Origin of the sequence: Rahnella sp. PD4 (assembly GCF_049199325.1) — a bacterium.
Taxonomy (GTDB): domain Bacteria; phylum Pseudomonadota; class Gammaproteobacteria; order Enterobacterales; family Enterobacteriaceae; genus Rahnella; species Rahnella perminowiae.
Window position 1 is genome coordinate 230,155 of the sequence record NZ_JBLZQF010000004.1, and the last position, 57,671, is coordinate 287,825.

45 protein-coding genes and 1 pseudogene (2 of these 46 only partly in view) are annotated in these 57,671 nt (G+C 50.8%); 20 read left to right on the forward strand and 26 right to left on the reverse strand.

From position 1 onward, the window contains the following. The 10 genes from ACOZIO_RS12865 to tssB form a co-directional block, all read right to left on the reverse strand. A protein-coding gene (locus ACOZIO_RS12865) for a DUF2345 domain-containing protein (RefSeq protein ID WP_421595358.1) crosses the window boundary here: on the reverse strand, positions 1 to 2,374 show its 5' portion. The gene continues 152 nt to the left of window position 1, outside the view; the window shows 2,374 of its 2,526 coding nt (coding positions 1-2,374); it begins with the start codon at positions 2,372 to 2,374; its stop codon lies off the left edge, out of view. Positions 2,375 to 2,455: 81 nt separating this feature from the next. Further along, complete coding sequence (locus tag ACOZIO_RS12870) at positions 2,456 to 2,797, reverse strand: putative T6SS immunity periplasmic lipoprotein (protein ID WP_129953521.1); 342 nt, start codon at positions 2,795 to 2,797, stop codon at positions 2,456 to 2,458. Next, on the reverse strand, positions 2,794 to 3,339 hold the full coding sequence (locus tag ACOZIO_RS12875; protein ID WP_421595359.1) for a type IV secretion protein Rhs: 546 nt from the start codon (positions 3,337 to 3,339) through the stop codon (positions 2,794 to 2,796). Before ACOZIO_RS12875 ends, ACOZIO_RS12870 begins: the two co-directional genes overlap by 4 nt. Positions 3,340 to 3,362: 23 nt before the next feature. Next, the gene (gene tssH, locus ACOZIO_RS12880) at positions 3,363 to 6,038 is read right to left on the reverse strand and encodes a type VI secretion system ATPase TssH (protein ID WP_421595360.1); all 2,676 of its coding nucleotides are present in this window, start codon (positions 6,036 to 6,038) and stop codon (positions 3,363 to 3,365) included. 161 nt (positions 6,039 to 6,199) lie between these two features. Then, complete coding sequence (hcp, locus tag ACOZIO_RS12885) at positions 6,200 to 6,691, reverse strand: type VI secretion system effector Hcp (protein ID WP_129953524.1); 492 nt, start codon at positions 6,689 to 6,691, stop codon at positions 6,200 to 6,202. Between the two features lie 31 nt (positions 6,692 to 6,722). Further along, the gene (locus ACOZIO_RS12890; protein ID WP_421595361.1) at positions 6,723 to 8,417 is read right to left on the reverse strand and encodes an OmpA family protein; all 1,695 of its coding nucleotides are present in this window, start codon (positions 8,415 to 8,417) and stop codon (positions 6,723 to 6,725) included. A gap of 3 nt (positions 8,418 to 8,420) precedes the next feature. After that, positions 8,421 to 9,074: a type VI secretion system protein TssL, short form gene (tssL, locus tag ACOZIO_RS12895; RefSeq protein WP_217138919.1), complete on the reverse strand. Its 654-nt coding sequence runs from the start codon at positions 9,072 to 9,074 to the stop codon at positions 8,421 to 8,423. Further along, positions 9,071 to 10,408 carry a type VI secretion system baseplate subunit TssK gene (tssK, locus tag ACOZIO_RS12900; protein WP_421595362.1) on the reverse strand — a complete coding sequence of 446 codons (1,338 nt, stop codon included), beginning with the start codon at positions 10,406 to 10,408 and terminating at the stop codon, positions 9,071 to 9,073. The genes tssL and tssK overlap by 4 nt, the downstream gene beginning before the upstream one ends. Before the next feature lie 11 nt (positions 10,409 to 10,419). Further along, positions 10,420 to 11,967, reverse strand: coding sequence for a type VI secretion system contractile sheath large subunit (gene tssC, locus ACOZIO_RS12905; RefSeq protein WP_129953528.1), 1,548 nt, complete (start codon positions 11,965 to 11,967; stop codon positions 10,420 to 10,422). A 31-nt stretch (positions 11,968 to 11,998) separates the two neighbouring features. After that, on the reverse strand, positions 11,999 to 12,493 hold the full coding sequence (gene tssB / locus ACOZIO_RS12910) for a type VI secretion system contractile sheath small subunit (protein ID WP_129953529.1): 495 nt from the start codon (positions 12,491 to 12,493) through the stop codon (positions 11,999 to 12,001). Between the two features lie 845 nt (positions 12,494 to 13,338). Between tssB and ACOZIO_RS12915 the strand changes: the two genes are divergently transcribed. From ACOZIO_RS12915 to ovoA, 3 genes are all read left to right on the forward strand, one after another. Then, positions 13,339 to 14,886: a methyl-accepting chemotaxis protein gene (locus ACOZIO_RS12915; RefSeq protein WP_421595363.1), complete on the forward strand. Its 1,548-nt coding sequence runs from the start codon at positions 13,339 to 13,341 to the stop codon at positions 14,884 to 14,886. Positions 14,887 to 15,169: 283 nt separating this feature from the next. After that, the gene (locus tag ACOZIO_RS12920) at positions 15,170 to 16,294 is read left to right on the forward strand and encodes a tyrosine-type recombinase/integrase (protein WP_129991026.1); all 1,125 of its coding nucleotides are present in this window, start codon (positions 15,170 to 15,172) and stop codon (positions 16,292 to 16,294) included. 143 nt (positions 16,295 to 16,437) lie between these two features. Continuing rightward, on the forward strand, positions 16,438 to 18,579 hold the full coding sequence (gene ovoA / locus ACOZIO_RS12925; RefSeq protein WP_129953532.1) for a 5-histidylcysteine sulfoxide synthase: 2,142 nt from the start codon (positions 16,438 to 16,440) through the stop codon (positions 18,577 to 18,579). 272 nt (positions 18,580 to 18,851) lie between these two features. On the opposite strand, the gene ACOZIO_RS12930 is transcribed toward ovoA, so the two are convergent. After that, positions 18,852 to 19,019 (reverse strand): YhfL family protein, encoded by a 168-nt coding sequence (locus tag ACOZIO_RS12930; RefSeq protein ID WP_129953533.1) that lies wholly within the window; start codon positions 19,017 to 19,019, stop codon positions 18,852 to 18,854. 335 nt (positions 19,020 to 19,354) lie between these two features. Here ACOZIO_RS12930 and ACOZIO_RS12935 point away from each other — a divergent pair, with 335 nt between their 5' ends. The 3 genes from ACOZIO_RS12935 (at position 19,355) to ACOZIO_RS12945 (ending at position 22,710) form a co-directional block, all read left to right on the forward strand. After that, a complete protein-coding gene (locus tag ACOZIO_RS12935) occupies positions 19,355 to 20,953 on the forward strand; it encodes a tannase/feruloyl esterase family alpha/beta hydrolase (RefSeq protein WP_129991024.1) in 1,599 nt (532 codons plus the stop codon). Positions 20,954 to 21,120: 167 nt separating this feature from the next. Then, positions 21,121 to 21,738: a TetR family transcriptional regulator gene (locus tag ACOZIO_RS12940; RefSeq protein ID WP_129991023.1), complete on the forward strand. Its 618-nt coding sequence runs from the start codon at positions 21,121 to 21,123 to the stop codon at positions 21,736 to 21,738. Between the two features lie 105 nt (positions 21,739 to 21,843). After that, entirely contained in the window at positions 21,844 to 22,710 is an 867-nt protein-coding gene (locus tag ACOZIO_RS12945) for a helix-turn-helix domain-containing protein (protein WP_129953536.1), read from the forward strand. Between the two features lie 64 nt (positions 22,711 to 22,774). Here ACOZIO_RS12945 and ACOZIO_RS12950 read toward each other — a convergent pair whose 3' ends face one another. Next, a complete protein-coding gene (locus tag ACOZIO_RS12950; protein WP_129953537.1) occupies positions 22,775 to 23,554 on the reverse strand; it encodes a (S)-acetoin forming diacetyl reductase in 780 nt (259 codons plus the stop codon). Positions 23,555 to 23,860: 306 nt separating this feature from the next. On the opposite strand from ACOZIO_RS12950, the gene ACOZIO_RS12955 reads away from it, so the two are divergent. Further along, on the forward strand, positions 23,861 to 24,220 hold the full coding sequence (locus tag ACOZIO_RS12955) for a GtrA family protein (protein ID WP_129953538.1): 360 nt from the start codon (positions 23,861 to 23,863) through the stop codon (positions 24,218 to 24,220). Next, entirely contained in the window at positions 24,217 to 25,125 is a 909-nt protein-coding gene (locus ACOZIO_RS12960) for a glycosyltransferase family 2 protein (RefSeq protein WP_129953539.1), read from the forward strand. Before ACOZIO_RS12955 ends, ACOZIO_RS12960 begins: the two co-directional genes overlap by 4 nt. An 82-nt stretch (positions 25,126 to 25,207) precedes the next feature. Here ACOZIO_RS12960 and ACOZIO_RS12965 read toward each other — a convergent pair whose 3' ends face one another. Next, positions 25,208 to 26,683: a glucosyltransferase domain-containing protein gene (locus tag ACOZIO_RS12965; RefSeq protein ID WP_421595364.1), complete on the reverse strand. Its 1,476-nt coding sequence runs from the start codon at positions 26,681 to 26,683 to the stop codon at positions 25,208 to 25,210. A gap of 162 nt (positions 26,684 to 26,845) precedes the next feature. On the opposite strand from ACOZIO_RS12965, the gene ACOZIO_RS12970 reads away from it, so the two are divergent. The 4 genes from ACOZIO_RS12970 to ACOZIO_RS12985 all read left to right on the forward strand — a co-directional run bounded on the left by ACOZIO_RS12970 (position 26,846) and on the right by ACOZIO_RS12985 (position 30,050). Further along, positions 26,846 to 27,259 (forward strand): hypothetical protein, encoded by a 414-nt coding sequence (locus ACOZIO_RS12970; RefSeq protein ID WP_129953541.1) that lies wholly within the window; start codon positions 26,846 to 26,848, stop codon positions 27,257 to 27,259. Between the two features lie 158 nt (positions 27,260 to 27,417). After that, positions 27,418 to 27,606, forward strand: a complete 189-nt coding sequence (locus tag ACOZIO_RS12975; protein WP_129953542.1) for a hypothetical protein — start codon at positions 27,418 to 27,420, stop codon at positions 27,604 to 27,606. A gap of 614 nt (positions 27,607 to 28,220) precedes the next feature. Then, positions 28,221 to 29,354, forward strand: coding sequence for a porin OmpC (gene ompC, locus ACOZIO_RS12980; RefSeq protein WP_129953543.1), 1,134 nt, complete (start codon positions 28,221 to 28,223; stop codon positions 29,352 to 29,354). A 210-nt stretch (positions 29,355 to 29,564) separates the two neighbouring features. Continuing rightward, positions 29,565 to 30,050, forward strand: a complete 486-nt coding sequence (locus ACOZIO_RS12985) for an RrF2 family transcriptional regulator (RefSeq protein WP_129953544.1) — start codon at positions 29,565 to 29,567, stop codon at positions 30,048 to 30,050. A 99-nt stretch (positions 30,051 to 30,149) separates the two neighbouring features. On the opposite strand, the gene ACOZIO_RS12990 is transcribed toward ACOZIO_RS12985, so the two are convergent. Both ACOZIO_RS12990 and ACOZIO_RS12995 read right to left on the reverse strand, forming a co-directional pair. Continuing rightward, positions 30,150 to 33,302: an efflux RND transporter permease subunit gene (locus tag ACOZIO_RS12990; protein ID WP_129953545.1), complete on the reverse strand. Its 3,153-nt coding sequence runs from the start codon at positions 33,300 to 33,302 to the stop codon at positions 30,150 to 30,152. A gap of 16 nt (positions 33,303 to 33,318) precedes the next feature. Beyond that, entirely contained in the window at positions 33,319 to 34,482 is a 1,164-nt protein-coding gene (locus ACOZIO_RS12995; protein WP_129953741.1) for an efflux RND transporter periplasmic adaptor subunit, read from the reverse strand. A 418-nt stretch (positions 34,483 to 34,900) separates the two neighbouring features. Here ACOZIO_RS12995 and ACOZIO_RS13000 point away from each other — a divergent pair, with 418 nt between their 5' ends. After that, complete coding sequence (locus tag ACOZIO_RS13000) at positions 34,901 to 35,257, forward strand: helix-turn-helix domain-containing protein (protein ID WP_013577757.1); 357 nt, start codon at positions 34,901 to 34,903, stop codon at positions 35,255 to 35,257. An 86-nt stretch (positions 35,258 to 35,343) separates the two neighbouring features. Here the strand turns inward: ACOZIO_RS13000 and ACOZIO_RS13005 are convergent. Then, positions 35,344 to 35,704: pseudogene (locus tag ACOZIO_RS13005) on the reverse strand (Tn3 family transposase); the annotation flags it as partial. 141 nt (positions 35,705 to 35,845) lie between these two features. Between ACOZIO_RS13005 and ACOZIO_RS13010 the strand changes: the two are divergent. The 4 genes from ACOZIO_RS13010 to ACOZIO_RS13025 all read left to right on the forward strand — a co-directional run bounded on the left by ACOZIO_RS13010 (position 35,846) and on the right by ACOZIO_RS13025 (position 38,806). After that, on the forward strand, positions 35,846 to 36,163 hold the full coding sequence (locus ACOZIO_RS13010) for a hypothetical protein (protein ID WP_238483185.1): 318 nt from the start codon (positions 35,846 to 35,848) through the stop codon (positions 36,161 to 36,163). Continuing rightward, entirely contained in the window at positions 36,160 to 36,855 is a 696-nt protein-coding gene (locus tag ACOZIO_RS13015; RefSeq protein ID WP_421595365.1) for a DUF2931 family protein, read from the forward strand. Before ACOZIO_RS13010 ends, ACOZIO_RS13015 begins: the two co-directional genes overlap by 4 nt. A gap of 482 nt (positions 36,856 to 37,337) precedes the next feature. After that, positions 37,338 to 38,099 (forward strand): 2-dehydro-3-deoxy-D-gluconate 5-dehydrogenase KduD, encoded by a 762-nt coding sequence (kduD, locus tag ACOZIO_RS13020; protein ID WP_129953548.1) that lies wholly within the window; start codon positions 37,338 to 37,340, stop codon positions 38,097 to 38,099. A gap of 68 nt (positions 38,100 to 38,167) precedes the next feature. Next, the gene (locus tag ACOZIO_RS13025; RefSeq protein WP_129953549.1) at positions 38,168 to 38,806 is read left to right on the forward strand and encodes an RpiB/LacA/LacB family sugar-phosphate isomerase; all 639 of its coding nucleotides are present in this window, start codon (positions 38,168 to 38,170) and stop codon (positions 38,804 to 38,806) included. A 67-nt stretch (positions 38,807 to 38,873) separates the two neighbouring features. Here the strand turns inward: ACOZIO_RS13025 and ACOZIO_RS13030 are convergent, their stop codons facing one another. After that, on the reverse strand, positions 38,874 to 39,194 hold the full coding sequence (locus ACOZIO_RS13030) for a cupin domain-containing protein (protein WP_129953550.1): 321 nt from the start codon (positions 39,192 to 39,194) through the stop codon (positions 38,874 to 38,876). Positions 39,195 to 39,197: 3 nt separating this feature from the next. Then, positions 39,198 to 40,379, reverse strand: a complete 1,182-nt coding sequence (locus ACOZIO_RS13035; RefSeq protein ID WP_421595366.1) for an oligogalacturonate lyase family protein — start codon at positions 40,377 to 40,379, stop codon at positions 39,198 to 39,200. Between the two features lie 292 nt (positions 40,380 to 40,671). On the opposite strand from ACOZIO_RS13035, the gene proP reads away from it, so the two are divergent. Both proP and amyA read left to right on the forward strand, forming a co-directional pair. Continuing rightward, positions 40,672 to 42,174 carry a glycine betaine/L-proline transporter ProP gene (proP, locus tag ACOZIO_RS13040; RefSeq protein WP_129953552.1) on the forward strand — a complete coding sequence of 501 codons (1,503 nt, stop codon included), beginning with the start codon at positions 40,672 to 40,674 and terminating at the stop codon, positions 42,172 to 42,174. Positions 42,175 to 42,296: 122 nt separating this feature from the next. Then, the gene (gene amyA / locus ACOZIO_RS13045) at positions 42,297 to 43,778 is read left to right on the forward strand and encodes an alpha-amylase (protein WP_421595367.1); all 1,482 of its coding nucleotides are present in this window, start codon (positions 42,297 to 42,299) and stop codon (positions 43,776 to 43,778) included. 33 nt (positions 43,779 to 43,811) lie between these two features. On the opposite strand, the gene ACOZIO_RS13050 is transcribed toward amyA, so the two are convergent. The 3 genes from ACOZIO_RS13050 to ACOZIO_RS13060 are packed head-to-tail and all read right to left on the reverse strand — an operon-like array spanning position 43,812 to position 48,089. Further along, positions 43,812 to 45,143 carry a J domain-containing protein gene (locus ACOZIO_RS13050; RefSeq protein ID WP_235174565.1) on the reverse strand — a complete coding sequence of 444 codons (1,332 nt, stop codon included), beginning with the start codon at positions 45,141 to 45,143 and terminating at the stop codon, positions 43,812 to 43,814. After that, positions 45,140 to 46,399, reverse strand: a complete 1,260-nt coding sequence (locus ACOZIO_RS13055; protein ID WP_238483183.1) for a hypothetical protein — start codon at positions 46,397 to 46,399, stop codon at positions 45,140 to 45,142. The genes ACOZIO_RS13050 and ACOZIO_RS13055 overlap by 4 nt, the downstream gene beginning before the upstream one ends. Positions 46,400 to 46,403: 4 nt before the next feature. Further along, entirely contained in the window at positions 46,404 to 48,089 is a 1,686-nt protein-coding gene (locus ACOZIO_RS13060; protein ID WP_217158513.1) for an Hsp70 family protein, read from the reverse strand. Between the two features lie 371 nt (positions 48,090 to 48,460). Here ACOZIO_RS13060 and ACOZIO_RS13065 point away from each other — a divergent pair, with 371 nt between their 5' ends. Continuing rightward, complete coding sequence (locus tag ACOZIO_RS13065; protein ID WP_129953556.1) at positions 48,461 to 49,141, forward strand: type 1 glutamine amidotransferase domain-containing protein; 681 nt, start codon at positions 48,461 to 48,463, stop codon at positions 49,139 to 49,141. A gap of 58 nt (positions 49,142 to 49,199) precedes the next feature. Here the strand turns inward: ACOZIO_RS13065 and fbaB are convergent, their stop codons facing one another. The 5 genes from fbaB to ACOZIO_RS13090 form a co-directional block, all read right to left on the reverse strand. Beyond that, positions 49,200 to 50,249, reverse strand: a complete 1,050-nt coding sequence (gene fbaB / locus ACOZIO_RS13070; RefSeq protein ID WP_129991015.1) for a class I fructose-bisphosphate aldolase — start codon at positions 50,247 to 50,249, stop codon at positions 49,200 to 49,202. A 183-nt stretch (positions 50,250 to 50,432) separates the two neighbouring features. Then, positions 50,433 to 52,808, reverse strand: coding sequence for a virulence factor SrfC family protein (locus ACOZIO_RS13075; protein WP_129953558.1), 2,376 nt, complete (start codon positions 52,806 to 52,808; stop codon positions 50,433 to 50,435). After that, positions 52,805 to 55,777, reverse strand: coding sequence for a virulence factor SrfB (locus tag ACOZIO_RS13080; RefSeq protein ID WP_129991014.1), 2,973 nt, complete (start codon positions 55,775 to 55,777; stop codon positions 52,805 to 52,807). The genes ACOZIO_RS13075 and ACOZIO_RS13080 overlap by 4 nt, the downstream gene beginning before the upstream one ends. A 4-nt stretch (positions 55,778 to 55,781) precedes the next feature. Further along, the gene (locus ACOZIO_RS13085; protein WP_421595368.1) at positions 55,782 to 57,134 is read right to left on the reverse strand and encodes an SrfA family protein; all 1,353 of its coding nucleotides are present in this window, start codon (positions 57,132 to 57,134) and stop codon (positions 55,782 to 55,784) included. Positions 57,135 to 57,316: 182 nt separating this feature from the next. Next, positions 57,317 to 57,671, reverse strand: partial view of a dihydrodipicolinate synthase family protein gene (locus ACOZIO_RS13090; RefSeq protein WP_129953561.1) — the 3' portion only. The gene runs 539 nt beyond the window's last position; the window shows 355 of its 894 coding nt (coding positions 540-894); its start codon lies beyond the right edge, outside the window; the stop codon is at positions 57,317 to 57,319.

Genomic DNA, 57,671 nt, shown 5'->3' on the forward strand with positions numbered 1-57,671 from the left:
GATCTCTAATAACAAAAAACTCATTGAAACCTTTGGGAAACTCAACTAGTTGTGAGTGTAAACTTGCGGCCCCTAATTTTTGTACATTTGCAGCTTTGAGCAGGATATTCCCTGGAGCACCCAGTTCAATATTACCGCCGCTGATTTTGATATACGCACCGGCGCAGGTCAGTACGAGTTCAGAAGAGGCTGTAACAGTAACTTTCCCTTCCGCACTGGTCAGCTGAACATCTTTTTTCGCCAGTGCTTCAAGGTTGTCGTCCTGCGCCTGTATTTCCACTTTCCCTTTAGCCGCAAACATTTTCATGCCCTGTTTAGCGGCAAACAGGCTGAGATTTTCACCCGCAGAGACAGTGAAGTTCTTCATCGCGCTGATATCGGTATTTTGCTGCGAAATGATGCCCACGCTGGCATCTCCCGATGCCAGTCGCACCGCTTTCGGGCTGCTTACGCTGATGCCTTGCGGAGCATTGAGTAAAATACCGGGCTGAACCAGGTTGCTGAGCGAGCTGGTCAGCATCTCTTGTGAATCGGTGTCTGAGGGGGTAGCAGTAGCAATCTCAGCTGCAGCTGACATACTTTTCGCCAGCGAAAGGGCATTTTCAAGTTGAGCAATGGCAGCGTCCATGTCCAGCATCTGAGTACTGACACCGGCCTGATCCGCCGTGATAAAAATCCCTTTCCCGCCGCGTATCGCTCCCCATTTATCCGTTCTCAGCTCAAACCCTTCACCGCGCTGTCCGCGTTTAGCATCCACATTATGCCCAAGGTTCAGCTGGGTTTTACCCCCATATTCGGTGCTGAGTTTGATGTGTTCTTCGCCGCGCTTATCTTCCATGCGCAGTTTGTTATTTGCAGGCGTGCGGATGACGTTGCGGGTGTTGTTTTTCTCGGTGACGTGATCGGTATGACGTGAATCATGAAGCGCGTGCGCGATATACGGGCGATCAGGGTCACCGTCGTGGAACGCGATCGCCACTTCAGTGCCCTGGATCAGCGGGAAGTGAATACCATACATATCACCGCCATAAGGTTTAGCGAGGCGGACGGGCATGCTTTCCTGACCCTGCGCCTTTTCATCCTGATCAGCATCGAATTTGACGCGATATAACCCCGCAGCATCCTGCCAGGCATAGATGTCGTTGGCTTTTGCGCTGGTGACGCGTGCCATCATCGTACCGCTGACTTTAGGACGCGGTTTAAGAGCAGGGCGCCAGCACAGGGTTTCGCTGTAGGGGGCAGCGGTAAAGTTCACCGATAATGAAGTCGCCCTGCTTCCGGCAAAACGTAAACCAGTGATGACGACGGGCGATTGCCAGACTGCCGGAAGGGTAGGTGGCAGAGTGCTTTCCTGGACAGTGAGCACTTGTAGCAGGACCAACGTCGCATCCGTGCTACTTCCACTCAGTTGGGTTTGTGCTGCTAAAAAACGCTCATGCTCAAGACGTGCCCAAAAGTTGCCGCTTTCCGGTGCGGGTGTCATTGCGTCACCGCGAACTAAATGGCGGGGCTGGTACTGGTAGACATCCCCATAAGTGATGCCATCACCGTCACCCCGGCTCATATCTGCCCGTGCGGAAACCAGTGAAAGCTGGGCTTCCCGATGGTTATAATCTTTAGCCAGTACCGACGCCTCGACAACCTGATGGCGCAGTGCCAGACCCCATACCGCTTCGACGCCGTTATCATTCATCCCGGCCGGATTACCCAATGGCAATGTCTTACCAAACTGGTAGCAACTTTGTTTATCGCCAAATACCACTATCTCGGTTTGTGTGTCTTCCTGAAGCGTGAAGGTATAGAAAATCCCTACTTCGGCCAATAAACGCTCGATAAACGCCCGATCACTTTCATCAAATTGGTTAATTTGTTCACGCTTCGGATAGCTCAGCTTTAAATTGAACTGAAACTCCCATCCTTTGAAGTTGTGTTCGCGCAGAATCTGTTCAACAACCTCAGGGATGGATTTTTGGAGAAAGAATCGATGTGAGCGCTTCTGATTACCTAAAAGTGCGAAGAAGGGTTCAACGGTAATCTGGTAATGGGCTTCATCCGCTGAGCCTGTCAGACGGGTGAAATGAGTCACCACGCCATGTACGACTTTTTGCACGTGCGGCATCGTCATACCTGGAACCAAAGCCCCTGCGGTTTGCATCGTCAGCGTTGTGCTACGCCTTAACATCGTTTTCGCATCAATATCTTTATTGGCGCAGGTGAAATCGATTTTGTAACGATACCCGTAACTTATTTCTTCCTGTCCCGTAAAAGACTCCACGTCGAGATACACATCACAGCTCTGAACATCGAGTCGGTAACGATTCAGGCTTCCGGAGAGCGAATTAGCTGTATCGGTTAATGTATCGATAATATTCATTTTGCATCCTTCTGCATTACCCTGAGTCAGCAAATCATGCTCCGGTAATATGTGTCCTTTGAATGAGTAAATTGGCAGGAACTATTTAGCTATAAACGTAGCCGCAAACACTTCTCTACTTCCGTTTTGGGTGTCAATGACTGAAAAGCTCACGTTATATTCATTATTAGCGATAAATGCATAGCCCATTAAAGGTAAGCAGCTATTTCTGGCATATATTTTTTCAGTGAAATTGACAATAAACTCATTCGATTCCCCTGTTTTTTGTATTTTCATCCGTTCGAAGACCGCGTTTTCACCTGTCTCCGAGGAATATACGCACACTTGTCCGTCAGACTGTTCTACTTCAGCGATATCCCAAGGGATCCTGTCACCCAGGCATCCGGTGAGCAGAAAAACAAGCATTAATATTGTTATCTTCATAGTGCCTCCGGTGACGGAAATGAACCCAGAATGCTCTCATACATGCGTATAAGATCGACATCAGCATAATAACTGTCTTTATTAATAAAGTTATTGCCCCACAGTCCTTGCCAGGTGCTATATCCCATATCCCGCAACACATAATAATCTGAGACAATAGAGGCTTGTTGTTCCATGGAATAGTCAGACAGACGGTTTTTAGTTAAATCATAATGATAATTTGCAGCCCAACTGAATAGTCCGCGAAGTTTAACCAGCATGCCATGCTGATACTGCCAGACGTGGCAGAGTTCATGTAAAAAAACATGCCTGCTGTCTATGCTTATTCTGTCTGATGAAAAGTCAGCGTAATAATAGCCTTCCCGCAAATAAACCTCTCCGTTTGGCGTCATGGCGAAATTCTTCGCCTGTAAACCGAACGGAAGGTAGCTGCCGCAATGGATCCAGACTGTTGAGTCGTTGATCTGTTCGCCGTAAAGCGTTTGCGCTAATCTGACTTCCCCCGGAGTCATTCTCCTGAGCTGTCCTTCTCCGCCTGACATATACGTTTCCTTTAAAGTGAAAATCATAATACGTATTGGAGTGAAAGCGTTTCCTGGTCGTCAAATTCCAGCGTAATCCCGTCTTCCTCATCCCAGCCCAGTGCCAGCGCGGTGATGCACTGTTGCCCGGCTATGCGTTGCAGTAATTGCTGGCTGAGCACCGGCAGGACCTGCTGATTAAGCAGGCTGTCGATGTTGCGCGCACCGGTATCAGGCAGCAGGCAGGCACCGACCAGCGTGTCGTACAGGCTTTCTTCGATGGTACAGCGCAGGCCGTAATATTTGCTCAGACGTCTGGCGACTTGCGCCAGTTTCATCTCGACGATAGTGCGCATGGCCGCAGCGTTCAGCGGTTTATAAATCAGCGTCTGGAAGCGGGCGAGCAGCGCGGGCTGGAAATGATCGCGCAGGATCGGGCGCAGCAATTCCTGCAAATCGCTGTCGGTCGCTTCCGGCTGTTCATCCAGGAGTTGCATCAGGTGGTCGCTGCCGAGGTTGGCGGTCATCAGGATCACGGTGTTACGGAAGTCGATTTCGCGTCCTTCACCGTCGCGCATAAAACCACGGTCGAACACCTGATAGAACAGATTGATGACGTCACGGTGCGCTTTTTCCACTTCATCGAGCAGGACGACGCTGTAAGGACGTTTGCGTACGGCTTCCGTCAAAATGCCACCCTGCCCGTAACCGACGTAGCCCGGAGGTGAGCCTTTTAGCTGGGAAACGGTATGTGCTTCCTGATATTCACTGAGGTTGATGGTGATCAGCGATTTTTCGCCGCCGAACAGGCAGTCGGCAAGCGAGAGAGCTGTTTCTGTTTTACCTACGCCGCTCGGGCCGACCAGCAGGAATACGCCCAGCGGGCCGTCCTCAGACGTCAGGCCGGTTTTGGCGGCACGCAGACGTTGTGCCATGCCGGCCAGCGCATGATCCTGGCCTACGACGCGCTTATTGAGATTTTTTTCCAGCTGCAGCAAATCGGTTTGTTCGTCTTTCAGCAGGCTGGTCAGCGGTACGCCGGTCCAGTCTGCAATCACTGTCGCAACGGTACGCACATCAACATCCGGCGATAGCAGCGGGATGTTGCACTGTAAATCAGTGAGTTGCTTTTGCAGGCTGGCAATTTCTTCCTGACGGCTGATGTCCTGACGGGTCTCCAGCAGTTGCTGTGTGAGGTCCTTTTCCGCGTGGTACTGAGCGGTCAGTATATTAAGTTGTTCGTCTAAGCTGTCGGTCTGTTGTTCAATTTGTTCCAGACGTTCACCGTGGGTTTTACTGCCCAGTACGATGTCTTCCAGCAATGCCTGTTCTTCCATTTCCAGCGCGGTGATCTGTGCCTTCAGGCGGGTCAGGTCTTCCGGCAGGGTATCCAGGCTCATGCGCACCCGGGCGGAGGCGGTGTCGAGCAGATCGACGGCTTTGTCGGGTAACTGGCGGCCGGTGATGTAGCGGCGGGATAGACTGACGGCGGCTTTCACCGCGTCGTCAGTAATATGGACACCATGATGTTGGGCGTAACGGGATTTCAGACCGCGCAGCATCAGGCATGCCATCTCGTCATCCGGTTCATCGACTTTGACTATCTGGAAGCGGCGCTCAAGAGCCGCATCACGCTCAAAATACTGCTTATATTCAGACCATGTGGTAGCGGCAATGGTACGCAGTTCGCCGCGGGCGAGGGCAGGTTTAAGCAGATTAGCGGCATCCGCACCACCGGCCTGATTACCTGCTCCGATAATGGTGTGCGCTTCATCGATAAACAACAGTACCGGCGACGGCGACTGTTGCACGGCATTGATGACGTTTTTCAGGCGCTGCTCAAACTCGCCTTTCACACCGGCTCCCGCCTGCAACAGACCCAAATCCAGCGTACGCAGACAGACGGTTTTGAGGCTCTCCGGCACATTGCCTTCCGCAATGCGTAGGGCCAGGCCTTCGACCAGTGCGGTTTTCCCTACGCCCGGTTCGCCGACCAGAATCGGATTGTTTTTACGGCGGCGGGACAGAATATCCACCATCTGACGAATTTCATTGTCGCGACCAAATACCGGGTCAATCTGACCGGCTTTGGCTTTTGCGGTGACATCCAGCGTAAATTTATCCAGTGCGGCCTGCAGCGCTTCGCTTAATGACTGACCACGCATACCCGCATCATGTTGCGAAATAGCAGCATGATCGGAGAGCGATGACGGCGTACGGTTCAGGCTTTCCTGCTGCTGTAGCGCCGGGCGCTCTTCGGACAAAGTATCCAGCACCGGTTTCAGGCGACGGATATGTTCTTCGCTCAGGCTGAACAGCGGCCATAATCCTTCACAACGCAGCAGGCGCGGCTGCGCCATCAGTGCCTCCAGCAGATGTACACTGCGGATGTTCTCATTGTCATCTTGTAGTGATGCAGCCAGCCAGCCCGCTTTCATCAGCATTTGCAGATCCGGAGAAAGTTGCGGGCGGGAATGTACAGAGCGTGGCAGCGCATCGAGATGTGCCAGCAGGCTTTGCCACAAGGCGTCCATATCCCACTCGTAGCGGCGGGCCAGTACGGTAATGTCACCTTCGCCCAGTTCCAGCAATTTGAGCAGCCAGTGCTCGACAGTGATTTCGCTGTGGGCTCGGGTCTGGCAGAGCGTTGCGGCACCCTCCAGCGCTTTGGCACAATATGGGTTTAAGCGGCGAAGTAATACGGCTGACTGATGTTCCATGCTGAGTTCCTTTTTTGGGTACGCTACCGCCCTTAGCCATTTCCGTTGCAGGAAACCCAGGCCCATAAGGTCGATGTCCGTTTCTGTTTTTGTTTGCTTCATCCTCAGGCAGCGGTTCAGCAAACAAAAACAGCAGACGGTGAGCCGTCTGCTGTAGGGTCTTACGCGGTAGTACGTTCGTTCCACGAATCGGAATGAATGATGTTGCCGTCTTTGTAGGTCCAGGTGATTTTTTCGTAACGCAGCTCAATAGCTTCGAGGTGGTTGTGTTTCTCTTTAGCCGGATCTTTTATGTCGTGCATTTTTGGCGCGACTTTCACCAGCTTGACGTTTTCCAGTTTGGTGTTGAAATACTCAACTTCCTGCCCTGCGTCGTTGATGCGATACCATTTGAACTCAGCAGATTTCAGGGTCTGACCGGTGGTCACGGCTTTGTACAGGTAGGGGCTGGAGGAATCGATTTCTTTGGTAAACAGGAACGGGGTGTGAATACGGGTACCTGTCAGTTTGCCGGTGTTGTTATCGGTCGGGATATACAGGTTGTGATCCTGTGCAACGACTTCGATGCTGCCTTCGCGATCTCTTACGTCTACGGAACCTTTAATGTCCGCACCGCCATCATCTTTCAGCCACAGATAAACAGGAATTGCCATGGGTAGTTCTCCTTTCAAGGTTAAGCATTCATCAATCATTTGATGAATGTGGGGTTGCTGTTGCCTGACAGGCATCTGCCTGTGGCACCAGACTGATTTCGACACGGCGATTAGCCGCACGGCCTTCCGGGGTGTCGTTTGTTGCAATCGGGCGGGTTGCACCGTAGCCCTGTACGGCAAAACAACTTTCCAGAATGTCGCCGGTCTCTCGCATCCAGTTGCGTACTGACTCTGCACGCCGGTACGAGAGGAGTTGGTTGGATTTTTCATCCCCCGTAATATCGGTATGACCCGCTACCACGATCAGCCAACCCGGCTTAGCTTTGATTCCAACCAGCGCGTTGATCAACACTTTGGTGGAACCCGTTTTGAGCTCAGATTTACCCACGTCAAATAGCGACAGGGAATCTAACAGGATAGTTTTCGGTCCCTGCACAATTTGCGTAAGTACTTGCGGTAGTGGCGGAGGTGGTGACCAGCTATTAATCGCGGCTTCAAGCGGCGCAATCAGCCGCATACCCTGATATAAACCCACTGACATGCGCATCGGCGCTCCGCTGCGTATCCATTCATCCAGCAAACTGGCGTCAGCACGGAGTTGCTGCTGTGCAACTGTTTTAGGTGATGGAGGAGTGCCACTGAGGCGGTTATACAGGGCAAGGTGATCGCCCACGCTTTGTACCAGACGCTGGTTATTAACAAACGATGCGAGAAGCGCAAACAGGAGGAAAACACCACACAGCAAACCTGCTAACTGCCAGACCTGCATAAGACGAGAGACGCCATGACGGCGTGGCAGATAAGGCAATAACACTTCCGGCAATGGCAGACATTCCTTCACCTCGTGAACGTGAGGTGTGAGTGTGGTAATGCCACCTATATTACCCTGCCACAGATTGTCCGGGCTACCGGTGACGAGGGTAAAACAAGCTCCCCAGACGCAGGGGATCAGGGCAGGGACATCGCCTTGTCGCTGAGTGAGGATGTTGCCTACGTGAGTTTCAAGCCACGGCAACAGGCTCTCCATCCAGAAGACAGCGCTTAACTTTTCCTGGCTGTTTCGTGCATCTGATCGCTGGCTCCATTCCACAAGTGATATAACACCGGCGCCGGCTTCCTGGACCTGAACATCTTTAAAGTCAGGCGTGATGGTGAACCAGCGTTCAGTTTCAGTGGCGGATGCCGAGGGAGGCGAGAGCCATGTGCTGACCCAAACGGGAGGAACTCCTGCCAGCCAGCTTTTACATTGCACAATAGCCCGGTGCCAGACATGTAGCCTCTGTGTTAAATCATCCTTTTCCTGATGTTGTTCAGGCAAAATGGCAAGCAACACAGAAACCTGAGCAATAAGCGCCGGACGCTCCGCTGCCAGATGTTTCGCCAGTAACGGCAGATCTTCCGGCAATGCGACCGGCAGATACCACCCCTGACGCGTTTCACGGAAAGGGATGGATACGGAGAACAGCGGCATACTGTCGCCACAAACCAGCACTACAGCGCCTTGAAAACCTTCAGGCGGGAGAATGGCATCTGCGATTTTTACTTGAGCAATTTCATCGCGGTTGTACCCGCGCCACTGAAAATAACCCATGGTGAGGCTGATGATCGACACAAGCATGCTTAGTGCAATACGGCTGACGATGCCAAGCGGCCAAAAACCCAGAATGAGCCACAGGGACAAACAGGCAGCTAAAGGCAGCAATATTAACTGTGTTAATCCGCGCATCCGTCAGTGGTTCCCTGTCAGTTTAGAAACCATGTGCGTCAGCTGTGTGTTTAATACAAACCAGAGTGCAATCAGTATCACGATGCCCGCGACCCATGAGAACCAGTAGGTTTTGCGCCCTGAACGAAGGCGTAGTGAACGCGAAACGATCGGCGTTTCTTGTGCCGAGGCAAAAGGCGGTACTAACTGACTCAGTTTGCGCACAACGTCTTCCCTGCGCTCATCTCCTTGGTCCCGATAACGGCCAGCGAAGCCGAGCATCAGCGCCCGGTAAAAACAGGTTAGCACCGCGATATCCGGTGCTGGTTCCTGGAGTACCTTACGGATGCGTTCCCAAAACTCTTCCCCCGCATTGAACGTATTGAAATAACGTGCCTGCAACGGGTCTTTAATCCACTTCGTGTGGCCGCTGTCCTTTTTCTGACGATTGAGAATACTTTCATCAAGTAAAGCACACTGGGTATACAGCATATGGTCACAGCTGGTTTCGCTAAAACCGGCAGCTGACAGCGTCTCGTGCGCAGTGTCAATCCATTCACAGGCACGACGATAGAGGGCCTCTCCGTCATTAATTTCCTGCCCGTTACGCAACTGGCTGACCATTAGCCAGCAGGGATAAAATACTTCATCAATGAAAGACGTATTTTTTTTGCTCATGAGCGCAGCACCGCAAACAGTTCGAGTTTGATTTCGCCCAGCGAGCCGGGGGTATAAAAGGCACAGTTGCCCGAGTCCAGCATGGTCCGTGCAGCCGGGCTGTTCAGATCCAGGGCAAAATACTGGTTCTCTAGACGCAGCGGGATAGCCGCCGGGACGTGAGACAGCGCCTTCATTACCACTCCGTTCAGCGCCACATTGACTACGTCAGAAACATCCTCAAAGCTGCCTGCTTTACAAAGCAGGGGGAACTGGGTTTGCAACAGGTGGTTAGGAATGGAGGAGCGTACGGAAAGGTAGAAATCTGCACCGTCTCGCAGACGGGCATCGTGCAAGGAACCAGTCCAGAACTGAGCTTCATGTGTCAGCTCAATCGCGACCATACGGGATGGCAAGCTGGCTTCGAGCAAGGCATCCAGCAGGCTGAATAGCGGAGGGAAAACTTTCTCCGGCACATCATGCTGATACATAGGAATATCTTCAGCTTTATGCTCGAGAGAAAACGTTAGCAGACTGCCCGCCAGTCGCACCAGTTCACGATAGAACAGTTCGGGATGGCGGTCCGGAGACTGATAAAGCTCCATCAGAACCGGTTCCGCGCTGTTAAACGCATTCAGCAACCAGAATAAGGACACATCAGCCACTGCAAAGTCAGCCATCCGTTCATTGCTTTCACGGCGCATTTCCATCAGACGGCGACGGCGGGTCTGCAGGCGATGGATCAAATCACCCAGTTCGGTCAACACTGTCGGACTGGAAGATAACGAAAGCATCGGCGGGATGAAATTCGCATCCTGCATCCACTGACCCTGCGCATTACGTACAAGACGTACGACAGGGCAGGTCAGATATGCACTGTTTTCCTGATACGCAAAACGCAGCGTGATCGCATGACGCTGGATCGCCAGTTCTGTCCGTTCATGCCCTGATAATTCTTGCACCGTCACCCATTCCTGCTGCCAGCGACGCGGCCGCTCACTGTCCTGACCATCATCAAGATTGCCGCCGTTGGCAGAAAGCAGCGGTAACGCCAGCACCACCTCTACCTGATCACGGTCAGCAATTGCTGACAAATCACACGCAGGGGGGAGATTATCAGCCAGTTCAGTATCCACCAGCGTGCCGTCGGGAAAGCGAACCGCCAGACGAAGGGCATTCAGGCGAGACAGCGCCAACGAGCCAGTGTCGAAAGTCGCTTCAATAACACCCCAGGGATGGGCCAGTGTCATATGCGCAACAGTATCGGCGACAAAAGCTTCCCAGCGGGCTTGTTGCTGGAACTGTTGCGGGGCCAGAAAGGCCCCGTCACTCCATAACGGACGATAAATTTTCATCGTTTCTCCGTTTATGCCTTAGCCTTTGGCATCTGAGAAACCAATGACAGGTTCACGTCCATACCTTCCACCTGGAAGTGCGGTACGGCGTAGAGTTTCACGCGGAAGAAGCCCGGGTTGTCCTCGATATCTTCTACGGTCACTTTGGCATCACGCAGCGGGTGAGAAGCCTGCAGATCGTCGCCCGGATCGGTCATTTCAGTCACCAGTGTGCGGACCCAGGTATTCAGCTCCAGTTCCAGCAGACGGCGGTCTTTGGTGGTACCGATATTTTCGCGTTGAATCAGTTTCAGATAGTGCGCAATGCGGGACAGCAGGAAGATATACGGCAGACGGGCATTGATGCGGCTGTTTGCCGTGGCATCCGCAGTGTCATAGAGCGCCGGTTTTTGTGCCGAATTGGCAGAGAAGAAGCAGGAATAATCGCGGTTTTTATAGTAGGACAGCGGGATAAAGCCCAGATTAGCAAATTCAAACTCGCGTGTTTCCGGGATCATTACTTCAGACGGAATTTTCACCTGATTGCCGGTGCCCAGATCGTACAGGTGGATCGGCAGATCAGTCACTGCACCGCCTGCCTGTGGACCACGGATTTGTACACACCAGCCGTTTTTAATGAAGCTTTTCACCATATTGGCGGCAAACGCGAATGCCGCGTTGGTCCAGAGATATTTCTCATGGTCCGGGCCTTTCACTTCTTCAACATAGTTGAAACTGCGTACCGGTACGGTATCCGGACCATAAGGCAGGCGACCCAGCACGCGCGGCATGGTCAGACCGATATAGCGGGAATCATCGGAATCACGGAAGGATTTCCACTTGATGTATTCCGCCCGGTCAAAATAGTTGCCGATATCTTTAATTGCGGCGACTTCTTCCATGGAATCTTTCAGGAAGAATTTAGGGCCGACTGCGCCCACGAACGGCATATGCGCCGCCGCAGAGACTTTAGAAATATTACGCAGCAATGCGACATCTTGAGCTGACGCGTCAAACTCGTAATTGGAAATCACAGAACCGATAGGCTCGCCGCCCGGAGTGTCATATTCCTGAATGTAGGCATGGCGATACAGGCCGCTCTGAATGATTTCAGGGCAATCTTCGAAATCCTGACGCAGGTCGTCTTTGGAAACGTCCAGCAGTTCAATTTTGACGTTTTGGCGGAAATCGGTACGGTCCACCAGGAATTTCAGCCCACGCCAGCCGGATTCAATCTGCTGGAATTCCGGATGATGCATGACCACGTCTAACTGACGACTGATCTGGCTGTCGAGTTCGGCGATGTGATGGTCGAGCAGGGTTTTGTCCAGGCGTTCAACATTCTGGCCGGACAGCTTGAGGCGTTCCAAAAATACCTGTACAGCGGCTGTGACACGCTGATCGGCGGTAACATCGGCCAGTGCAGACGTGTCCTGAAAATCGTTCAGGTCACCCAGTGACGACACAGGTGTCAGGTTAATTTTGTCAAACAGGGAAGCGTATACAGTGCCCGCTTCAGGGCGATCCAGAACGGTTGTCTGGCTGGAAGAAGAATTTTCAGTATTGACTGACATAAGCATTATCTCGCATTAATCCATTAAGTGGAGGCAATTACGCCTTTGGTGCCAGGGCATTCAGCTCACTGCGCAGCTCGTTGCTCAGCGCAGGATCTTTGAGAATGGTTTCGAGCTCTTTTCGGAAGGTGGCGTTGTCAAGCAGATTGGATTTGAGGTCACGTAATAAATTACGCATTGCCAGCATCGCGCGCAGTTGGGGGATCTGGCGGGCCACTTGTTCCGGTTCGAAATCTTTCATTTCGTTGAAATTGAGAGAGATATTTTCTTCGCCGTGGTCATCTGCCAGCGTATTTTCTACGGTCAGGTTCAGTGAGGGGCTGAATTCAGCCAATACGCTGTTAAAGTTATTCTTATTAATGTTAACTTTTTCGCGCTCAGATAACGGACGGTTCTCTTTTCCGTTACTGTAATCACCCATTACCATTAATTTTAACGGTAATTCGACTTTCTTCTGCGCGCCACCCGTGTGTAAATCCAGCTTTATGTTAACGCGTGCTTTCGGAATTTCATTCTGGAAACTATTAGACATGCTTATCCCTTACTTATAGAGTGATAAACGCTGCCAATGATTCTTAAAATATAATGTTGGCAACCCTGCCAAAACTGCATCCTTTTCCGAAAACAGATCGGAATAAATCAGGGCCACAAGCGATCAAAATATCCATGAGAAACATTTCGCAGTGTGTTTTGAATTTTTATGAAAAAGTTAAATCGCAGATAAATACCTGTGGCGATATTTTAGATAAATAATGCACAGCATTGACATGCAAATGGTGTAACTGAATGTTTCTGCTATCAAGGCGTGACATTGATGCTAATACCTTTTTATATATACAAAATTCCCCCGCATTACCGTGCAGCCCTTGCAGGGTGAGGGTTGCACTAAGTCAAATTTTATATAATTTTTGGGTTGCTGAGAAAAGTGACAAAAAAATAAATAAGCTAATTTTTTAAAATATTTATCTAAAATGCCAAAGCTTAAATGAGCATCATATTTAATCTATAGGAATAACGTTATAAAAACTCTAAAAATATTCGCTCAAATAATGTTTGAGGTGCTATTTATAAAAATTCTTGTGGAAAATACTTCATTTTCCATTTGAAAATCTCTTGTACGAATGGTAACAGGGATTGAGTGCGTCACCTCTAATCAGTGCTATATATTATTTAAAATAACTGAAATAAATGATTTTTAAGAAAGCCGCTGATTATTTTGAGATGTTTTGGCGGCAGGAAAAGCCTTTTAAGCACGTCCGGAAATTTCTACTATGATCGATCATCTTGCCAATAATTGCAGATAGGGCGCGGGAAATATTAAACATTTGGGCAGAAATGCCGATAAACAGACTCCTGCTTCGTTTTGAGAATCTCCCGATGTCGCTTAAAAAGTCGTCCTTGCTCGTTCTTGTGGTTCTTTTCGCCCTCTTTTTCACCAGTATATTGTCGAATGTTTGGCTGCTCACCCAGAGTAACCATTCACTGGATGATGTGAACAAGGAGATCCGTGTAGTGCTTTCTATTATTGACCCCATTAACCACAGCCGGACCTCACGCGTTCGCGTAATGGAATATATGAAAGAAATTGAAAATGGCGACGGCCAGCAGTCAAACTCTGCTCTGGACGGGGTCACTGAAGTTATCGGTAAAGCCGATGCGGCCTTTCAGGCGTATCTTGACGCACCAAAATTGTCTGGTGAAAGCAGGCTTGCCGATGAATACCGCAGCACTTACCAAAATTATCGCCAGAATGGTATCCAGCCATTAATTGATGCGGCTAAGGCCGGTGATCAGGTAGCGTTTAAAGCCCACATCCCGGCTGTAGTGAAACTCGATCGTCAGTATGAAATCGTACTGGATAAAGTATTGGCCCTGCATGAACAGTACGCCAAAAATCTTAACAGCGATGCACAAAGTCATTTCAAATTTGGTATCGGGCTGACGATCGGTTTTGGTTTACTATTTCTGATCATCATTATCAGTGTACTGGTGTTACTGAAGCGTTTTGTTTTGATGCCACTGCTAAGTTCCCGCGATCACTGCCGTCAGATTGCCGAAGGTCATCTCGATACGCCGGTACCTGTCAAAGCACAATCCCGCAGTGAAATTGAAGAACTGATGCAGTCGATAGAGTATATGCGTCAGTCACTGACCCGGATTATCGGACAGGTCCGTGACACCAGCCATACCGTGGCGCATGCATCCCAGGAAATCTCTGCAGGTAATATTGATCTGGCTTCCCGTACGGAACAACAGGCCGCCGCACTGACACAAACAGCCGCAAGCATGGAAGAACTTGGCGCGACGGTAAAACAAAATACCGAAAATGTCTCCCGTGCAAGCAGTCTGACACGTGAAGCGGTTCAAAATGCACGTGCGGGCGAGAAAGTTGCCCAGGACGTAATTGGTACGATGGGGCGTATTAACAGCAGCTCGAAAAAAATCGAAGATATCACCGGGGTGATCAACAGTATTGCTTTCCAGACGAATATTCTGGCGCTTAATGCCGCAGTTGAAGCAGCGCGTGCGGGTGAGCAGGGCCGCGGATTTGCCGTGGTGGCCAGCGAAGTGCGCAGCCTGGCACAGCGCAGTGCCGTGGCAGCAAAAGAAATCGAAAGCCTGATTTCTGAATCAGTGGTAAATATCCGTGAAGGCTCGGATCAGGTCTCACGTACCGGTGACTCCATCTCTGCGATCATTTCCTCTGTCACTCAGATTAATGTATTGATGGAACATATTTCGACAGCTTCAGATGAACAAAGCCGTGGCATCAGCCAGATTGAACAGGCGGTGACAGAAATCGATGGCGTGACACAACAAAATGCGGCCCTGGTTCAGGAATCAGCGGCAGCAGCGGCCTCGCTGGAAGAACAGGTTCTTCATCTGACCCGCTCAGTCGCCACATTCAGACTGGCAACGGTGTAGCCCTACCGTTGTAATGACATAAGTGATTAAGATAAAGGCGGTGATTAGCCGCCTGTATTTGATCACACGGGGAGTGCGGACTTTATGCGCCCTTTTTGTAGGTTTTATGAACAACGCAGATCTTTATATGTTCACCATAAATCCCTTCACAGACTCATTATTTTTCTTTATTCATCATCTTAATGACTCCAGACTTAATAGGTCTGGAGTCACAAACCTTTTGCCTGCGATCCTCAGACTTGATATAACTCCGGCCTGTGATTTTTAAGGTGCTTTAGTGCAGATGAGTAAGATTAAATCCGTGGCTTCAGTTGAAAGAGATTTTGCTGCTGAAAATGTCGGCCAGCATGTTTTGGCTTATCTGCAAAATGTAAAAATGACACCGCTTGCAAAACTGGATGATTTTGATGAAGAGGGCAATGCGACGGTCAGACAGGTGATTAATGTTTGGATCCGGCTTTCGCTGATCCTGACGCGACGTCGGCCAGAAATTGCGGTTTCATCCCTCATGAAACACGTACTGCCGGTGATCGGTGAAGTACCTTTGAATAAAATCACCCGTTTACGACTGAATCGTTTGTTTAATGTCTTGTTGGCGGACGGGAAAATTTCGGAAGCAAAGCGTGTATTCGCCCTCTGTAAGCAATTTTTTGGCTGGGCTGAAACGCAGGGATATCTGGTTCATTCACCGCTAAGTTCCATGAAACGGCGTGATGTTGGCGGCCGCAATACCCCGCCACGTGAGCGGACGTTAACCGATGCCGAAATCTGGATTTTCTGGCATAGTCTGGATTTATGTGACATTTCTGAACAATGTCGCTGGGCATTGAGGTTTTGCCTGCTGACAGCACGGCGGCCAGATGAAGTGGTGCGTGCCAGGAAAGACGAGTTCCATTTGCAAATTGGTATCTGGCGGCAGGGTACGCGCAATAAATCGGCTCGTGACCATAGTCTGCCGCTGACGACATTAATGATCACCTGCATCAATGCTCTTTTGTCGTCCAGTCCGGAAGGCAGTCCCTGGCTGGTGCCATCGCCGCTTGATGCGCAAAAGCCCTTATCACGCGGCGCAGTGACACAGGTGATACGCCGTCTGTTGCGCGCGGAACGTGGCCTGGGAATAGAAGCTTTTACCACCCGTGATTTGCGCCGGACGGCGCGTTCCAAATTATCGTCCCTGAATGTCCCGAACGATGTTGCGCGTAAAATCATGAATCATTCACTGGAGGGTATCGACCGTGTTTATGACACGCACGATTATCTGCCACAGATGAAGCAGGCGCTGGAAGCATTTTCTGACAATATTCAGGGCATCATTGACGCACCCGATTACTATAATTTACGGCATAATTTTGAGGGCGAATCACTGCATGTTTGTGAAAGTTCGCTGCTGTTTATGGAGAGATAGCAAGCGTCGGCCCGATTTAAAGGTTATGTTGATAGCTGACGATGAAGAATATAAACCGGTAAGAACCAGGCCGGGATAAGCCAGAGATGTGACCTGCTACAATTGGTATTGACTTGGCAACCCAAGAAGACAGAGGACTAAGAATGCTTTCCAAACAAAACAAGGCTATCGGGCTGCCAGAACCGACGCAGACTATTTTATTGAGCACCGGTACAGCGGAAGAAAAACGGCAGGAAATACGTGAATATTTTCTTCGCACCTGGGAGTTGTACGAGAGCCTGTTTGATTGCCTCGCTGATGAGCGAGCATATTTCAGTAAGGCTATTTCGCTTCGTCATCCGCTGATCTTTTATTTTGGTCATACCGCGACTTTCTATATCAATAAATTGATGGCTGCCGGGCTGATCCCTCAACGTATTGACTCCCATATCGAAGCTATGCTCGCGATTGGCGTAGATGAAATGAGTTGGGATGATCTTGATGATCAAAACTACAACTGGCCATCGGTCGCCAATTTGCGCCAATATCGCGACAAAGTACGGGAAGAAGTGCTCGGTATAATTGACACTATGGCGCTGAGTTTACCCATCGGCTGGGACAGTCCTGCCTGGGTGATCCTGATGGGTATCGAACATGAACGTATTCATCTTGAAACGTCCAGCGTACTGATCCGTCAGTTACCGGTGCAATGGGTTAAGCCTCAACCTCACTGGCCCGTGTGCGAAATCGCCCGCCATGACCGCAACACTGTACCCGTGAATACAATGCTGGCCGTTAAAGGTGACATTGTCACTTTGGGTAAGCGTGATGATACCTACGGATGGGATAACGAATACGGCACATCTGAACAGAAGATTCAGGCATTTAGGGCCAGTCGGATGCTGGTCAGTAACGCGGAATTTTATACCTTTGTACAGGCCGGTGGCTATGGCGATGCACAGTGGTGGGACGAAGAAGGGGCAGGCTGGCGAAATTTCACACGGGCGGAAATGCCCACTTTTTGGGTGGGTTCGCCTCTTGAACCGGAGCAACTGAAATTACGTCTGATGACGGAAGAAGTGCCGATGCCGTGGGACTGGCCGGCGGAAGTAAATCAACTCGAAGCCGCGGCATTTTGTCGCTGGAAAGCTGTCCAAACCGGCGAATCAGTTCAGTTACCGAGCGAAGCTGAATGGATGATTCTGCGCAATCAGGTGGAAGGCGATCAGCCCGGGTGGAAAACAGCGCCAGGAAATATTAATCTCGCAGGGTGGGCATCATCCTGTCCGGTGGATCATTTTGCTCAGGGTGATTTTTATGATGTGGTAGGCAATGTCTGGCAATGGTCGTCCACGCCGATCAGTGGTTTTGATGGTTTCCGTGTACACCCTTTATATGATGATTTTTCGACGCCAACATTCGATGGTAAACATTCCATGATCAAAGGCGGAAGCTGGATTTCAACCGGCAATGAGGCGCTGAAATCTTCACGTTATGCTTTCCGTCGTCACTTTTTCCAGCATGCTGGTTTCCGCTATGTCATTTCCAGCCATCAGGAAGTGGTGAAAGTAAATCCGTACGAAACTGACGGACTGGTGGCACAGTACCTTGATTTTCAATATGGTCCGCGTCATTTTGATGTAATGAATTATGCTGAGCAACTGGCTGATATTGCGGTTAAAAATACTGTTAACCATGGCAGGGCGTTAGATATAGGGTGTGCTACGGGTCGTGCGAGTTTCGAACTGGCGCGTTATTTCGACTCTGTGGTCGGGATGGATTATTCAGCACGTTTTATTGATGTTGCTCTGTCACTGGCACGTGGTGAAACCCGTCGGTATGTCATGCCGGAGGAGGGCGAACTGGTGGAATATTGTCAGGCTTCGCTCGCCGATGTGAATCTGTCAGCAGAGCTTACGCAGCGGGTGACTTTTGTACAGGGTGATGCCTGTAACCTGAAGCCACAGACGGAGTTATACGATCTCGTTTTGGCTGCTAATTTGCTTGATCGTTTGCGTGAGCCAGCACGTTTTCTGACCGGTATTACACCGATGATCCGTTCTGGTGGTCTGCTCATGCTTTCTTCACCTTATACCTGGCTTGAAGAGTTCACCCCGAAAGAGCACTGGCTGGGCGGGTTCCGCGAAAATGGTGAAGCCGTTACGACCCATCAGGCACTGAAACGTTTACTGGCGCGCGAGTTTGAAGAGGTTCGGACACCAACAGATGTTCCGTTTGTGATCCGTGAAACGGCAAGGAAATTCCAGCATACTGTGGCGGAACTGACGCTGTGGCGTAAGCGGTAAATAGGAATTTCTGCAAACGATTAACGGTCGCTCCGGCGGCCGTTTTTTTTATCTTCTGATTGCGTGTGAAGACGCTTTTTTCTGCCTGAATGCGATAAACACTGAGGTTTAAGTTATCGTTGTTTAAGTTATTTCAAGCAAATGTATGTTGTAACTAAAATGAATGCCATTGTATTTTAAAATGACAGTAACAAAAGGGGAGTGCCGTTAAAGACCACGAATACCCATGACAGATGCCGGACACGAAGGTCCGGCATGGCAAAGCTGAAAACTTATTTCTCTGCAGGGCCACAACCACCGATCATTTTAGAAATTGAAATGGCAGGGTGCAGTAAATAAGTATAATCACAGTTTTTTTCTTTGTTAAAAACACTACCCGTACAGCCGGAAAGCGTTGCAACCACCGCAGCAAGAAGTGTCAGTTTAAATAAATTTTTCATATAAATTCCTTTTTAAAATAGATAATTATGTGTATAAGCCGTCATTTGAAATTCAGGCAAGCGCGAATATACGCTTAACCACCGCAACAGGCAAATAAATACCAGTGATTTTACGTGAGGTAATATTTAATTTTCGATCCTCTCCGAGGCATTCATTATTAATATGTTTATGAATTTAATGATATTAATAATTTTATAAGGATTTAATATTCATCACATATATAATTAATATCCCTTATGAACTTTTTCAAAATGCCCTGAACTCAAAAGACTTTTTTCACGGGTCATTTAATGACAAACTGTCCTTACTTAGCCGCCGGAATGAACGTTCTTTGATGAAAGCTTCTCTTTGTCTCTGCCCGCTTGTACTGTTCACCGCCACTGTTTTATCTGCTCCTGACAAAAGCCTCATTCAGGCACAGTGCGTCGCCTTAAAAAATGTGCATATCAGTGCAGCTGCAATCGGACTTCCGACAAGAGGAGCGCGGGTTACCACCGTGGCGATGGCAGGCCATCCGGGTAATCAGCATTGCAAAGTTGAAGGGCAGATAGAGCCTGTCGATACTGATGCTCCCGATATTAATTTTGAGCTTTATCTGCCGCTTGACTGGAACGGTAAAGCCCTGCAATTGGGGGGGAGTGGTTTTGACGGCGCGATTAAAGACGCTGACACAGCACGCCTTGCCCCGGCAGCCACACCCGGAGCAATAAAACAAGGTTATGCCACGTTTGCCAGTGATTCCGGCCATCAGGGCGGGGTGTCCGATGCTTCCTTTACCCTTAATCAGGAAGCCTGGGATAACTTTGCCGGTGCGCAAATCAAGAAAACACACGACGTGGCCGTGGCCTTAATCCGACAAGCTTATGGTCGTAAGCCGGATCGCATGTACTTCCAGGGTAATTCACAAGGTGGCCACGAAGCGCTTGCCGCGATCCAACGCTTCCCGCTCGACTACGACGGTGCGATTGCCATTCATCCCGTTTATAACGTCGTTGAACTGCATCTGGCCGGGATCAGCATCGGAAAGGCAATCTACAACACGCCGGGCGCATGGATTTCGCCAGCAAAAGCCGCGCTGATTGCCAATGCCGTTACCGGCGCTTGCGACAAACTCGATGGTCTGGCTGATGGTGTGGTCGCGGATCCGGATGCCTGCAGTACCACCTTTAAACTGGCACATCTGCGCTGCCCGGAAGGAAAAGATGTGGGTGCCAGCTGTCTTTCAGACCCGCAAATCGCGCTGGTCCGGATGCTTGATAAACCGGTTCCTTTAGGTGTCAGTCTGCTGACGGGTGATCATTTCGCCCCATGGCCCATTTTGCGCGGTGCAGATGCATCCGCATTGGTCAGTGTTTTTGGCTCCGGTGCCAACAGGCCAAAACCAGAAGCCAGCAATATCATTATTTCCTTTCCTTATATGATGGGTGATCAGGCCGTACGCTACGAAGTGATGCGTGATGCCAGTTACGATTCTCTCCGCTTTGATCCCGCAGCTCACGAGACACGGCTGAAAGAACTGGCAGTACAAATCGATAATGATAGTGCCGACATTCACGCTTTTGTGCAGCACGGAGGAAAACTGTTACTGATGCATGGCACGGCGGATATGGCCGTTCCGCCGGGAAACACCGTGGCATATTACGAAAAACTGAAAGCTGAATTTGGTGAGCAAGAACTTCACCGGTTTGCCCGCTTTTACCTGGCCCCCGGTTTCACCCACAGCAGCGGCACTTATCGGGTAAGCTGGGATTCTCTGGGGACACTGGATAAATGGGTCGTACATGGGATCGATCCGGGCCAGCAAGTGATGACTGATACAAACAAAGCGACTGCAGGACGCGAAATGCCTTTATGTGATTATCCGTTGTTTCCGCGATACAACGGGAAGGGTGATCCGAAAGTGGCCTCCAGTTTTACCTGTGCCAGCCGATAATACTCCCCGTCCTAAGTTTTTCCCGATTCGGCGGGTACACATTTACATGAGATTGCAAGGCATTTACCTATATGAATTCACAGGTGAATGAACGTTCTCAAAAAATCTTGAACATCCGTTCAAGTCTTGGCATTATCCTCCTCTGTTTATCCTGCTCCGGATTTTTAGTGGCATATCTTTGTAAAGAAGCACGCAGAACCACCCTTCTGGAAGCCGCCGCCCGAATTGCCCGTCGTGAAGGTCTGGCTGCGACAACCGTCCGTCGGGTCGCACAGGAAGCCGGCGTTGCAACAGGTCAGGTACATCATCATTTTTCCAGTGCGGCTGAACTACGTGCGCAGGCTTATACGCAGGTGATGAAAGTCCTTAAAGACCAGTTACTGGAAAAATCAATCACGCTCACTGCCCGTGAGCAGCTCAATCTTCTATTGGTTGGCCCGCATGGCGACGCGTTGCTCAACGCGATCCCGCTCTGGCACGAAGCGATGCTCCTGACTGAACAGGAGCCGCGGATGAAAGCGGCATTTGCCGTGTCAGTTGCTGACTGGCATGAACTGGTTTCCAACGCTATCACCCTGGGCAGGCAAAAAGGGCAGTTTGTTGAAGGAGAATCTCCTGAGCACATCTCCTGGCGACTGATTGGCCTGAGCAGCAGCATGGATGCCATGTCACGTCTCGAAACCCTCGGGCTAACCGCAGACTGTGCCGAATACAATTTGAACCGTGCCATCGAAAATGAGCTGTATGCCCGGGAACCCGACCGTAAGGAAACGTCTGATGTTTAAAACACGTTAGCCACAGCGCGGATGTTCTCGTCGTAATAAAGGTGATTTCAAAATCTGTCGCGCATTGATAATGATGCGACTTTATAGCAGCACAGGGAGTTCATTTTGCAGAGCGAACAAAAACCTGATTTTCATGATGATTTGATCAAAGAGCTACTCTACTGGATCGAAGTCAACTTAAGTGATCGTCTGACCATGGAAAAAGCCTCGAAAAAAACCGGCTATTCACCGTGGTATCTTCAGCGTTTGTTTAAAAGTAAAACGGGTTACGCACTGGGTAAATACATCCGTGACCGTCGTCTGACGATGGCCGCTATCGCGTTGCGTCTGACTAATATGCCCATCCTCGATATTTCGTTGTATTACTCTTACGATTCGCAGCAAACCTTCACGCGTTCATTCAAAAAGAACTTCGCCGAAACTCCCGGTACGTATCGCCGCAACGCATCATGGACCATGAACGGGATCACCGCGCCGCTGACTGTCGATGAGTTTCCGCAACCGGAATATGAAATCGTTGAACTGCCGGAGATGGCGTTTGAAGGGGAAACAGTCTCACATTCTTACCCCATTGAGGCCTTATTCAACAGTAAGAATCACGTTCACCGCGCGCAGTTGTTGCGTTATCTGGAAACACCGGAATCACTGCTGGCGCCGGTCTGGGGGTTGTCGGACTGCCGGCCAGATACAAATGATGAAGTGGCGAATGCGTTGCAGATGGATTATACCGTGGCGCATCAGGTGCAACCCCGTGACAGCCATAACATCCTGGTTCCGGCCAGTCGTTATCTGAAGATCAACTATCCGTACGATCTTAACCGGCTGAATGATTTTATTCTGTATCTGTATTCCGTTTTTCTGCCAACTCTGGGTCTGGAATTTATTATGCAGCCGGACCTGGAAAAATACTCGCGTGAGTCTGCTCTCAAAGGCGTAACCTGCGAATACTATATTCCGCTGGCCAGGCATTGAACGGCCAGCAAACAGAAACAAAAAGGCCTCTCATCAGGAGAGGCCTGACAGACAGAAAAGCAGATCAGTTAAACACCATACCGCCATCAATCAGCAGCGCCTGACCGGTCATATAATCGGAATCTGGCCCGGCGAGGTAAGCAACGCAAGCCGCAACATCTTCCGGCTCAGAAAGGCGTTTCAGTGTAATATTCTTAGCGAATTCCTGGGTACCATAGCCCACCGGTTTTCCAGCTGCTGCAGACACCTGACGATCTATTTCTTCCCACATCGGTGTTTTCACAATCCCCGGGCAGAAGGCATTGACAGTAATACCCAGCGAGGCCAGATCGCGTGCTGCCGTTTGTGTCAGCCCGCGAACCGCAAATTTACTCGAACTGTAGACGGCAAGTTCAGGGTTACCCACATGCCCGGCTTGTGATGACGCATTAATAATTTTGCCGCCATGTCCGAGTGATTTGAATGCTTTAACCGCGGCCTGAATACCCCAGATGACACCTTTCACATTGATATTATAAACTTTATCAACAATTTCAGGTGTGATGTCTTCAATCAGTGTTGTCGGCGCAATACCGGCATTATTCACAATGACGTCAAACCCACCGAGTTGTTTGGTGGCTGCTTCTACGGCAGCAAAAACCTGTTCCCGGTCAGACACATCCGCCAGCTGTGCAATCGCTTTACCACCGGCATGATTAATTTCTTCAGCGACTTTTTGTGCAGTCTCCCCGTTGAAATCCACCACAGCCACAGCAAAGCCATCCTTCGCCAGACGCAGTGCAATCGCGCGGCCGATCCCCTGACCGCCACCTGTAACTAAAGCCACTTTTCCATTTTTAGACATACGACTATCCTCTATGTATTCGGTATCTTCTTCAGGTGCTGCGCGTAAGACACGGTCTACCCGACCCGGTGCCGTTACGTGAGCTATCCACTGGTTTACGCCTGCGACGCTCAATGTGCAATTGTTAGCCACGGTCATTAACTTTTTCTCACTCACGAGGAAAGGGCGGATGATAAGACTGCAGCTGGGCACAAGCAGTTGCAGGGATATTGTATTATTCCGGCTTTCTATCTCACTTTGCGGCTGTTAAAGTGGCCGTCTGGTTAACCTTTTAAAATCTGCAGAGAGTTTCCCCGGTTATTCATTATGCTGAAGCTATTCACAAGATACTCATCGGTGGGTGTGATTAATACGCTGATACATTGGCTGGTGTTTGCAGGTTTGTACGCCTGCGGAACCCGGCAATCGCTGGCTAATATTCTGGCTTTCGCAGTTGCAGTGACCTTCTCATTTTTTGTTAATGCACGATGGACATTCAAAGCTGAAGCGACAACCCGGCGTTATATGTTTTATGTTTTGTTTATGGGCACTGTGGCGGCTCTTATCGGCTGGACAGCCGATAAGACGCATACAAGCCCGGTCGTAACGCTGATTGTATTTTCCCTCGTCAGTTTGATCTCTGGTTTTATCTACTCACATTATATTGTTTTCAGGGTTAAAAAGTGAAAATCTCATTGGTTGTTCCCGTCTTCAATGAAGAAGAAGCAATTCCCATTTTTTATCATGCCGTAAAGACGACGCTATCTGAATATAATCTCGAAATTATCTTTATTAATGACGGCAGTACAGACGCCACCGAGCACGTTATTCATTCTCTGTCCGTTACGGATCCGTCAGTCAAAGCGATCAGTTTTATCCGCAATTTTGGTAAAGAACCCGCTCTGCTGGCAGGGCTGGAACATGCGACGGGTGACGCGGTTATTCCGATAGACGTTGATCTGCAGGATCCTATTGAAGTTATCCCGCTGATGATTAATAAATGGCGTGAAGGCTCGCAGGTGGTATTAGCTAAACGCAGAGACAGAAGTACTGACAGCCAGTTCAAACGCAAAACAGCAGCATGTTTTTACAGTCTCCACAATAAAATCAGCTCGCCTAAAATAGAAGAAAACGTAGGAGATTTCAGACTCCTTTCGCGCGAGACAGTCGAAAACCTGAAGCTCCTGCAAGAAAGAAACCTTTTTATGAAAGGTATTCTTAGCTGGGTCAGTGGTGAAGTTGCTGTAGTGGAGTACACCCGTCCGGTACGCGCGGCAGGCAAAACGAAGTTCAATGGCTGGAAGCTATGGAATCTGGCTCTCGAAGGTGTGACGAGTTTCTCAACCGTCCCTTTACGGATCTGGACATACATTGGATTTTTTGTGGCCATGCTGTCTTTTTTGTACGGGGTATGGATGATTGTCGATAAACTTATCTGGGGAAATCCTGTTGCAGGTTATCCTTCAATATTAGTATCGATACTCTTCCTTGGAGGGATTCAGTTAATTGGAATTGGTGTGCTGGGTGAGTATATAGGCAGGATTTATATCGAATCCAAAAGAAGACCACGGTACATTATTAAATCAGATTAATCATAAAAATGCTTCACTCTTGACCGCTGAAGTAGAGATAACCCCAGGCTAAACTCACTTAACCTGGGGTGATTTTATATGTTTACTGACAGCGTGTCCGGTTAAAATCAATAACAACTACGCTGTCTTCTTTCCACATTTTATAATCCTGGTTGCTGGCATAAGGATTTGTCTGACAGACATAATGTGCAATGTTGACATTCACTCCCGTTGCAGGCGAAGCCCAGCGTTGTTGCAATCCGTTCATCGTCATATTCCCCACAGGCCAATACCAGTTACTGAAATAATCAGGTACCAGTACCGCCAGCACAGGATAATTGCTCAGTGAGTTTTCATAAACAGGAGAATGCGGAGGCGTTCCGCTGTAAATAAAATATACAGAGTTATAATCCAGCTCATGAGTATCCGATTTTATCCGCTGCACGAGATTATCATTAAATTTAGCCTGCTCGCGCAAGGCATTACCATAAGCATAAAAAAACACCAGTGATTGAATTACCGGTATCATTAATAGCCAGGTCAGTGGCTTAAGCCGCTTTGGCAATGCCATCGTCAATAACCAGGCACTCAGCAGCATAAATCCACTTAAACCGACCAGGGAACGTGGAGTCAGTAAGGCATTTTGCAATAGCAGCAAACTGCCGGGGATCATGAAAACTGCAATAAATGGCGCAACAACCGCCGCGAAGCAAAGTAACAATGTCACCGCCCCATGATGTTGACGCAGATAGCGAACAGTAATTGTTAGACCCGCAATAACCGCAACGGCGAGGATCAGCATCAGGAAACGCATACCGCCCTGATGTTTCACCAACGTATCATTGATAAATTGGCTGTAACTGTGCAGGTTATTAATAATTGTCGTGAGAAGATTGTCTGTCGCCAATACAGGATGATTGACTTCACTTTTACCTGAAAATGTTGAGGGCAAAATCAGCTTCAGGTAGATAATTGTACCGGCCATCAGTTCACCGAACCGACGACATAAGGTTATCAGGATCAACCCAGGTGAGAGTTGTCTCTCCATCTGGCGGAAGAACGCCGCAATAACCATGATGACTAAAATGTTAATTACCGTCTGATAGAGACAATAAATCGCCACTATGATCGCGGTGCCGGTGACAAAGCGAATCCATGTTTTACCGTGATCTGTCCAGCAACAGTAAAGCAGGCTGAGACCCAGTGCGGCGCTTAAGGTCAGCACATCAAAGCGATAGGAAAAAATTTCCGCCAGATAGGGATTGCAGAAAAAGGTTAACGTGACCAGTAAAATTGTACTGAGTGGGCGATCAGGTAAAAAATGGCGCGCAAATTGTGTGAGGCTTGCGCTGATGATGAGAACACCCAGGATCAGTGGCAGCGGGAAGATGTCCGATATATGAGCACTGAGGAACAATGCTTTTATCATGATATCGGCCAGCGGCCTGCCATCAGGGCCCCAGTTGGTGTAACCCAAAGCAGCGCGACCATTATCATCAATATAATAAATATTGGCTAGCAACAAAGGCAGAACAAACAGAACAGTACAAACGAGCAGAGAGCGAAAAGAAGACTTCATTTATTTAGCCGAGTTTTTGCGGAATATTGAAAGTCTACCTGCTCTGGTTTCCAAGTAAAAGTTTGAATTGAAATACATTGGAATCATCGGGCTTGATACCACATTCTCGGTTTTACCTTCACGCAACTCCCCATGAAGATCAGGAATATGAAAGATAAAAAAATGTCAGATACAAACCCCGGCGTTTTCCGTGAACACCTGACCACATTGGTACGTTCATTACAGATTGCACCTGACGTGGCCGAAAATCAGGTCCTGGACCGGATGGCGCTCAGCTTTCGTAAGCTACTGAATTTTTTCGCAGAAAATAACGAACTGACCCAACAGGTATTTTTGCTGCCGCCCCTGGCACAGGAAACACAGCGTTTACTGGTCAGCCTGATGTCTGAAAATCTCGCCCATAACCAGCAGAGCAAACTTTTTCGCAGTGATATTCCTGCTTGCGTGCTGGCGCAGTGTTTTACGGGCATGCTGGTGCAACTGGCGCAAGATCCGGCTGAACCGGCGCTGCGTCATCAAAATAGTCAGGCATGCGCGAGGTTGTTCTGTGAGGGAGTGTGGTTACGGGAGTCATAGTTCAAAACTTCATATAGAAAGCAAAAATGGTTGGTTCAGTTTGCGATCCATAAAAGGTTAACTGAGTTCATTCCCGGGGCAGACATTGTATGCCCTGTTTTTGAAACCAACGTTAAAGAAGGCTTTGATTTGAAAGCTGCGATTAACCGGAGGCCTGTATGTCAACGACTGTACACACTGCTGAGCACCGTTCGCTATGGCAACGCATCACGCGCCGCAAAGTCAGTAATCCACCAGAGGAAAGGACACATGATACCTACCGCTTGCTGGAAAGCTTTCACGCCACAGGGTGTCTGTACGGTATTGATGTGGGGAACAGTGATCCGACCTGGTTTCGCCGCTCCTGACCGGTATATCCGTTTATTACGGTTCAGCTATTGGAACGAGCTGTGCAATTAGCAAAACCTTCTCCTGATTGTATGTGCTGTACCCTGCATAACCGGTGTTTCCGTTGCGGAAAATGCAACCGTGGCATCTGTTATGTAGGTTGTTGTGGAAAGTCTCTCTGACCTCGTCGTAGAAATTTTAGTTCTCTCTCACTTGTTGAGCCCATAACTTTCGCCAGTTATGGGTTTTTTTATGCAAAAAAAACCCCGCAGTCAGGCGGGGCAATATAATAACGCCGTTAACCGGGGCAGAACGGCGATCAAAAACAAATATAAGTAAAACCAAGGAAGGGTAAAAATAAAGCTGCAGTGATGATGCCACAGCTCTGGAAAATAAAGTACCACAAACAACAAGACATTTATAAATATAAATTTCATATGAATTACATTATTATATTCATGGTATATATTAATTACCCCTCCAGAAATAACTAGCAATAAATAATAAAATTAAAAATGATAATTTACCTACTGACCCGCGGAACTCTGTAGGTAATATTAATACGAGTCTGACTCATTGATAATACATATATAATAATTTAAAACATCCAATCAAATGATAAAGGAATGACATCATGAAATTAAAAGCATTGGCACTTATTATCCCGGCATTACTGGTTGCAGGCGCAGCGCATTCTGCTGAGGTCTATAATAAAGACGGCAATAAATTGGATCTGTACGGCAAAGTGGATGGTTTGCATTATTTCTCTGATGATGCAGGCAAAGATGGCGATCAGACCTATGCGCGTGTGGGTTTTAAAGGCGAAACTCAGATTGCTGACCAACTGACCGGATATGGTCAGTGGGAATACAATATTCAGGCTAACAATACAGAGAGCAGCGGTACATCTGGCAACGCAACCCGTCTGGGCTTTGCAGGTCTGAAATTCGGTGATTTCGGCTCATTCGACTACGGCCGTAACTACGGTGTTGTGTATGATATTGAAGCATGGACCGATATGTTGCCAGAGTTCGGTGGTGATACTTACACCACGCCTGATAACTTTATGGTTGGCCGTACCAACGGGGTTGCCACTTACCGCAACACTGACTTCTTCGGCGAAGTAAAAGGCTGGAATTTCGCACTGCAATACCAGGGTGCAAATGATGGCGATAATAACAGCGAAGATTTCCAGTTTGGTGAAGGCACTAACAATGGTCGTGACGTGCGTCATCAGAACGGTGATGGTTTCGGTATTTCTACCACTTATGATTTCGGCATGGGTATTACGGCCGGGGCTGCCTATGCATCTTCTGATCGTACGAATGATCAAATTGCCTATACAAACGCTGATGGCGATAAAGCTGATGTGTGGACAGTGGGCGCGAAATACGATGCAAACAATGTCTATCTGGCTACCATGTATTCTGAAACCCGCAACATGACCCTTTATGGCAGTGACGGCGTGGCAAATAAAACTCAGAACTTTGAAATTACCGCACAATACCAATTCGATTTTGGTCTGCGTCCTGAAGTTTCTTACCTGCAATCCAAAGGTAAGAATCTGAATGAAGATACCAGCCGTACCGATAACGATCATGACTTAGTTAAATATGTTTCTGTGGGTACCAGCTATTACTTCAACAAAAACATGTCTACCTACGTTGATTACAAAATCAACCTGCTTGACAATGATGATGACTTCTATAAAACCAACAATATTTCTACCGATGATATCGTAGCGGTTGGTCTGGTTTATCAGTTCTAATTTCTGAAACTTCTTATTGAATGTTCTGAGTACAAAACCCGTCTTAGGATGGGTTTTTTTGTGCCCAAAAACGTGATTATCTGTGCCTTTGGGAGGTGTCTGCCTTCAATAATGCAACAGTGTTTGTTATATTATTGACCAGATCACGTACGGGACAATTCCTCTGTGATACGGTGCTTTACCTAAGACTTGGTTTCTCAGGACAATGACATGTTAGATTATCGCTTTCCGACAGCTATGCAGATGGTGTTTTGTATCGCTCAGTCCCAAAAGGCTGGCCAGCGCTGCACCAGTGCGATTTTAGCAACGGGTCTGGAAGCCAACTCCAGTTTTATCCGCAAACTGATGGTGCCGCTGACGCAGCATGGCATCATCGTTTCCACTCTCGGCCGTACCGGTTCGATCACGCTTGGCCGCCCGGCGGAAGAAATCACGCTTCGTGACATTTATTGCGCAGTGATTGAAGATAAACGTCTGTGGGCAGCCCGCCCGGACGTACCCGCCCGCTGCGTTGTCAGTGCCAACGCGTGCACGTATTTCAAAAATATCGTCAGCGAAGCTGAAGAAGCATCATTTCAGGTATTGGCCCGTCATACGGTCGCTGATGCGCTGGCTGAGTTCGAACGCGGTGGCAAGTACAAATGTACCAAAGACCTGGCTTCGCAATACGCCGAAGATTCTCTCTGCTCAAAATAGAGTGCTATAAGCCAGTCCGCGCACATCGCGCTTAAAAAAAACCTGTAAAAAAGCCGGGATATTCTCCCGGCTTTTTGCATTGTGGTTATCTGAAGAGCGTTATGCTACTTGCGTTTCCAGCACCGCTTTCTTACGCGTCACCAGCTTACGCAGCGCGACATAAAATACAGGCGTCAGGAACAGACCGAACAACGTCACTCCCAACATGCCGGAAAATACGGTGATTCCGGTAACGCCTCGCACTTCAGCACCCGCACCGTGACCGAGGATCAACGGGACAGTCCCGGCGATAAACGCAATCGAGGTCATCACGATAGGGCGCAGACGCAGACGACATGCCTCAAGCGCGGATTCGATAATCCCTTTACCTTGCAATTCAAGCTCACGGGCGAACTCAACAATCAGAATCGCATTCTTACATGCCAGCCCCATCAGCACTACCAGGCCGACCTGAACAAACACATTGTTATCGCCCCCCGTCAGCCACACACCGAACAAGGCCGATAGCATGGTCATTGGCACAATCAGGATCACCGCCAGCGGCAGCGTCCAGCTTTCATACAGTGCAGCAAGTACCAGGAACGCCAGCAATACGGACATCGGGAATACAATCAACGCCGCATTACCTTGTGTTGACTGCTGATAGCTCAGATCAGTCCATTCGATATTCATACCATTCGGTAACAGGTTTTTCGACATTGCGGTCAGCTCCGTCATTGCCTGCGTCGAAGAAAGCACACGCGGATCGGCATCACCGATTAAATCTGCTGCCGGATAACCGTTATAGCGGATTACCGGGTCAGGGCCGTAAGTGGTGGTAATGTTCAGCATACTGCCGATGGGTACCATTTCACCTTTATCGTTACGGGTACGCAGATTGGCAATGTCTTCCACGGTGTCACGGAACTGTCCATCCGCCTGCGCCATTACTTTCCATGTACGACCGAATCGGTTGAAATCATTGATATAAGACGAGCCGAGATAGACCTGCAACGTGCTGAACAGTTCATCAAGTGATACGCCCTGAGCCTTAGCTTTGTCACGGTCAATATGTGCGTCGAGCTGCGGCACGTTAGCCTGATAGGAGGAAATCGGATACCCCATTCCCGGCGTCTGCATAATAGCGCCCGACATGGTGTTAATCGCGGTTTGCAATGCACCATAACCCAGCCCCGCGCGATCCTGCACATACAGGGAATAACCTGAACCCTGACCTAACCCGAGGATCGGCGGCGGCATAATGGAAAACGCGAACCCTTCCTGAATCTGCGAAATTTTGGCGTTTATTTCCGCATTAATTTCCGCCGCCGTACGGGTACGTTCACTCAGCGGTTTCAACGCAAAGAACACCGTGCCGGTATTCGGCGTATTGGTGAACTGCAGCGCGTTCAACCCGGGGAATGCCACCGCATCAATGACGCCATCGGTACTTAAACCCATTGCGCTGATTTTGCGGATCACCGCATCAGTGCGGGATAATGACGCACCTTCCGGCATTTTCACACCTGCAATCAGGTACAGTTTATCCTGCGTCGGAATAAAGCCCCCCGGCACAGCTTTGAACATAAATGCAGCCGCGCATAACAACAGAACGTAGACCACAAATACCGCGCCACGACGTCCCAACGTTTTAGACACAGCATTCTGATAACGATGTGAACTGGCATTAAAGAACCGGTTGAACGGTCGGAAAATCCAGCCAAAAAGTCGGTCGATGAGCCGCGAGGGCATGTCTTTCGGCGTACCGTGCGATTTCAGCAACAATGCCGCAAGAGCAGGGGACAATGTCAGCGAGTTGATGGCCGAAATCACAGTTGAAATAGCGATAGTCACCGCAAACTGCTTGTAGAACTGACCGGTTACCCCCGACAGAAACGCCATCGGCACAAATACCGCGCACAGCACCAGTGCGATAGCCACGATCGGCCCGGACACCTCCCGCATCGCCTGATGCGCAGCATCCCTTGGCGCAAGTCCTTCCTCAATGTTTCGCTCGACGTTTTCCACCACTACAATGGCGTCATCGACGACTATCCCTATCGCCAGCACCAGTCCGAACAGGCTGAGCGTATTGAGTGAAAATCCGAGCAAATACAGGATGCTGAATGTCCCTATCACTGAGATCGGTACCGCCAGCAGAGGAATGATCGACGCACGCCAGGTTTGGAGGAACAGGATAACAACCAGCACGACCAGCACGACGGCTTCCAGCAATGTGTGAACCACCGCACTGATGGAATCCCGGACAAACACCGTCGGGTCATACGGCGCACGCCAGGTCATGCCTTCCGGGAAACGGGTTGCCAGTTCAGTCATTTTGGCTCGTACCGCATCTGACAAATCAATCGCATTCGCTCCGGGAGACTGGAAGATACCAATCCCGACTGCGTCTTTATTATTAAGCTGCGATCGCAGGGCATAGCTACCGGACCCCATTTCAATACGCGCCACATCACGCAGACGGACAATTTCGCCATTATCACCGCTTTTCAGGATAATTTTGCCGAACTCATCTTCATCTTTCAGACGCCCCTGTGCATTGATGGAAAGCAGATAGTCACTGTCCTTCGGCATCGGTTCAGCGCCCAACTGACCGGCAGAGACCTGCACGTTCTGTTCCTGCATGGCTTTCACAATGTCAGAAGCCGTCAGACCTCGGGCCGCAACTTTGTTCGGATCCAGCCACACGCGCATGGCATATTCGCCTGCACCGAAAATCTGAATCTGCCCGACACCCGGCAAACGCGCCAGTTCATCTTTCACCTTCAGCGTGGCGTAGTTGCTCAGATACAGCGAATCATACTTGCCGGAAGGTGATACCAGATGCACCACCAGCGTTAACGTTGGCGACTGCTTCTGCGTGGTCACACCCTGACGGCGGACATCTTCCGGCAGACGTGCTTCAGCCTGCGCGACCCGGTTTTGCACCTGAACCTGAGCCTGATCCGGATCGGTACCCGGACGGAAAGTGACCGTTGTCACCAGCACGCCGTCAGAACCGGCGACGGATTTCATGTACACCATATTTTCGACGCCGTTAATCGCTTCTTCCAGCGGCGTCGCAACGGTTTCTGCAATCACTTTCGGGTTGGCGCCCGGATATTCAGCACGAACCTGAACGCTTGGCGGTACCACGTTAGGGTATTCACTGACAGGCAGCAAGGGGATAGCAATTGCCCCGGTAACTAAAATCAGAATCGACAAAACGGCCGCAAAAATCGGCCTGTCGATGAAAAAGCGGGAAAAGTCCATGAGTCAGGATTCTCTTTTATTGAACGGCAGGGGCGGCCGGCGTGACAGTGTTAGCCACCATGCTGACGGTTTTGGCGTTGACCGGCATGCCCGGCATAAACACTTTCTGTACGCCGTCGATGATCACACGGTCACCGGCTTCCAGGCCTTTCTGTATGATACGTAAGCCTGCGTATGTGCGGCCAATTTCCACATCACGGCGCTGTGCCTTGCCATCTTTATCAACCACATAAACGAATTTACGATCCTGGTCGGTAAGAATGGCTTTATCGTCCACCAGCATGGCATTGAACTGTGCGCTGCCCGGCATTTGAACCCGGGCAAACAATCCCGGCGTAAAGGTACGGTCACGGTTATCCAACAGAGCACGCATGCGGATGGTGCCGGTGCCGGAGTTGAGCTGGTTGTCAGTAAAATCAACCACACCCTGATGCGGGTAACCGTTTTCACCGACCAACCCGACATGCACCGGCAAGCGATTTTGCGGGCTGTCGTTCAATTTCCCTTCGCGGGCCAGCGCCTGATAACGCAGGAAAGTCCCTTCATCAACGTCGAAATATACATAGACTGTGTCGAGTGACACCAGCGTGGTCAGTACGCTCGCGCTGTCACCTGCTGTCACCAAATTACCGGTCGTGATCATCGCACGGCTGGCACGGCCATCAATCGGGGAAGTAACACGGGTGAAATCAAGATTAAGTTGGGCCATGTCCAGCTGTGCCTGTGCAGCCAGGACATCAGATTGTGCCTGCGACGCTGCCGAACGACGTTGCTCCGCGACTTCTTTCGACACGGCCAGCGTCCCGATCAGCGCTTCTGTTCGTGCAGATTCACTTCGTGCCAGACTGGCCTGATTGCGCGCGCGCACCAGTTCAGCCTGCGCCTGTTCCTGTGCAGCCCGGTAAGTACGATCATCAATGGTGAACAGTACCTGACCCTTTTTCACTTCCTGGCCTTCCTGATAATTCACTTTATCGATATAACCGGACACGCGCGGCCGCAGTTGTACACTTTGTACCGCTTCCACACGCCCGTTAAAGGCATCCCACTGACTGATTGGCTTAATTAACACATCTGCCACGCTGACCTGCGGAGCAGGCGGTGCGGCATTTTGCGCCACGCTGTTGTCACACCCGGCGAGCAGGGCAACCATCAACGCAACCCCTGAAAGGCGCAACATTAAAGGCGTACCAATGACGTGGTCGCGTACAACAACCTGTGATTTTTGCAGGTTCATAATTATTTTTTATTTCCAGTGTGTAAGTGCTGCCAGGCAATACACCGGCCTGTCCGCCGGGTAACGTCCTTTGCCTGAACCGACTTTTTTGGGACTTGTGCCGTTCATCAGCACAATAATGTATCAAATACTGATACAATTGATTCGTGAGGATTGTAGAGATGCGCTTACTAAACTGCAAGAATTACTGTTACACTTTATGTGCTATTTTACAGAACGTTTACCTGGGGAAATGAGACTATCCTGTAACCGTCAATTAAATGCAATAGTAAAACTTGCATTTAACCAAAAACTGGGTCAACGTATAAAAAGACGAGTCGCCCTCGGGGGGCGCAAACAAAAAAAAAGCAGGAGACTGGCCATGAGAACCGAGGATTTCATTCACGACCTGATCGAGTGGATCGATCACAATCTGGAAGAACGACTGGATATTAAAACGGTCGCCAAGCGGGCTGGTTATTCCCGCTGGTATCTGCAGCGGATGTTTAAAGAGCACACCGGCCTGCCGATGGGGGAATACATTCGTGAGAAAAAACTGAAGAAATCTGCCGATATGCTGGCCAGCAGCGGCGAGCCTATCGTCAGCGTTGCGATTTCGCTGGGCTTCGACTCACAACAGTCCTTCACCCGCAGTTTCAAACGACAGTTTGGTCAGACTCCGGGCGACTGGCGTCGCGGGCTTAATCTGGCAACTGAATGCCAGGGCTGCCTGCACTAACTCTTATCTCTGCTTACGCTGCGTTTATCTCGTGAGCGTGTAGGGGGCCCACTGGGAAAACTGAAATATCCTACGTTTAGCCTGGTTTTATACAGACTTTTATCCACTGAGCGTAACGAACAGTATTTCCCAGCCCCTCTGCTTAAAACGGGTACGCCATACGTAATCTCCGCTCAGGTTGATATGTTCACACCCCAACGGGGAGACATGAGAAACCCATTATTTATTAAATAAATAGCTTTCTCTTCAGTGAATCAATCGCTTTTTCTTATATACCACATTCCATAACAAGATCGCCTCAATCGGCACCATCAGCCGACTGACACAATAGCGCCGCTTCTCCAGTCCGCAATCTCTAATTTCTCTCAACCGGGGCATGAAGACCTGTCGTACAAGAGCATTTCAGTCCTCGTCGTTATTCAATCCGGCCTGTACACATCGACGCAGGAAAAGACTGAAGTCACCGGACACCCATATCACTTTCTGTAATCACCGGAGAACTTTGGGACCATTTGCTGCTGACAGAGTCTGATTTAGGTTAAGGTATGATGGACTGGATTTAACCTTTCAGATTAAAGGGACTTTCTTATGGCAAGAGACGAGAAAACAGCGCCGGGCGACACCGGCTATCACCGGTATGAAATTATCGGGGACAACACGCACCGTACCGATGTTCTGTGCAGTGAAAAAGTTATCCAGTGCAGGAGGGTGCCGGTCAGGGGGATTACGCTGACAGTGGGGGTGTTCTTTGACGGTACGGGCAACAACCGAAATAATTCAAGCGACCTGCGACTGGCCTACGCGCACTGCGCAAACCTGGTGGATGAGGCGCGGGCAAAGGCGTGTGCGAAGTATGAAGAACAGCAAAAAGCCCATGTGGACGCACTGGATAGGGTGTTCGGATGAGGACATTACATATTGCGATCGGGGTACTGCTGTTACTGACGGGGTGCCGCAACAGGCGAGCCGACGTGACCACCCCGCTAGGGGACGGCGTAGAGCAGTGGGGCAAAAAGCTGCCTTACGATCACTGGCAGTTTAATTTTTTTCACCCTAAAAATCTGCCCGCCCTGGTGACGCAGGTGTATCTGGAGGACGGGGATATCCGGGAAAGCATCTTCAGGCGGCTTGACCCGACAGAACCCAGCCAGAGCAGCGTGGACACATGGAGTCGTGTTGTTGGCAGTTTTTCTGCCAACTTTAATATCAGTAAGGCGCTGCCGGTAAGGATGTCAGTGTGCTGGGACTCGGTGATTGATAAAAAATCGTATGAGACGGAGATCTGGTTTGATCGGGGAACATGGCGGCAAATGACAACGGCTTATCCTGATAATTACAAACCGGGACAGGTTTATTACCGGGATAATATGATTATTGGTCTGGCTCCCGGAGGTACGGTGCGGATCTGGCTTGAGGACAACGGTAATCATGTTGTCCCCCAACACCCGGCCAGAGAGTTCACATTGACGGGAGATAATATTTTGATATGTAAGAACGTTCCCAGCAGGATTGATTTTAATTACACCGAGCGTAACGGCTACGACCCGTTTATCCGGGACTTTATCAAAGGGAAAACCTATCCATACGGTGATTGGTAGGGTTTAACGATCTGCAAAATTAAAAGGATCTTCTTGAGATCCTTTTTTACGACCAAATTTCTGGGGTAAGAATTTTGTTTAAAAAATCCTTTTTATAGAAGAGATTACGTTTTCCAAATGGATCTCGCGTACCGCTGGCCCGGCATCCCCGCCGGGCAGTGAATGGTCCATCCGAACAAAAACCCATTTTATTCCTCTCTGTCCTCCGGATGATTTATTTCTTCAGGGGCTTTGCCCTGCATCCTTTCTTCTTGTCTGCGCCCTGTTTTTGACATTTACCTGACACTACTCATCAGGACGTGATCAACCCAACAAAAAACGACACCAAAGTTCACATAAATTGAAATGATGTTTCAATTTCTTGAGTCGGACGGATTTTATCGCTAAACTCCTCTTTATTATTTCGGCGCCGGGCACAGCCCGACAACCCATCGTCCTACGGAAAAGCAGATTTGCTTCCGTTTATGCATAAAGGAACCATCATGATTCTGGATAATTTCTCGCTTCAGGGAAAAGTCGCGGTAGTGACCGGATGCGATACCGGTTTGGGTCAGGGTATGGCAATCGGCCTCGCTGAGGCCGGCTGTGATATTGTAGGGATCAACATTGTCGAACCCGCAGAAACCATCGAGCGCATCGGCGCGACAGGCCGCCGTTTCCTGAGCCTGACCGCTGATCTGAGCGACACGAAAGTTATTCCGGCGCTGCTGGAACGTGCTGTCGCTGAAATGGGACATCTGGATATTCTGGTCAATAACGCCGGAATCATCCGCCGTGAAGACGCCATCGAGTTCAGCGAAAAGAACTGGGATGATGTGATGAATCTGAACATCAAATCCGTCTTCTTCATGTCGCAGGCTGTGGCGAAACAATTCATCGCTCAGGGTACCGGCGGCAAAATCATTAATATCGCGTCGATGCTTTCCTATCAGGGCGGTATCCGCGTACCTTCTTATACCGCATCAAAAAGCGCCGTCATGGGAGTGACCCGCCTGCTGGCCAACGAATGGGCGAAGCACAATATCAATGTGAACGCGATTGCGCCGGGCTATATGGCGACCAACAACACCCAGCAACTTCGCGCTGATGAAGCACGCAGCGAAGAAATTTTGGGGCGTATTCCTGCCGGCCGCTGGGGTTTGCCGTCTGATCTGATGGGGCCGGTCGTATTCCTGTCTTCACCGGCTTCCGACTATATCAACGGTTACACCATTGCGGTTGACGGGGGCTGGCTGGCCCGTTAATCACGCCAGTTATTGATAAACATTCACCGACAGCAGCGGCTCAAACCGCTGCCCAAAGAGGAAATCTCATGAAAATTGCATTGATGATGGAAAACAGTCAGGCCGCTAAAAACGCGATCATCCTGAAAGAACTTAACGCCGTAGCTTCGGAAAAAGAGTATCCGGTCTTCAACGTGGGCATGTCTGATGAACAGGATCACCATCTGACTTACATCCATCTGGGCATCATGGCCAGTATCCTGCTTAATTCAAAAGCGGTGGATTTTGTGGTTGCAGGCTGCGGTACCGGCCAGGGCGCCCTGATGTCTCTGAATATTCATCCGGGCGTTAACTGCGGTTATTGTATTGATCCGGCTGATGCCTTCCTGTTTGCGCAAATCAACAACGGCAACGCATTATCGCTGCCATTTGCTAAAGGCTTCGGCTGGGGTGCAGAGCTGAACGTACGCTTCATCTTCGAAAAGGCCTTTACCGGCGTGAAAGGCGAAGGCTATCCGGCTGACCGCAAAGAACCTCAGGTACGCAACGCCGGTATTCTTAATCAGGTGAAAGCCGCAGTGGTAAAAGAAAACTATCTGGATACCCTGCGTGCCATCGATCCGGAACTGGTGAAAACCGCCGTGACAGGCGAACGTTTCCAGAAATGTTTCTTCGAAAACTGCCAGAACAAAGAGATCGAAACCTTCGTGCGTGAAATCCTCGCGTAAGATTACGTGTTTTGTGGTGTCAAAAAAACCGGTGCTCATGGCACCGGTTTTTTATGGTCTGAAAGAATTATAAAAAATCTTGTCGTTGCGGCGTAAACGTGTCGAGCAACACACCTTTCTCCAGACACACGCAGCCGTGCATGATGTACGGTTTTTTATACAGCGTATCGCCTGCACTTACTTCACGGGTTTCTTCACCGATAGTGAATTTGAAACGGCCGGATAACACATAGGTCAGTTGTTCATGCACATGGTTATGCATCGGACCGACGGCGCCTTCTTCAAAGTATACTTCAACGGCCATCATGGTGCCGTCATGCGCCAGAACACGACGGCTCACACCGTCCCCCAGATCCTGTAAAGGAATATCTTTTTTAAAGGTAAACATTGGTTAATCCTTGCGTAATGAACTGAGCAGGGCATCCGGAATTTCCGCCAGATACAGCGCCGGTAAGCCTTCATAATCGGTGGTGAAAAGCACATGACGATCGTCGGGTGAGAAAGAAGGGTGCGGATGCGTCACCTGACGGTCGCCGTCCAGCACCTGCCAGGAGCTGTTATGCGCGGCCAGCGGTGCATACCGGCGGGTCCGGGTGTCGAAAATATACAACCACGGATCGTTTTCAATCGTATGACTTGCGGTGTCTTTCACATCAACCGGCGTACCGGAGCCATCACCGACCAGCAGTGTACCGTTGTCATTACTCATCAGATGCGAGCAGGCTGGCATAGTCATCAGACAGATATCTTCGCCGGTTTGCGGGTCGAAACGGCGGATATGGCGGTCATGTTGGCCTTTCAGATAAGACACATAAATAAGTGCAGAGCCGTCCGGTACCCAGAATTCGTGCGTACAGCTTTCTCCCGGTGCATGTTCTTTTACCTTGCGGACATCACTGCCGTCTTCATTCACCAGCCACATACGTGCATCAACCAGGTCATGCGGGCCTTCGTGACAGAAAGCGACGGTGTGGTCATCAAACGGGCGATAAATCGGGTGTCCGAGCCATTCATTTTTCTCGTGGATCACGCGGGATTTTCCGTTGAGTAAATCGACACATAACAGTCTGCAGTGCGGATTACTGTGATAGAAATCCTGGAAGATTTTCCAGTCTGACAGTGGCGTCCAGTCCTCACGACTGATTTCGATACCCACCAGACGGGTGCATTCGCTGTTGGCCACCCAGGTGCCATAGCCAACCCATTCTTCCGGCACCTGATACACCGTATGTTCACTAAAATCAGCCAGTTTTACGCGCTGCAGACTGCGTTCGTTTTTGACGTAGTAAAGATACTGATCATCCGGGGAGAGGAAACCGCCAAAGGTGTTATCGCCTTTGCCTTCAGTCAGCTGAGCCGCTTTCTGCGTTTGCAAGTCCAGCAGATAATAGTTGCGGTTGCCATCAAACTCACCGGCAAACAACAGCTTATTACCCTCGTGGGTAAAGCATTTCTGATAGAAATAGTTGCGATGACACAACACATCAGGCGGTGTTAAACGCGTCACCCGGGCACCGGTCTGAGGATCCTGAACGGTGTGGAAACTAAATTGAATCTGAGAACCTTTTGCCATGATTCACCCCATAAGTAGCATGAAATTAGCCGTTGTTCCGGCGTCCCTTTCATTAATCAAAATGCAGTTTCATTAATTTGAAAACACATTACCACTTTGTGAGTCAAAACAACGGCGGGTGAAAACAAAAGTGCAATGGTGATCACAAAACGGTTGGCTTTTGCTACAGCGTAAAACCATCCTATAATGATATGGCTTGCTCAAATATTATTGATACTCTTGATGATTAAAGAGTACGAACAAAATATCTCACGCTTACACGGTGGAGTATTTTAGAAAAGGGATGTGAAAGATGAGATTACGAAAGAAACGTGTTCAACCCATGCATATCAACGACATTACGATCATTGATGACACTAAACTGAAAAAAGCTATTACCGCCGCAGCCCTGGGTAATGCGATGGAATGGTTTGATTTCGGTGTGTATGGTTTTGTGGCATTTGCATTAGGGCAGGTGTTTTTCCCGGGGGCAGACCCGGGTATCCAGATGATTGCCGCGCTGGCAACCTTCTCCGTACCGTTCCTCGTCAGGCCTCTGGGCGGACTGTTTTTCGGCGCACTTGGCGACAAATTTGGGCGCCAGAAAGTCCTTTCCGTCACCATCATCATCATGTCCGTCAGCACCTTCTGTATCGGGCTGATACCCGGTTATGACTCCATCGGTATCTGGGCACCGATTTTGCTGTTACTGGCAAAACTGGCACAGGGATTCTCGGTTGGTGGCGAGTATACCGGTGCAGCGATTTTCGTTGCAGAATATTCTCCTGACAGAAAACGCGGCTTCCTCGGCAGCTGGCTGGATTTTGGTTCCATCGCCGGTTTTATTCTCGGGGCAGGTGTGGTGGTGCTGATTTCCAGTATCGTGGGTGAAACGAACTTCCTCGAATGGGGCTGGCGTATTCCGTTTTTCATTGCCGCTCCGCTGGGCCTGATCGGGATCTATCTGCGTCATGCACTGGAAGAAACCCCGACCTTCCAGCAACACGTCGATAAAATCGACAGCGATTCGCGTAAAGATATCGCTGAACCGCCAAGAGTCTCGTTCCGTGAAATCCTGACCAAACAATGGCGTCCGCTGATTATCTGTGTGGGCATGGTGATAGCAACAAACGTCACCTACTACATGCTGCTGACATACATGCCGAGCTATTTGTCCCACAGCCTGCATTATTCTGAAGACCACGGTGTGCTGATCATCATTGCCATCATGGTCGGCATGTTGTTCGTACAGCCGTTCATGGGGATGCTGAGTGACCGCTTCGGCCGTAAACCTTTTGTGATCATCGGCAGTATCGGCCTGTTTATACTGGCTATTCCGTGCTTCATTCTGATAAACAGTGATGTGATAGGCCTGATTTTCTTAGGTCTGCTGATCCTTGCGGTGTTGCTGAACTGCTTTATCGGTGTGATGGCGTCAACGTTACCGGCAATGTTCCCGACGCATATCCGTTACAGCGCGCTGGCAATTGCTTTCAATGTTTCGGTACTGATTGCGGGGCTTACCCCGACGATCGCCGCGTGGCTGGTGGAAGCCACCAATAATCTCTATATGCCAGCCTATTACCTGATGGTTGTGGCGATGATTGGTCTGGTGACCGGCATTTTCATGAAAGAAACCGCTAACCGCCCGCTCAAGGGCGCGACACCGGCGGCTTCAGACCGTGCAGAAGCGCGTGAAATCCTCCAGGAACATCACGACAATATCGAACAGAAAATTGAAGATATTGATGCGCAGATTGTTGAGCTTGAAGCAAAAAGAAAAAATCTGATTGCCCAGCACCCGGATATCAACTGATTCCGTTCTCAGGCAGTCTCAACGCCGGTCACTTTGCTGACCGGCTTTTTTTTGCCTTTAGTCACATTTTTTGCGTTCCTGCTCCATACTTCACTTCCTGGTCATCTGAATGGAAAGTCTGTATGCAGAATCCTACGTTGTTTCAGTTCTTTCACTGGTATTACCCGGATGGTGGGAAGCTATGGCCGGAAGTGGCCGAAAAAGCCGCCTGGCTGGCTGAGATTGGCATTACCGCCGCCTGGCTTCCGCCTGCCTGTAAAGGCGAATCGGGTGGATATTCGGTTGGCTATGACACTTATGATTTGTTTGATCTGGGTGAGTTTGAGCAGAAAGGTTCCCGTGCGACCAAATATGGCGACAAAGAGGGGCTGCTCGCAGCCATCAGCGCGCTGAAACAGCATAAGCTGGGCGTCATTCTTGACGTGGTGCTCAATCATAAAATGGGAGCGGATGAGAAAGAACGCGTTCAGGTTAACCGCGTTAACATGGATAACCGTGAACAAATCAGCGATGACGTTATTGAAGCAGAGGCCTGGACGCGTTTCATTTTTGCCGCCCGTAACGGCCAGTATTCAAAGTTCATCTGGGATTTTCACTGCTTCAGCGGTGTTGACCACATTGAAAACCCGGACGAGCAAGGCATTTTCAAAATCATTAACGATTATACCGGCGGCGGCTGGAACGATCAGGTCGATGACGAATTCGGTAATTACGATTACCTGATGGGTGCCAATGTCGATTTCCGCAATAACGCAGTCAGCGAAGAGCTCAAATACTGGGGCCGCTGGATCATGGAACAAACGCACTGTACAGGGTTTCGTCTTGATGCGGTGAAACATATTCCGGCCTGGTTCTATAAAGAGTGGATTGACCATATTCAGGCACAATCGGAACAACCGATGTACCTGGTCGCAGAATACTGGTCATTCGACGTCCCGACGCTGCAAAATTACATCCGTCAGGTGGAAGGCAAAACCATGCTGTTCGATGCGCCGCTACAGCTGAATTTCCACCATGCCTCGAAACAGGGTGCGGATTACGATCTGACCACCATTTTTGATAACACACTGGTCGCTGCTGATGCTGCGCATGCGGTGACGCTGGTTGCCAACCACGACACACAGCCGTTGCAGTCTCTTGAGGCACCGGTTGAGCCGTGGTTTAAACCGCTGGCCTATGCGTTAACGTTGTTGCGCGAGCATGGCGTGCCCATCGTCTTTTATCCGGATTTATTCGGTGCAAGTTACGAAGATGAAGGAGAGGACGGAAATAATTACACCGTAAATCTGCCAGTGATCCCCCATCTGGAAGCGCTGATCAGAGCCCGTCAGGGGTACGCATGGGGTGCACAAACCGATTATTTCGATCACCCGAACTGCATTGCCTTTTCCCGCAGCGGCACCGCAGAGCAACCGGGATGCGTGGTAGTGATGTCTAACGGAGAAGCCGGCGAGAAAACGATTGAGCTGGGCGACAACTTTGCCGGTAAGCAATGGCGGGACATGCTGGAAAACCGCGGGGAAGTCATTACAACCGACGAAAAAGGCAGCGCACAATTCTTTTGCGCAGCAGGGAGCGTCAGCGTCTGGATTATGACGGAGTGAAACAGGTGCGGGCGGGATTAACCGCCCGCAACGTCAACGGAATCCGAAAGCAATCAACAATGAATACATCACCAGTAATACCACAAAGGCCACGATGCCGGCCACACCCGAAGCTTTTTTCATCAACTCCCACGGGAAAATCACCATAATAATCATCGCGTTCAATGGCACGCTGTACCATTTCCATTGTTTTGGCGCCATCATCCAGAGGACGCAAAAACTACTGGCGCTCAGTACCCCGTAATTGGTGAAAGCCATCACCATATTTCCGGTTTCAGGCTTAAACATGGTGAAGAAACCCAGCATTATTTTTACCATAATGCCGGTTGCCAGTATCGACAACACGCATTCTGTTGCGCACAACATGCGCGGGCGGTAACGTAATTTCCGCTCCAGATAACTGTAACCATGCATATATAATGCAATGAATGCTATGAGTAAAATGCGTGAGCGCCACGGTTCAGGATGTTCACGCGTCGCCAGCATGATCAGCAAAAGCCAGAAACCGGTCAGGAACACCGTTCCCCAACGCAGTGCCAGCCGGTTCTCAGCCAGGGTTTTCAGCAGTACTGAATTAATACGCGGCAACAAAGCAGGATAATACGCCCTGATTTCCCTGAGTTTATCGTGCAGGGATAGCATAAAGTCGGGTACCAGTTTCGCCCACCAGGGCACAACCGCACCTTCCTCCGTCAGCAAACGCAAACGCAGTCGATTCAGCATGGACCCCTGATATTCGCGCGCCATAACAGACGCGTAGTAGTTCGCGCCGGTATGTTCTATCTGTGCCTGAAGCGCCTGCAGCCGTTGCGGGGAAATCCCCACCGGTTGGTAATGGTCTATTTCCCACCCCATAATGGCAGAGACTTTGAGCAGTAATGCGGAATATAATCCTTCGCGTTCACTCAATTGTGCGGCCATTTCCTGGCTAAACATCTCCCGCAATTCGAGATTTTGCAGAGAATCACTCTGCAAATAATCTGCCAGCCGTTTTATCCCCACCGTTTCGTCATCCATCATAGCGTCAATAACAGAGGGGATTTCTGCAAAAATCTGACCGCGTAACAGAGAGACGTCGTCAGATTCCTGTACGGGAGCTTTCACCGTCTCATACCGGACAGACAAAGGCGAGACGGGCGCGGCAGAAAGGTTCACAGGGGGCTTAGCAGTAGTGACAACGTCACTTAAAATGTCATCATAACCCTGACGCTTTGCCGCTTCAAAGGCTTCGCGCAGTCGCTGATACCCTTGCGGATCACTGTCAGGACGGGTGTTTTTCAGCTTTCGGGCATAAGCCCGTTTAATCACGCCCAGATCCTGAGTCGGCTCAATGCCTAAAACTGACCAAATTCCCTGTCCGCTCATTCCACCGCCCACGTAATTAACCATGAATATACAAATAACATCAGTGCGCACGCCACAACCCGTCTGACCCGGCCGGGCTTTCTGGCTTGTTCCCACGGCAACGTGAGTAAAGAAACTACACTGTTACAGACCAGATTATACCAGCGCCAGGATTTCGGGCAGATGGCCCAGGTGCAGAACAGCACAGTTATCAGCAACATAAAGAACAACGCCGGCCCGCGTCCGGGGTCATCCTGAAGATAAAGGAAGGTCGCATAAAATCCACTGAAAACCAGCCCCGACAGTGCAATGACCAACACCGACATCAGGGTTTCCGCTACGGCATGCAGGCGGGGATACGGATGTAATAATATCCCCATGCCTTTATAACCGAAGATGCATCCCAGCACGGTAAGCGCACTCAGCAGTGTATCGCGCAGCCAGTGCGGAGAATGGCGGGCTCCGTAAATCGCCAGCACACACCAAAAGACGGTCAGAAAAGTGGCTTCACCGCTGAGAGCAAAACGGCAACGCTTAAGGTCATTCCTCAGCCGGGAATTGACCCGCGGCAGCAGCACCGGATGATACATGGCTATCTCGTGCAAATGTGCCCTGAGACGGCCCACAAAGCCGGGAACGCATTTCATACCGAATGTCAGGTTTTTGCCTTCGACACTGAGATAATCAAATACCTTACGGCCAAAAACCGAAGCCTGAAGTTGCGTCCGCAGGGCATCCCAGTAGTGACGCCCGGCGGTACTCTCAATTTGCTGATGCAGCGCATCCAGCTGATAAACTGAAATACCGACGGGCTGATAATGGTCAATTTCCCATTCCATCAGCGCGGCAACGTTCGCCAGCAATGAGAAGGTCAGCCCTTCATGCTCCGCCAGATCCCACGCCAGCTGCTGACTGAACATTTCACGCAACTGAAGGTTTTGCAGTAAAGTTTCTGACAGACAGACCTGCAGCTTTTCCAGGCCTGCCTGCTCATTTTCCAGCAGCAGGCTGACGATTTCTGATACCCGATGGTGAACCTGCGTCTGATTGATTAACGAATCGTCAGTAAGCGACGCAGGATGAGAAGGATAAGTGACGTTGTCACCTGTAGTCCAAAAATATTCGCCGCGCCTGGCTGATTCAAACGCCTCCCGCAGGCGCTGATACGCTTGCGGATCCTGATCAGGCCGCGTGCTTTTTAGCTGATGCGCATAGGCCCGTTTGATGGCAGCGATGTCCTGCGTAGGTTCTATCCCGAGAACTGACCAGATCCCCATCGGACTATTCCCACCCGCTGCGCAGATGCACCAGCAGTGCCTCAAATTCCTTGCGTGCTGCCGCAATCTGACGCGCATCTTGCGTGTCGAGCACATGTTCAAAGCGATACAACTGGTCGGCAATGAACTGCCGCTGGTCGCCAAGGCTTTGTTCATAATAAGCGTTGGCTTCTGCTACCAGTTGGCGGTTTACCAATTGTTCGCGCGGATGCTGCTTAATGTTTTCAAGTTTGAGCAAGCTTTCGGTAATTTGTGCCGGCGTCAGGCTGCCTGGCGCTTTCTCGATCACCAGTTTTTCCACCTGTCCGGTGCTGGTGATTTTACATTCCACTTCCAGAATACCGTCGAGTGTGTAAGTAAAACGCACATCGGCGGTCATTTCACCTGCCGGGCGCGGAGGCACGTCAACGTTCAGCGAACCGAGCAGAATATTATCGGCTACCCGCCGCGCTTCGCCCTGATAAATGGACAGATTCAGGTACTTTTGCTGATCTGAAATGGTGACAATCGTTTCCACGCGACTCACCGGCACAAAGCTGTTGCGCTCGATCAGAGGCAGAAAATGACCGTCTTCATAGCCGTCGCCTTTAGGGCGGGAGATCCCGATACCCAGCGTAAACGGCATGACATCGGTCAGCACGATGTCATCGAGCGCCTGATCCTGCAAGGCCAGTCCGGCCTGAATACCGGCACCCAGCGCCACGGCTTCGTCCGGTTGCAAATCACTGCGCGGAAAGCGGCCGAACAGACGAGCCACCGCCTGACGTACCAATGGCATTCGCGTTGCGCCGCCTACCAGCACCACATGATCCACTTCATCGGCGGAGAATTTGGCATCGCGCAGCGCCTGTATCACCGGTTTTTTCATCCGCTCCAGCGTACTCTCACAGCATTGCGCCAGAGTCTCACTGGTCAGCGTCCAGCTCAGTGAACTTTCTTTCCACTGGTACCGGAGCGTCGTACTGTCTTGTGTGGTCAGCTGGCACTTAGCTTTTTCCGCCAGCGTAATCAGCTGACCGAAAAGGGCATTATCCTCTTTGTCCAGTTGCGGATACTGCGCCAGCATCCAGCTGGCAAGGCTGCGGGTGAAGTCATCACCGCCGAGGAATACATCGCCGCTGCTGGCGCGGACTTCAATTACGCCTTCAAACATATCGATGATTGAAACGTCAAACGTGCCGCCCCCCAGATCGAACACCAGGAATTTCTGTTCCTGCTGATTCACCAGCCCGTAGGCCAGCGACGCTGCCGTCGGTTCATTGAGCAGACGTTCTACCTGCAGGCCGGCCATTTCACCGGCGGCTTTCACCGCCTTGCGCTGAATATCATTAAAATAAGCAGGGACGGTAATAATGGCGCGCTTCACCTCACAGCCACAATATTGTTCAACATCGGCTTTCAGGCTGCGCAATAAAAGAGCGGAGAGTTCCTCCGCGCGAAAGTGCTGGTGACCGAGCCGGAACTGATGATCGGTCCCCATGAAGCGTTTAAAACTGGAAAGGGTGAGGTCAGGGTGGGTAAATAAACGCGCCTGAGCAGGCGCACCGACCAGAACGTGACCGTTATCATCGAGGCCGATCACCGAGGGCGTCAGATTTTTTCCATAGACATTAGGAACCAGAACGGAATGTCCGTCTTGCCAGATGGCAACAGCGCAGTTTGACGTGCCTAAATCTATTCCTATCAACATCCGTATCACTCCAGAAGCATAAACCGAAAACAACCGAAAGAATTTATATCGGCCGAATTTACAGAAAGTTGAGGAGATTTTGTAGGTTGCGCGATATAAATCTTGTCAGAAAACTTACATTTATCGCGGATGAAGGTCGGAGGAGATAATTTATTCTATAACCACTAGACGACTGGTCTAATTCAATGTATTGTTAACTCATGAACACGACAAAAGCACCTGACGCAGGCAAAACAGATTATCCGTCAGACGGATTAATCTGATACGTAACAAATGACACCCCGCGCTGAGGTGTTTTTTTGAAAGTTATTACAAGACGACTGGTCTACTATAAAGACAGTTAAACAACGTTAACAACCGGGATAAACAACATGAAAATTCTGATGGTTCTGACTTCGCACGACACACTGGGCAACACCGGCCGTAAAACAGGTTTCTGGCTGGAAGAGCTGGCGGCACCTTATTATGCGTTTCAAGATGCAGGCGCAGAAATCGTGCTGGCTTCGCCGGCCGGGGGGCAGCCACCGCTGGATCCAAAAAGTAACGAGCCGGATTTCCGCACGGAGCAAACCCGCCGCTTCGAAGCTGATGAGCAGGCGACTGCTCAACTGGCCTCTACCGTTCGTCTGGACAGTATTTCTCAGGCTGATTTCGACGCTGTCTTTTATCCGGGCGGCCATGGCCCGTTGTGGGATCTGGCCGAAGATACCACCTCCATTGAGCTGATCCAGTCATTCCAGGCAGCGGGTAAACACGTCGCGCTGGTGTGTCATGCGCCGGGCGTGCTGCGTCATGTGAAAGATGCGCAGGGTAATCCGCTGGTACAGGGCAAAAAAGTCACCGGTTTCACCAATAGCGAAGAAGCGGCGGTTGGCCTGACCGACGTGGTGCCATTCCTGGTGGAAGATGAGCTGAAATCTTTGGGAGGTGTGTATTCGAAAGGTGCTGACTGGGGATCTTATGTGGTGCAGGACGGTCTGCTGATCACCGGCCAGAATCCGGGTTCTTCCGAAGAAGCTGCAGTACTGCTGGTTGAGCAACTGAGCAAATAAACAGATGCCATAAAAATGACCGGAAGCCCAATCTTCCGGCCATTTTTTATTGTAAGCCTCAGGCGATAGTGACTTTCTTGTCTAAGTACACATCCTGAACGGCGTTAATCAAACTCACACCGTCTTTCATCGATTTCTTAAAGGCTTTTCGTCCCAGAATCAATCCCATCCCGCCAGCACGTTTATTGATAACCGCCGTGCGCACAGATTCCTGAATATCATTTTCGCCTGCCGCACCACCGGAGTTAATCAATCCGGCGCGTCCCATATAGCAGTTCGCCAGTTGATAACGCACCAGATCAATCGGGTGAGCCGTCGTCAGTTTGGAGTAAACCCGTTCATCGGTATAGCCGAATTTAACCGCTTTGTAACCGCCGTTATTTTCCGCCATTTTCTGTTTCACGATATCTGCGCCAATGGTCGCAGCGAGATGGTTCGCCTGGCCGGTTAAGTCGGCGCTGGAGTGATAATCCATGCCGTCCTTCACAAATGCGGGATTGCGCAGATACGCCCATAAAACTGTCACCATACCCAGTTCATGCGCGCGCTCAAAGGCTGCTGAAATTTCTTCTATCTGGCGACGAGATGCTTCTGAGCCAAAATAAATGGTCGCCCCCACAGCCTGCGCACCAAGATTAAACGCCTGTTCCACACTGGCATACAGCGTCTGGTCATATTGCGTTGGATAACTCAGGGTTTCATTGTGATTGAGTTTGACCAGGAACGGGATTTTATGCGCGTAGCGGCGCGAAACGGAGGCCAGTACACCGTAAGTCGACGCCACACAGTTACATCCTGCTTCGATCGCCAACTCAACAATATTTTTAGGATCGAAATACAGCGGATTCGCAGCAAACGAGGCACCGGCGGAGTGTTCTACACCCTGATCAACCGGGAGAATCGACAGATAACCGGTACCGGCTAACCGCCCGGTGTTATACAAATTTTGCATCGCAGCCAGTACGCGCGGAGAACGGTTATTGTCGATCATCACACGGTCAACAAAATCGGCACCCGGCAGGTACAGCTGGTCTGAAGTGATGGTGGAACATTGATGCTGAAGAAGTGAATCGGCTTCTTTGCCTAACAACGCAGTGATATCAGTCATAATGGACTCCGTTTCTGCTCTGTGCGGGACACAAAGCGGTGAATGATATTTCTTTACCCCACTATGTATAGACGGATTATGACCAATTTGTGTGACTCACGCTGCGGTTATGCCTCTGTTTTAGTCCATGCGATACCCGTAAAAAAAACCGGAACAGCATTTTTGCCGTTCCGGTTATTTCTCTCAGCAGTTGGCTGCCAGGGTTCTGAGCAATCGCTCCAGACCTTTACGCTGCTGCGCCGGGATCTCCCCGCCCGCGGCATAACCGGCGTTTCGCATGATGCTTTCCTGCAGACCCACCAGCCAGTCGTAGATGTAAAATGCTGTGGTATTGGTCGGCGTGGCCGAAAGTTTTGTCAGACGCCGGGATGACTTCCAGCTGGCAACACTTTTCTTTGGCTTGGCAAAAATCTTATTGCCTTTATTGATACGGCTTTCCGGGCGTTCGGCTTCCGCTTGTTTCTCAAAGCCCAGCCAGGCCACAAAATCACCCAATACCGTCAGGGCACGTGAAACCTGACGATCTGCATGATGTTCATGTTCCCGTGCCCCCGCTGATAACGCACCGCCGAGTGAACGCACCAGCGCCTCGCCCATGTTCAGACGGAAACTGGCGGTAATCAGCTCCTCCATCAGCAACTCGACGGTCGGTTTAGCCACGCCAAGCAGGGCGATCAGCGGTTCGTTTTCCGGCAAGCTACGCAGATGGTTAATCCAGTAACGCTGTACAAGGCGCGCAAACGCCGTGCCGTCGTCCGGTTTTTCCTGCCAGATCTGCACATCCTGCGGCTCGGCAAATAAATCGATATCAATACCGATACCAAAACTTTCCGCGCCAGACTCATCCTGCTCACCCGTTTCAGTTGGCAGACCGGCATGCTCATGATAAATACGGTGCAGTTCATCGCGGCCGGGCAGCAGTTTTTCCAGCAACTCACCGTGAACGCCCGTGCGGGTTTGCAGCGCCTTAATGACGGTCTGAACTGTACGTTGTTTTTGCGCCGGATCAGCCGCATCACCCGCCTGATACCAGCGTCCAAGCAGATTATCCGCCAGTTCACGGCGCAGCTCATCACGCATTTCGTTCAGGCGGTTCAGCCGGATTTCCGGGCGAATTTCTGCCACAAGATAGTCGGCCATACGTTGCAGACCACGATCATCCATGGCCAGCAGTGCGCCCCAGGCATCACCCGGATTGCCCACATGGCGCTGAACGGCCTCGTCGAAATGCGCTGATCCGCTCACGCGGCGATCGAAGGGGGTTAATACCCACACCAGCCCCGGTTTACGTCGGCCACGCACCTGCGTGTTTTCACCGTGCATTTCCTTAACCCAATGTTCCAGTGTGCGGCCCACGGCTGCCACATCATCACGTACGTCAGCAGCCGTGCAGACCATCAGCATGTTCATTTCGTGACGATCGGTATAGCGCTCCGGCAGGTAAGAAATTTTTGCGCGGAACAGGGCGGAATTTTCATCATCACCGCTTTCATCCGTCAGAGCGCCATGACCGGGCAGATCCAGTAAATCGATCTGTTCGAACAGCACTTCGCGCGGAGGTGAAAGCAGGGGAATTTGCACTTCAGAGGCGAGCATGGTCAGTTCACCCAGTGACAACGTCACAGAAGGAGCGCTGTCATCACCGAACTGCGGGCAAACCGGGATCTGAATATCCCAACCCGGCGACTGGCTGAATATGCCTTCCGCCGGTTGCATGGCCTCATCAACCAGAATACTCAGCGGCGCCAGCAAGCTTTCCGCACCGCTCAGATGTTGCAGCGTGTGGGCGTAATGGCGGTAGGCCGCCGTCAGCGCCGGTTGATTACCCCACAACAGGGAGAACAGACGGGCACGATCGTCAATGTTCAGATAAGGCGCGAGCTTGACTGCCACCGGCCAGTAATGCGCATTCAGATGGCGGAAGCGGCGCGGATCAAGGCGAATCATAGAATCCCATAATCCCATCATCTGTTCGCAGGTAAAACCGTCTACCGGCTCCGGCTGGCGATGCATCATCAGTTTACTGAGATGTTCAGTGATTTGTTGCGTGTCCGCCACGTGATAATGGCTGTCAGGGCGGAAAGCACGGATCACGATGCGGGCAAGATCGGCTTCATTAATCAGCAGCACACGTACCGGAAATGCGCGATCCCGGACGTCGGCCTGGCGGGTAAACCGGGTGGCGAAACGTGCCACGCGGTTCCCGGGATTAATCTGCGTCAGATAATCGAGCGTGACGCCTCCGAGACGGGTTTCCAGCCGCCCGTAGTTACCGGCGGCCAGCGAACAAATCAGATACGATTTCCCGGCCTGAGAGTGCCCGTAAAAACCCAGCGCCGGCGGTAACTCACAGGCCAGCGCCAGACGTTGGGCTTTCTCGCGGCAGCGTATCAGCTGCAAATTCAGCCGGTCGGCTTCCAGATCCAGACGCGGGGCCTGGGCGCGGGTGGCATCGACCCAATCCAGTGCCTCGCCGATGGTGTCAGAGACCGCCGCAAACTGACGTTGCAACACGTTGGTGGTCAGACCGGCATATGTTTCTGTCGTGCTTGTTGTCATGAGACGAATACGCTCCCACTGTCGATCCAATAATGGCTCTCGCCCAGTGTATTTAGCCGCAGGCGCAGGTGATGGGCAGGCACTTTGGTGCCGTTATCCAGCACCGCGCTGGCAATATCAAAAAATTCCGGCGTCGGGTGGTCTTCCCCTTTTTTTACCGCCAGTTTTACCCGCAGCACACTGTCTCCGGCTACTTTCCGCGCCAGTTCAGGCTCGGCGACTGACAGGGTATACAGCGGCGAGGCGGGCCAGCGGTCATTTTCCAACTGACGGAACCCCAGACAAATGGCACCGCGAATACGGAAACTGGCCGCGCTGTCGAGCTTGTAATCGTGGGCATCCAGATCAATATCGCTGTAACAAACGTTATCTTCGGACAGCACCTGGTTGCCGTCGAGCATACCGAGATAGCGTACAGTCGAATACGGCTGGAAATCACCGGCTTTGAAATAGAAGCCAGGCAGACGCAAATCCAGCGCCAGCAGGCACAGCATGGCGCCAACGGCTGCGGTGGATTTCGGGTTGTCGATACGCCCGAGCTTGTTAAACGGATACCAGCCACTGGTGTGATAACCATCAAGCGACAGCATGCGGTTGATCGGCAACGGTTGCAGATGGCGGAACAGCGCCTGAATGCCAGGGAAGCGTGAAGGGCGGCCGGTCAGCAACAACACGTCGCAATCATGCAACGACACCACTTCGCACAACGACCGCAGATTCTGCGTAATGCTCATGCGGTTGGATAAAAACTCGCTGTGCAGTCTGCTCAGTTTCAGTACCAGTGGCACCTGTAAAATGTCGAACACCGCCGAACCGGCAGGCAGAACACGCTGGATTTCGGTATGCAGATAATCCAGCATTTTCAGCGTCGGTGCCTGCTCCAGCAGTTCACCGAAGGGCGCATCAATTTCTGCATGTGTATCCAGCGGATCAAAGCGTTCATAAACTTCCAGCACTGACCGCGCCAGCGGAATAAAGATTTGCAGCGTACTTTGCTGACGCAAGGTGGCATGGCCATCCATGCGACCCTCGCTGCCAAACAGGCGCGTCATCAGACCATCAGGATTGGCCAGACCGGCTTTTTTCAGCGCCGCATGTAAGGCAGGTAATATATAGAGCTGAATGATATCCAGCAGAATATCGTCACCTGCCACTTTAAAACCTTCGCGAAACAGCAGACGCGGAGTAATTTTGACGTTATTGCCCATCCCGTCGTCGAGCCAGTATTGCGTGATGGCCAGATCGGTCGTCCCGCCGCCGATATCAATCGAAGCAATACGCAGCGTTTTGCCCTCGGGCTCATCGTCGGCCAGTTCGCGGTCAGGGCGCGCCATGCTGGCAAAAAACTCGCCGGTATGACCACCGAAATTCACCTGTGTTTCGTTGTAGAGATACACCATTTGCCCGCAGGTCGCTTCGTCCCATTCCATCTGGACGTCCGGCACCGGCATGCTGCTTTTGGCTTTGTCAGTCTGGCTTTTAAACGCGTCGTCAGACGGGTGCCAGCCCATAGATTTCCACACCAACCCGATGGCTTCCTGCATACGGCGGCGGAAAATTTCACGCTCCGGTTTCGGCATCGCCGAGGGCAATGTCAGAATAATATTGCGCAACTGACGCGGCGCGGAAGAACGCAACATACGGGTGCGCTGAGCCGGGCTATTGATTTGCATCAGCGCCTGCGCCAGCAGTTCAGACAACATCAGCGTCATCACCGAGCTTCGGCTGTAATGCGCGGAAAATACCGGCAGGCGATCTTCTGCTGGCAAATCAGACAGCGGCTGACCGTCGTCATTGATCAGGAATGTCAGTGGCATGGCCGCCGCGACCGGCTCGGTCACCGCACCGTGGCCACCCTGACTGAAACGCCAGCCCGGCGTATAGCTGTCTTCATCCCATAAATAGCGGCGCGGACTGGAAATCCCGGTCGATCCTTCCGTGCCTTCGCGCAGCAGTGCCAGACGACTGGCTTCCCGTCCGGCGCGTAAAATTGACGGCCAGATAAAAGCATCATCGCGGCCGCTTTCGACGGAGAAGTTCGGTTTACCAAAGCGCGCATGGGCAAATTCGACCCGGCTTTCGAACAGCTCGTTATAGAGAAAATGCGGTTCTGAGAGGTCGCGCAGTTGCAGTTCGCTGGTCTGCTTCAGGCCATCGGTTTCCCCCACATGGTCTTCCACCAGAATGCCGCAGGTATGCGAATTACCGACATCCAGAATCAGATCGACGTTGATCGCCGGTTCCTGCAAGGTCGCGCCGTTGATCTTGAGCTCAGGAATGCTGAGCTGAGTGCCGAGCATTTCCAGCAGATTCAGGTAATGCGCCTGATATTCGAATTCACGCAGGGCGACTTTAATATTGCGCGCTTCCCGCTCTTCACGCACAGCCGACTGCTCGGTGAATACTTCCCGTAACCAGCCGTCCACCCAGGTCTGATCGAGGAAATCAGGCAGTTCTTCGTTATGCCACGCCAGCGCAAAACTGATGCCGTTTTTCACATCATCCGGCGTCGGTGCCAGCTGAGTTTGTTCGCTATCGCCTTCCGCCACGCGGGTATCAAAGGCAATCACCACGCGGTGTGTGCTGCCATCGGCTTCCGGTGTATCAAGCTCACGGATTTGCACCCGCGCCCAGTTATCCGGGCCAGCCATAAAAGTGCGCGGCGGATTGAAGCGCAGAAACGGCAATGGCAGCCAGATCTGGTCGAGCAATTTGAGCGACTGTTCCAGTGGAAAACTGAACTCAGGACGCACCACTTCCGGCGCGCCGCCCTCCAGCCCCGGTAAAAAGTGACGACCGTTTTGCGGATTATAATCCAGGCGCAATAACGGGCCGTTGGCGCTCTTGCGCACAAATTTAGCAGGCAGGCCGTCATCCCATACCGGCTTCAGCGCGAAGTCGAGAAACTGAATGCCGCTGTCCCGGATCAGGGTAATCTTTTGCTTAAAATCTGTAATGGTTGCCAGCATGCTGTTATTTACCTTCGCGCTTGATGGTCATTGGGTAAACCGTGTCGCCGGTATAACGGCCCTGACACACGGCAGCGCCAGTCGCGCCCTGAGTACAACTGATTTCCGGCATCTGATAACGGGAGCCGTCGCTGCATTTCGCTCTGTAGCGGCTGTTAATCACCAGATTCCCTGATTGCATCAGCCCGGCATTCACCGCCGCGCGGCAGGTCACGCCTGCACCGTAAGTAATTTTCACTGTACCCTGACCCTGTTTGAACTGATAACGCAGCACCGGCAGCTTACCGGTAACCGGATCTTTGATATCGACCACCACATTCCAGTTACCGTTGAGGAATTTGGTCGAGCCGATTTTTACCGCGTCGGGCGGCATCACCAGAGCATTTTTGCTGACCGGCACAGGCGCTGCGGGTTCAGCGGCAACCGGCGTTTTTTCCACTTCCGCAACCGGCGCAGGGGAAGGCACCACCACCGCAGCCGGAGCAACCGGAAGCGACGACGGTGCCGGCGCTTTCACTTCAGGCGCTTTCACTGACTCAGTCACCGGCGGCGGGGCGATCACCGCAGGTTCCGCAGCCGCCGGTTCCGGCACTTCGTTCTTCACGGTTTCAACTTTTGGTGCAGGCGCGCGGGAATATACCCAGCCTGCGGCAGAAGCGGCAACAACCAGCGCAGCGACCGGCAGTGCCCAGATAAGTGGCGATTTTTTACGGCGCGGCGCGGCGACCGGCTCCGGCGTTGTACTTTCCTGCTCAGCCGCACGGGCTTCAATAGTTTTGATCACACGAACGGGTTCAGGCTTTTCAACCACCGGTTCCGGCGCTTTGATTTTTTCTGCTGCCAGCGACAGCGTCGGCAGAGGTTCATCAGCTTTCAGCGTATTACGCAATGCGGCGAAAGCATCAGGGTTACTGGTGCTCTCGAGGCTAACGAAGCCCCAGAATGTCAGCACCGGCTGGCCGCCGACCAGGTACACATGGTTTTGATCCGGAAAACGAAAGGCTTTTTCCAGTAACGCGCCAAAAAACTGTGTGGCTGATTTTTCGGAAGATTTTGCTGCTTTGCTGATTTGTGACACGCTGTCGAGACAGTTTTCCAGCTGGCGCAACGCCGACGCACGCGCGGCATCGGTGGCTGCGGCCCAGGAAACAACTTTGCCTTCACGGGGGGAGTACCAGTCGAGGCGGTCACCGGCCTCGTTAAGCTGCGGGATCGCCAGACAGTCAGCAATGACAGGTTGTTTACGCAGACGTAAGGTTTCGCGTAATTGCAGAGCTGATGCGTAAACCGGTTGTCCGTTTTCGCCCAGCGCAAGGATGTCATTGAGACTGCCACTGCGTAAAAATGATTTTGCCACGCCTGAATAGCCTTTATGGGTTTTGCCCTGCATCAGCGCACGGGCAGAAAAGGTTCATGATGCTGACACCATAAGCGATTTAAGCGAAATCAAACGGGGGAATAAGCGACAAAAAGCGTGGCTGTTTATGGCGTGGGGACGGGAAAAGGAAATGACGGCGGGAGGGGCCCCCGCCATCCGGATCAGGCGCGCAAATCCAGCTGTTCAAGAACAGTGGCCAGATGTTGCCGGTCATCACCGGCCAGAGACTGCAGCGGTAACGGCAGGCAGGGTGCGGCAACAATACCCAGAATTTCCGCTGCGGCAGCGACAACGCGCAGGCTGCCGTGCTGGCGGAATAATGCCCAGAGTGGTTCCAGCTGTGCCGACAATGCCTGTGCCGTCCGGGCATCGCCTTTTTGCGCCGCACGGGTGATCGCCAGCGGAATTTCCGGGAACAAGCCGGCAATCACGGAATACCAGACATCACCGCCTTGCGTCAGTACAGTAGCCGCCGCCAGATCGCCTGCGGCACCAAGCGTCACATGAGAAGGAACA

Excerpts from the sequence above, each read along its gene's own strand:
- ACOZIO_RS12870 (WP_129953521.1), bottom strand. The coding sequence starts at position 2,797 with ATGAAGATAACAATATTAATGCTTGTTTTTCTGCTCACCGGATGCCTG.
- ACOZIO_RS12875 (WP_421595359.1), bottom strand. The coding sequence starts at position 3,339 with ATGTCAGGCGGAGAAGGACAGCTCAGGAGAATGACTCCGGGGGAAGTC.
- tssH (WP_421595360.1), bottom strand. The coding sequence starts at position 6,038 with ATGGAACATCAGTCAGCCGTATTACTTCGCCGCTTAAACCCATATTGT.
- hcp (WP_129953524.1), bottom strand. The coding sequence starts at position 6,691 with ATGGCAATTCCTGTTTATCTGTGGCTGAAAGATGATGGCGGTGCGGAC.
- ACOZIO_RS12890 (WP_421595361.1), bottom strand. The coding sequence starts at position 8,417 with ATGCGCGGATTAACACAGTTAATATTGCTGCCTTTAGCTGCCTGTTTG.
- tssL (WP_217138919.1), bottom strand. The coding sequence starts at position 9,074 with ATGAGCAAAAAAAATACGTCTTTCATTGATGAAGTATTTTATCCCTGC.
- tssK (WP_421595362.1), bottom strand. The coding sequence starts at position 10,408 with ATGAAAATTTATCGTCCGTTATGGAGTGACGGGGCCTTTCTGGCCCCG.
- tssC (WP_129953528.1), bottom strand. The coding sequence starts at position 11,967 with ATGCTTATGTCAGTCAATACTGAAAATTCTTCTTCCAGCCAGACAACC.
- tssB (WP_129953529.1), bottom strand. The coding sequence starts at position 12,493 with ATGTCTAATAGTTTCCAGAATGAAATTCCGAAAGCACGCGTTAACATA.
- ACOZIO_RS12915 (WP_421595363.1), top strand. The coding sequence starts at position 13,339 with ATGTCGCTTAAAAAGTCGTCCTTGCTCGTTCTTGTGGTTCTTTTCGCC.
- ACOZIO_RS12920 (WP_129991026.1), top strand. The coding sequence starts at position 15,170 with ATGAGTAAGATTAAATCCGTGGCTTCAGTTGAAAGAGATTTTGCTGCT.
- ovoA (WP_129953532.1), top strand. The coding sequence starts at position 16,438 with ATGCTTTCCAAACAAAACAAGGCTATCGGGCTGCCAGAACCGACGCAG.
- ACOZIO_RS12930 (WP_129953533.1), bottom strand. The coding sequence starts at position 19,019 with ATGAAAAATTTATTTAAACTGACACTTCTTGCTGCGGTGGTTGCAACG.
- ACOZIO_RS12935 (WP_129991024.1), top strand. The coding sequence starts at position 19,355 with ATGAAAGCTTCTCTTTGTCTCTGCCCGCTTGTACTGTTCACCGCCACT.
- ACOZIO_RS12950 (WP_129953537.1), bottom strand. The coding sequence starts at position 23,554 with ATGTCTAAAAATGGAAAAGTGGCTTTAGTTACAGGTGGCGGTCAGGGG.
- ACOZIO_RS12955 (WP_129953538.1), top strand. The coding sequence starts at position 23,861 with ATGCTGAAGCTATTCACAAGATACTCATCGGTGGGTGTGATTAATACG.
- ACOZIO_RS12965 (WP_421595364.1), bottom strand. The coding sequence starts at position 26,683 with ATGAAGTCTTCTTTTCGCTCTCTGCTCGTTTGTACTGTTCTGTTTGTT.
- ACOZIO_RS12970 (WP_129953541.1), top strand. The coding sequence starts at position 26,846 with ATGTCAGATACAAACCCCGGCGTTTTCCGTGAACACCTGACCACATTG.
- ACOZIO_RS12975 (WP_129953542.1), top strand. The coding sequence starts at position 27,418 with ATGTCAACGACTGTACACACTGCTGAGCACCGTTCGCTATGGCAACGC.
- ompC (WP_129953543.1), top strand. The coding sequence starts at position 28,221 with ATGAAATTAAAAGCATTGGCACTTATTATCCCGGCATTACTGGTTGCA.
- ACOZIO_RS12985 (WP_129953544.1), top strand. The coding sequence starts at position 29,565 with ATGTTAGATTATCGCTTTCCGACAGCTATGCAGATGGTGTTTTGTATC.
- ACOZIO_RS12990 (WP_129953545.1), bottom strand. The coding sequence starts at position 33,302 with ATGGACTTTTCCCGCTTTTTCATCGACAGGCCGATTTTTGCGGCCGTT.
- ACOZIO_RS12995 (WP_129953741.1), bottom strand. The coding sequence starts at position 34,482 with ATGTTGCGCCTTTCAGGGGTTGCGTTGATGGTTGCCCTGCTCGCCGGG.
- ACOZIO_RS13000 (WP_013577757.1), top strand. The coding sequence starts at position 34,901 with ATGAGAACCGAGGATTTCATTCACGACCTGATCGAGTGGATCGATCAC.
- ACOZIO_RS13010 (WP_238483185.1), top strand. The coding sequence starts at position 35,846 with ATGGCAAGAGACGAGAAAACAGCGCCGGGCGACACCGGCTATCACCGG.
- ACOZIO_RS13015 (WP_421595365.1), top strand. The coding sequence starts at position 36,160 with ATGAGGACATTACATATTGCGATCGGGGTACTGCTGTTACTGACGGGG.
- kduD (WP_129953548.1), top strand. The coding sequence starts at position 37,338 with ATGATTCTGGATAATTTCTCGCTTCAGGGAAAAGTCGCGGTAGTGACC.
- ACOZIO_RS13025 (WP_129953549.1), top strand. The coding sequence starts at position 38,168 with ATGAAAATTGCATTGATGATGGAAAACAGTCAGGCCGCTAAAAACGCG.
- ACOZIO_RS13030 (WP_129953550.1), bottom strand. The coding sequence starts at position 39,194 with ATGTTTACCTTTAAAAAAGATATTCCTTTACAGGATCTGGGGGACGGT.
- ACOZIO_RS13035 (WP_421595366.1), bottom strand. The coding sequence starts at position 40,379 with ATGGCAAAAGGTTCTCAGATTCAATTTAGTTTCCACACCGTTCAGGAT.
- proP (WP_129953552.1), top strand. The coding sequence starts at position 40,672 with ATGAGATTACGAAAGAAACGTGTTCAACCCATGCATATCAACGACATT.
- amyA (WP_421595367.1), top strand. The coding sequence starts at position 42,297 with ATGCAGAATCCTACGTTGTTTCAGTTCTTTCACTGGTATTACCCGGAT.
- ACOZIO_RS13050 (WP_235174565.1), bottom strand. The coding sequence starts at position 45,143 with ATGAGCGGACAGGGAATTTGGTCAGTTTTAGGCATTGAGCCGACTCAG.
- ACOZIO_RS13055 (WP_238483183.1), bottom strand. The coding sequence starts at position 46,399 with ATGGGGATCTGGTCAGTTCTCGGGATAGAACCTACGCAGGACATCGCT.
- ACOZIO_RS13060 (WP_217158513.1), bottom strand. The coding sequence starts at position 48,089 with ATGTTGATAGGAATAGATTTAGGCACGTCAAACTGCGCTGTTGCCATC.
- ACOZIO_RS13065 (WP_129953556.1), top strand. The coding sequence starts at position 48,461 with ATGAAAATTCTGATGGTTCTGACTTCGCACGACACACTGGGCAACACC.
- fbaB (WP_129991015.1), bottom strand. The coding sequence starts at position 50,249 with ATGACTGATATCACTGCGTTGTTAGGCAAAGAAGCCGATTCACTTCTT.
- ACOZIO_RS13075 (WP_129953558.1), bottom strand. The coding sequence starts at position 52,808 with ATGACAACAAGCACGACAGAAACATATGCCGGTCTGACCACCAACGTG.
- ACOZIO_RS13080 (WP_129991014.1), bottom strand. The coding sequence starts at position 55,777 with ATGCTGGCAACCATTACAGATTTTAAGCAAAAGATTACCCTGATCCGG.